The sequence below is a fragment of the Phenylobacterium sp. genome, assembly GCF_013822795.1.
GTDB lineage: Bacteria > Pseudomonadota > Alphaproteobacteria > Caulobacterales > Caulobacteraceae > Phenylobacterium.
Window position 1 is genome coordinate 1 of the sequence record NZ_PNLB01000019.1, and the last position, 55,621, is coordinate 55,621.

The window sequence follows — 55,621 nt, forward strand, 5'->3', positions numbered from 1 at the left end:
CTTGGCCATCGGGATCCTGCCGGCGATTGAAATTCAGAAGGTTGGAGCGGGTAGCGGGAATCGAACCCGCATCCTCAGCTTGGAAGGCTGCTGCACTACCATTGTGCTATACCCGCCGCTGAAGGATGCGCGGGGTCGCGCCAGTCTCCTTAAAGTCACGCTCCGAGTGCGTGGTGGGGGAAGCAGGACTCGAACCTGCGAAGGCGTACGCCAGCGGATTTACAGTCCGCCCCCTTTGCCGCTCGGGACATTCCCCCAACGCGCTCGGAGCCAGATCGGAAGCCTGGACACTGCCCCCCGCCTGAGCGAAGAACCCGTCCGGCCCCCGATTTGGAGCGCGTCTTATAGTGTCCTCCCCTCGCGAACGCAACGCGCACTCGAAAGGTCCGAGAAAATCGGGCCAAAGAGCCTTCAACCGCAAGCCAGACAACGGTTCTGACGAGTGGCTGTGGGGCTGGCACGCGGTTGCAGCTGCCCTTTCCAATCGCAAAAGGAGTGCGCCGCAGCGACTCCTGGCCACTCCGGATCGGGCCAAGGAGCTCGAATCTCGATTCGGCCGGCCCAAGACGCTCGAGGTCGTCGAGTCGGCCGCCATCGGCCAGATTCTACCGCAGGGGGCCGTGCACCAGGGGATCGCTCTGCGCATCCCGCTGCTCGAGTCCGTGGCGCTCGAGGACTTCGAGGCCAAGCGCGGCGCAGTGCTGCTGATGCTGGATCAAGTCACCGACCCACAGAACGTCGGCGCCATCCTTCGTTCGGCCGCCGCATTCGGCGCCGCCGGGGTCATTCTCCAGGACCGCCACGCGCCTAAGCTCACGGGCGCGCTCGCCAAGGCGGCTGTGGGCGCCGTCGACAAGATCCCCACCGCCCACGTCGTCAACCTGTCGCGCGCCTTGGAGACTCTCGCCGACCTCGGCTGGCGGGCGATCGGTCTCGATGGTCACACCGACACCTTTCTGGACCAGGCCCTCGACGGCGGTCCGACAGTGCTGGTGCTAGGTTCTGAGGGCGAAGGTCTGCGCCGGCTGGTCTCTGAGCACTGCGACGAACTGGCGAAAATCGCCATGCCGGGCGGCTTTGAGAGTCTGAACGTGTCTGCCGCCGCTGCCGTCGCGCTCTATGAAGCCAGCCGAACCCGATCCTAGAAACAGCGATCCAAGGCGAAAGTCGCCAGCCATGCAGCTAACCGGTTGCGGACGCGCGGCGGCTGACGCATTCAAGGCTCGATGATCGAAACACTCCTCGCCCCAGGCGCCCTCGGCGCGCTCTTCTCCGTGCTGATGATCGACCTGGTTCTGGCCGGGGACAACGCCGTGGCCGTCGGGCTGGCGGCGGCCGGGCTGCCGCCCGAACAGCGGCGCAAGGCGATTCTATGGGGCCTGGCCGCCGCCGTGACCATGCGGATCGGCTTTGCCCTGATCACCGCGCAATTGCTCGGCATCGTCGGCCTGCTGTTCGCCGGCGGCCTGCTGCTGCTCTGGGTCTGCTGGAAGATGTGGCGCGAGCTGCGCGAACAGGCCGCCCATGACGAGGCCATCGCCGGCGCAGTGATGGATGCCGATCCCTCCACCGAACCGTCGCCCGACGCCGTCGCGCGCCAGCCGAAGACCTTCCGCGCCGCCTTCACCCAGATCCTGATCGCCGACCTGTCGATGTCGCTGGACAACGTGCTGGCCGTCGCCGGCGCCGCGCGCGAACATCCGGCCATCCTGGTGTTCGGGCTGCTGCTCTCCATCGCGCTGATGGGCGTGGCCGCCAGCTACATCGCCCGCCTGCTGCATAAGTACCGCTGGATCGGCTACATCGGCCTGGCCATCGTGCTTTACGTCGCCCTGCACATGATGTGGCAGGGACACCAGGACATCATCAGCGACCTTGGCTACCGCCCCTCCTACAACGCTGTGATGCCCGACTTCCTGGACATCAAGCCAGAGGCGCCGGCCCCTGCGCACTAGCCGCTTCGAAGATCGACACAGCGCCGCCGAGCCCAGGGTTCGGCGGCGTTTTTGATTCCGGCTAGACTGTCTCGGCGATCCGCCGCGTGGCCTCAGCGATCACCGCCTCGTCGCGACGATAGAACGTCCACTGCTTGATCCGCTTGGGCGCCACCAACCTGGCCTGCACCAGCAGGCGCATGTGCTCGCTGAGCGTTGGAGCGCTGACGCCTAGCTTGTCGGCGATGAACACCCCGCACACCCCATCCTCGACCAGGTCGCCATGCACCTGCGGCGGAAAATGCGCCGTCGGGTCCTTCAGCCAGTCGAGGATTTGCAGCCGGCGCTCATTGGCCAGGGCGCGGAGCAGGTCTGCGATTTCCATTTCGGCACTTTGCCAATCGACTAACTTATGTCAAGTCAGAGGCCCCTTCCCGCCTGGACGCGCAACATGGCCAGCTATCCGTTCGTCACCCTCGACGTGTTCACCGACACCCGCTTCGGCGGCAATCCGTTGGCCGTATTCACCGACGCCCGCGGCCTCACCGACGCGCAGATGCAGCTGCTCGCCGCCGAGATGAACCTCTCGGAGACGACCTTCATCCTGCCGCCGCAGGACCCGGCCAACACCGCCCGCGTGCGCATCTTCAACCGCACGGCCGAAATGCCGTTCGCCGGGCACCCGTCGGTCGGCACCGGCTGGGTGCTGTCGCAGATGGGCAAAGGCCAGACCCTGCGCCTGGAGGTCCCCGCTGGCATCGTCGAGGTCAGCATCGAGGACGGCGGCGGCGTCATCGCTGCGCCGCAAGCCTTGTCGCTCGGCGTCGAACTGCCGGTCGAGCGGATCGCCGCCTGCGCCGGCCTGACGCCCGCCGACATCGTCGTCGACGCCCACCGCCCGGTCGAAGCCACCGTCGGCGTCACCTTCGTCATCGCCCAGGTGACTCCGGAGGCGCTGGCGCGCGCCGCCCCCGACCTCTCGGCCTTCCGCCAGGCGGCGCTGGATCTGCCGGAGTTCGGCGATCGCCTGTCGCTGCACCTCTACGCCGAGGAGGCCCCCGGAAGCCTGCGCGCGCGCATGTTCGCCCCCAACTCCGGCACGGTCGAAGATCCCGCCACCGGCAGCGCCAACGCCACTCTCGCCGCGCTGCTGCTCTCACTCTGCGACGCCCCCGAAGGCGCCTGGGACATCGTGCAGGGCGTCGAGATGGGCCGGCCTTCACGGCTGCGGGCGACCGCGCGGCGCGGCGCCGACGGCGTCCGCGCCACCATCGGCGGCGGCTGCGTGCCGGTGCTGAGCGGCCAAGCCAGCGTCTGATGGCCCCGCGCAAGCCCCTCGACCTGTTCGCCTTCAGCGTCATGGTCGCTCTGTGCCTGTGCTGGGGCTTTCAGCAGATCGCCGTGAAGCTGATCGCCGCCGACATCACACCGGTGATGCAGATGGCGCTGCGCTCAGGCATGGCCGCCGTCGTGCTTGGCGCCGTCACATTCCGCAACGAGGGCCCCCGCGCCTTCGCCGACGGCACCCTGCCCGCCGGCCTGCTGGTCGGGCTGCTGTTCGGACTGGAGTTCCTGTTCATCGCCCAGGGGCTGGTGCTGACCAGCGCCTCGCACATGGTCGTCTTCCTCTACAGCGCCCCGATCTTCTCGGCGCTCGGCCTGCATCTACGGTTTCGCGAGGAGCGCCTGAAGCTGCTGCAGTGGATCGGCGTCGCCGTCGCCTTCGGCGGCATCGCCGTCTCGTTCCTCGGCGCGGGCGAGCAGGTCAGCAGCGACATGCTGATCGGCGATGCGATGGGCCTGCTGGCGGGCCTTGCCTGGGGCCTCACCACGGTCGCGATCCGCGGCTCGCGCCTGTCCGAGGCTCCGGCGGTGAAGACCCTGTTCTATCAGGTCGCCTTCGCCGGGGTGATCCTGCTCGGGATCGCCGCCCTGCGCGGCGAGACCGGGGTCAACCTGACCCCGGCGGTAGCCCTGAACCTTGGCTTCCAGACCATCGTCATCACGCTGATCAGCTACGTGATCTGGTTCTGGCTGTTGCGGAAGTACCTGGCTTCGCGGCTGTCGATCCTGTCGTTCCTGACGCCGCTGTTCGGCGTCGTCTTCAGCGTCGTGGTGCTGCACGAGCCGCTGGAGCCGGCTTTCGTCGCCGGCGCTCTGCTGGTCCTGGCCGGGATCAGCCTGGTGAGCGGGGCCGAACTGCTGCGCGACCGCTTGGGCCGCGCAGCTGTCTGAGCCGCCTTAGGCCGCGGCGTCCGGACCGCCGAAGCGCTCCAGCCACTCGGCGACCTGCTCGTTCTCGACCTTCTTGAACAAAACCTCCGGCGCGGCGACCGGCCGGCCAGCGGGCAGGATGTCGAGGATCGCCCCGCCCTGCGCGCTCGGCCAGGCCGCCGGATAGACCTCGCCCACCGCCAGCGCGATCTTCTCACAGGCGAACGGGATGAACGGCTCGGACACCTTGGCGAACAAGGCGACCAGGTTCAGGCCGGTGCGCACCACCACCGCGGCGCGCTCGACGTCGGTCTTGATCGCCGTCCACGGGGCCGCTTCGGTAAGATACTGGTTGCCCAGCACCCAAAGCTGCCGAAGAGCGGTGGTCGACTTGCGGAATTCCCGCGCCTCCATGAACTCGGTCAGCTCGGCGAGCTTGGCGTTCACGTCGGCGTAGAGCTTGGTCTCCAGGTCGCCCGGCTCGCCGCCGGCCGGAGCCACGCCCTCGAAGCGCGCCTCGGTGAACTTCAGGATTCGATTGACGAAATTGCCCAGCACGTCGGCCAGGTCGGCGTTCACCTGCGCCTGGAACTGTTCCCAGGTGAAGGTCGAGTCCGAGGTCTCCGGCGTGTTCGCCGTCACCCACCAGCGCCAGTAGTCGGCCGGCAGCAGTTCCAGCGCGTGGTCCATGAACACGCCGCGCTTCTGCGAGGTCGAGAACTTGCCGCCGTAATAGTCCAGCCAATTGAAGCCCTTGAGCTGGTCGACCAGCTTCCAGGGGGCGTTGTTCACGACCTTCCAGGAACCGTCCGCCCCGAGCGTCTCGTTGATCCCGATCAGCGTGCAGGGGAACCCGACCGTGTGGAACGGCACGTTGTCCTTGCCCATGAATTCCACATAGGTCACGTCCGCCGCCTCGGACCCGCGCCACCAGCGCTCCCACTCGGCGTCTTGGGCGGGGCCCTTGCCGGCCTCGGCCGCGCGGGCGTCGGCCCACTCCCAGGTCGCGGCGATATACTCGATCGGCGCGTCGAACCAGACGTAGAACACCTTGCCGGCCAAGCCCTCGACGTCAGGCGTCTGGCCTTCCGGGTTCGCGCCCCACTCGAAGGCGTTGACCGGCACGCCCCACTCCAGGTCGCGGGTGATGCCGCGGTCCTGCAGCCCTTCGTCCAGCCACTTCAGGGCGATCGAGGTGACCAGCAGCGGCCACTCGCCCTTCTTGCCGTCGATCCAGGCCCGCAGCTTGTCGGAGAACAGGCTCTGGCGCAGGAACAGGTGCTTGGAGTCGCGGATCTCGATGTCTTCCGAGCCCGACACCGCCGAGCGCGGCTTGATCAGGTCGGCGGGATCCAGCACTCGCGTGCAGTTCTCGCACTGGTCGCCACGAGCGGCGGTGTAGCCGCAGTGCGGGCAGGTGCCGATCACGTAGCGATCCGGCAGGAAGCGCTTGTCGGCGTTCGAATAGACCTGTTGCGTGACGCGCTCCTCGATGAAGCCCGCCTCCCACAGCTGCTGGGCGAACCGCTGAGTGAGCTTGTGATTCTGCGGCGAGGACGAACGGCCGAAGTGGTCCCACGACAGGCCGAACTTGCGGCCCAGGTCGTGCTGCACGTCGTGTTGCTGGGCGCAGAAGGTCGCCGGATCAAGACCGGCCTCGGCCGCGGCCAACTCGGTGGGCGTACCGTGCTCGTCGGTCGCGCAGATGTAGAGGGTCTCGCGGCCGCGGGCGCGCTGGAACCGCGCATAGACGTCGGCCGGCAGCATGGACCCCGCAAGCGTCCCCAAGTGCTTGATCCCGTTGATGTAGGGCAAGGCCGAGGTGATGAGGATGCGGGACATGGCTTCTCTCGTAATGAGGAGGGAGCGCGGCTTATAGGGCGCAGGGTCGGTTCGTGAAAGCGCTAGAGCGGCCCCTTGAAGATGAAGACGGCGCCCGCGGCGATCAGCGCGAAGCCGATCATATGGTTCAACGTGAACCGCTCGCCCAGATAGGTGATCGAAAACACCGCGAACACGGCCAGGGTGATCACCTCCTGCATCGTCTTGAGTTCGGCCGGTGAATAGACCTCGCGGCCGATGCGATTGGCCGGCACCGCCAGGCAGTATTCGAAAAAGGCGATTCCCCAACTGACCAGCACCAGCAGCCAGATGGGCCGGTGCTCGACCTTCAGATGCCCGTACCAGGCGAAGGTCATGAAGATGTTGGAGGCGACGAGCAGCAGGATCGGGGCGATCATCGCCATCGAGGTAGGCATCGGAAGCGCTCCTTGCGCATTAGCACTTAAAATCTGTCGGCTTGGCCCTATAAGCTGCCCTTCGGGCAAGTTGGAGAGTGGGCATGTGGACGAAGGCGCTGGGCACGGCTGCTGTCCTGGCTATGAGCGTGACGCTGGCCGCCTGCGGCCAGGGCGGCGGCGCGGCCAAGGAGCAAACCCTCAAGATCTATAACTGGTCGGACTATATCGATCCGCAGATCCTCGCCGATTTCACCAAGGAAACCGGGATCAAGGTCCAGTACGACACCTTCGATTCCAACGAGATCCTGGAGACCAAGGTCCTGCAGGGCAACACCGGCTACGACATCGTCGCGCCGTCAAACCACAACATCCCCCGCTACATCATCGCGGGCGCGATCGCTCCGCTCGACAAGTCCAAGCTGCCGAACAACAAGAACCTGTGGCCCGATATCATGAGCCACATGGAGCCCTTCGATCCGGGCCAGAAGTACACTGTCCCCTACATGTGGGGCACCATCGGCATCGGCTACAACGTCAAGGAAGTGGCCAAGCGCCTGCCGGGCGTGAACATCGACAGCTGGTCGGTGGTGTTCGATCCGGCCAACCTCGCCAAGCTCAAGGATTGCGGCGTCTACTATCTCGACGCGTCCGAGGACATGTACGCCGTCGCCCTGAACTATCTGGGCAAGGATCCCAATTCCAAGAACGTCGCCGACTATCAGGCCGCCACCGACATGATGGTCAAGGCGCGCCCGTTCATCCGCAAGTTCCACTCCTCGGAATACGTCGAGGCCCTGGCCAACGGCGACATCTGCGTGGCGGTCGGCTACTCGGGCGACATCCTCCAGGCCAAGACCCGGGCTGAAGAAGCCAAGAACGGCGTCGAACTGGCCTATGTCATTCCCAAGGAAGGCAGCCAGGTCTGGTTCGACGTGTTCGCCATCCCCGCTGACGCGCCCAACCCGACCGCGGCCTACAAATTCCTCGACTACATGCTGCGGCCGGAGGTCATCGCCAAGGCGTCGAACTACACCCAGTACGCCAACGCCAATCTGCCGGCGACGCCGATGGTCGACGCCTCGGTGCGAGGCGATCCGAACGTCTATCCGACGCCTGACCTCTTCAAGCGTCTGTTCGTGACCACCACCAAGGACCAGGCCCTGCTGCGCGAAGTCACGCGCATGTGGACCCGCGTGCAGACCGGCCAGTAGGAAGCGGTAGATGACCGAACGCAGCCGCCCGCGCCTGAACATCGGCGCGGTCCGTTCGACCTTCGCGCCCTGGGCCGATCCCACGGCCAAGCCCCTGGTGCGCTTCGAAAACGTCGTGAAGCGGTTCGACGGCGAGACCGCCGTCAACGGCGTCTCGCTCGACATCTACCCCGGCGAGTTCTTCGCCCTGCTCGGCCCATCCGGCTGCGGCAAGACTACGCTCATGCGTCTGCTGGCCGGCTTCGAGACACCGGACGAGGGCCGCGTGCTGTTGGCGGGCGAGGATCTGGCCGGCAAACGCCCGCACGAGCGGCCGGTCAACATGATGTTCCAGTCCTACGCGCTGTTCCCCCACCTGAGCGTGGAACGGAACATCGCCTTCGGGCTGAAGCAGCAGGGCATGCCCAAGGACGAGATCGCCGCCCGCGTGAGCGAGATGCTCTCGCTGGTGCGTCTCGACGGCCTGGCCAAGCGCAAGCCGCACCAGCTGTCCGGCGGTCAGCGCCAGCGCGTCGCCCTTGCCCGCGCGATCGCCCCGCGCCCGAAAATGTTGCTGCTCGACGAGCCGCTGGCCGCGCTCGACAAGAAGCTGCGCGAGGAGACCCAATGGGAGCTGATGGCCCTGCAGCAGCAGTTGGGCATGACCTTCCTGATCGTCACCCACGACCAGGAAGAGGCCATGGTCACCGCCGACCGCATCGCGGTGATGCGCTCGGGCCAGATCGTGCAGATGGGCCGTCCCGCCGACGTCTACGAGGCGCCCAACTCGCGCTACGTGGCTGACTTCATCGGCGACGTGAACATCTTCGAGGGCGTGGCCGAGCATGCCGATGGACTCTCCGTGCGCCTGGCCAGCGCCGAGTCCCCCCAAGGTTTCGACATCGTCGAGGACGACCGCATCCCGCTCGGTTCGACCGCCTGGCTCGCCGTGCGGCCGGAAAAGATTCTGGTCCATCTGGACGAGCCGCCGCCCGGTCCCAACCGCATGGCCGGCAAGGTGGCCGATATCGGCTATCTCGGCGACTGGACGACCTATCTGGTCGAATTGGAAAGCGGCCGTACGATCCGCGCGGCCCGCGCCAACGCCACGCGCTTCGTCGACCGCCCCGTCGACTGGGACGACCAGGTCTGGCTGACCTTCGCCCGCGATGCGGGCGTGGTGCTGACCCAGTGAAGGCCCGCCGCGACCGGACGAGCCTGACGGCGCTGGCGCCGTTCCTCTGGCTCGGCCTGTTCTTCCTGTTCCCGTTCCTGTTGGTGGCCAAGCTGTCGCTGTCGGAGACGGCCCTGGCCATGCCGCCCTACGCGCCGCGCCTGGATTGGTCGCAGGGCATCGCTGGGCTGAAGGCCTTCCTGGCCGGCCTCGACTTTGAAACCTACGCCCGGCTGCCGACCGACCGGCTCTATGTCGTCGCCTACCTCTCCAGCCTGAAGTTCGCAGGCGTCGCCACCTTCATCCTGCTGCTGCTCGGCTATCCCCTGGCCTATGCAATGGCGCGCTGCACGCCCTCGGTGCGTAGGGCGCTGCTGATGGCGGTGATCCTGCCGTTCTGGACCAGCTTCCTGATCCGGGTCTACGCGCTGATCGGCATCCTCAAGCCGGAGGGCCTGCTGAACGTCGCCCTGCGCGCCGTCGGCCTTGGACCGGTCTCGTTGCTCAACACCGACACCGCCATCTACATCGGCCTAGTCTACGCCTACCTGCCGTTCATGGTGCTGCCGCTCTATGCGGTGCTCGAGCGCCAGCAGCACGACCTGCTGGAAGCGGCCGCCGACCTCGGTTGCACCCCGCTCGAAGCGTTCTGGCGCGTGACCTTCCCGCTCTCCCTGCCCGGCGTGGCCGCCGGCTCTCTGCTCTGCTTCATCCCGATGGTCGGCGAGTTCGTGATCCCCGACCTGCTTGGGGGATCCTCGACGCTGATGCTCGGCAAGACCATCTGGACCGAATTCTTCGCAAACCGCGATTGGCCCGCCGCCTCGGCGGTGGCGATCGTGCTGCTGTTCACCCTGGTGATCCCGATCGTGCTCTACCAGCGCCAGCAGGCCAAGCTGACGGAGCTCGGGCGATGAAGCGCGGGCTGACGGGCTTCAACATCGCCGCTCTCGTCGTCGGGTTCGGGTTCCTCTACCTGCCGATCGTCCTGCTCGTGATCTACTCGTTCAACGCCAGCCGGCTGGTGACGGTGTGGGGCGGGTTCTCGACCCGCTGGTACGCGTCGCTGTTCCGCAACGAGCAACTGCTGGACGCGATCTGGGTGACCTTCCGGGTCGGGCTGATTTCGGCGACCATCGCCACCATCCTCGGCACGCTGGCGGCCATCGCCCTCGTCCGGGCGAGACATTTCCGCGGCCGCACGGTCTTCTCGGGCATGGTGTTCGCGCCGCTGGTCATGCCCGAGGTGATCCTCGGCCTGTCGCTGCTGCTGCTGTTCGTCTCGCTCGGCATGCCGCGCGGCTTCTGGACCGTGACCGTGAGCCACGCGACCATCACCATGTGCTACGCCTGCGTGGTCATCCAGGCGCGGCTCGCAGCCTTCGACCAGCAGCTCGAAGAGGCGGCCCAGGATCTGGGCTGCCCGCCGATCAAGTCATTCTTCCTGGTCACCCTGCCCAACATCGCCCCGGCCGTGGCGGCGGCCTGGATGCTGGCTTTCACGCTCTCCCTCGATGACCTGGTGATCGCCAGCTTCACCTCGGGGCCTGGGGCGACCACCCTGCCGATGCGGATCTACAGCCAGGTGCGCCTGGGGGTCAGCCCAGAGATCAACGCCGTCTCGACCCTGCTGATCGGACTGGTCGCCACCGGCGTTATCGCCGTCTATCTCTTCCAGCTGCGCCGCAAGACTGACGACTAATCCGCCGTGTTGAGCCGCTCCGCGCGGGCCGAGAGATAGGCATAGAGCGCTGCGACCTCGGCCGGCGTGAAGACCTTGGAGTCCGACCGGGCCACCAGGGTCATGATCCCCAGATGCCGCCCCCCCGGCGGAACCCCGGTCCGCATCAGCGTGTCGAACGCCTCTGCGTCATAGGCGCCGACCACCCGCAGGTCCGGACCGCCCTCGACGTCGTCGCCGCCCAGGTCTGCCCCATGACACTCCGAGCAGACCGTGCGGGCGATGTGCCGCCCCGCCGCCAGCTCAGGGCCCAGGTCAATCGCCGGCGTCACCCGCGCGCGCGCCACCCGCCGTGGCTCGTCCAACGCCCCGGTCATCACCGCCCAGCGGGCTCTCCAGCCCGCGCTCTCCGGCGGCGTCGGCGCGCCGGCCGGCTGGTGCGAGCGTACGAAGGCCAGCACCGCCGCCAATTCCTCCGACGTCAGGTGCATAAGAGTCTGCGCCGGCATCCCCCACAGCGCTCGCCCGTCGTTGGGCCGAACGCCCTGGCGAATGGCCTGGGCCAGTTGCTCATCACTGTAGCGCGCCGCCGCCAGGGTCAGGTTCGGCGCATGGTTGCGCACCAGCCGCGGGTTCGGATTGTAGACCTTCCCCTGCAGATCGGCCCCATGGCAGCTGGTGCAGCCGTAGAGCTTGCTGAGCCGCCGCCCCTCGACCACCGCATGCGCGGGAGCGGCCTGGGCGACCTCAGGCGCAAGCGGGTAGCGACGGGTGATCCGCACCTCGCTCCAGATCCACAGGGCGACAACCACCAAGGTCGTCAGCGCGATCGCGCCCAGGAGGATCGAGACGAGCGTTCGCCCCACGCGCGGTCCTCTAGAGCGGCGCCACGCGGTCGAACCAGGGCCGAGTCTGTTCCAGCTGGCCGGCCAGTCGGAACAACAACGCCTCCTCGCCCATTCGCCCGACGAACTGGATGCCTATCGGCAGACCACCCTGGCTCCAGGCGAGCGGCACGGTCATCGCCGGCTGGCCAGTGTTGTTGAACGCCTGGGTGTTGGGCATGAACTTGAACAGCCGCTTGGTGTACTCGTGCGGGTTCTCGGTCAGATGCCCGACCGGAATCGCCGGACTGCCCAGCGTCGAGAGCAGCAGCACGTCGTACTGCTGAAACAGCCCCGCCATCGCCCGCCCATAGGCGTGGATCGCCGCCAGCCCGCGGACATAGGCCGCGCCGGAGATCTGCTTGCCGCGTTGGTACATCAGCCAGGTCAGCATTTCGACGTCGCCATCGGCGACGGGCCGTCCGCGACGCTCGCCCTCGGCGTCCAGGGTCGCGGCGATGCTGGCGGCGATCACGTCTCCGGCCCCCTGCTGCATGGCGGCTAGGTCGCCCGGCACATGCACTTCCTCGACCATGTGACCGAGGCCCTCGCACAGCTTGGCGGCGTCGAGCACCGCGGCGGCGCACTCGGGATCGAGCCCGTCAGACGCCAGCGCCGCGGTGGTGAAGCCGATGGCCAGCTTGCCGGGGTCGCGCCTCACCTCCTCGGCGAACGGTCGCTCGGGCGGCGCCAGGAAGTAGGGATCGCCAGGCTGCGGCTGGCACACCGCATCCAGCAGGGCGGCGCTGTCGCGCACCGAGCGCGTCACCGCGTGCTGGATCGAGGCCCCGCCCCATCCCTCGCCCATCGGCGCGAACGAGACCCGTCCGCGCGAGGGCTTCATGCCGAACAGGCCGCAGGCCGAGGCCGGCGTACGGATCGACCCGCCGCCGTCGCTGGCATGCGCCGCCGGTACGATGCCCGCCGCCACCGCTGCGGCCGCCCCGCCCGACGATCCGCCTGGCGTGCGGCTCGTGTCCCAGGGATTGCGGCAGACGCCCAGCAGCGCCGGCTCGGTCACCGGCATCAGGCCGAACTCAGGCGTGTTGGTCTTGCCGAACAGCACCAGTCCGGCGTCCTTGTAGGCGGTGGTGATGGCGCTGTCGGCGGCCGCCGTCGCATCGCGGAACACCGCCGACCCCGCCGTGGTCGGCGAGCCGGCCAATTGCGCGCCCAGATCCTTCAGCAGGAACGGCACCCCTGCCATCGGACCGCCCCACAGGTCGCGCTTGACGTCCTGGCGGCCCCATTCGGTCAGGTCCATCGTGACGGCGTTGATCTTCGGATTGACCGCCGCCATCCGCGCCACTGCCGTCTCTAGCAGCTCCGAGGGGCTCACCTCGCCACTCGACACCAGTCCGGCCAGACCCACGGCGTCGTGCTTGCGGTACTCTTCAAAGTTCATGGCGCGCTCCCTGCTTTGCCGCAGGTGACCATAGGCGCGCGCCTATTCCAACCTTAGGAGACCGGGCGATCGCCTTAGTGGCGCATGCCGACGTGCTCGATGACGGCGCCGCGCATGGAATGGGTCTGCTGGATCGGCAGTCCGGTCGTTTCGAACTGGGTTTTCAACTGGGTCTTGCGCGCCAGCATACGGTCGCCCAGCGCGTCCATGTCCAGGCCGGCCTGCCGCGCCTGGGCGAACATGCCCTCCGAGCGCATCTCCTCCTCATGGACGTGGTGACGGATCTCCTCCGACAGCACCTTGACCTTGGCGTCGTAGAACGCCTCGTTCGGCGCGGCGTCCGACAGCTCGGCGATCATCAGCTTGGCCCCGTCGTGCTCGACATAGGCCTCGTCCAGCGTGCTGTCCTCGATCTTGCCGCGACAGGCGGGATAGAAGATCTCCTCCTCGATCATCGTGTGGACCGTCAGGTCGACGCAGATCTGGTGGACAATCGCGGCCTTGCGCACGGCGCCGCGGGCCTTCTTGAAATCTTCGAACAGGGCCTCGACCGCACGGTGGTCGGCCTTGAGCAGAGCGATGGCGTCGGGGGCGGCCATGGGTCTCTCCTGGATTTACTTCCAGCTTCAACCCGCGCTCGCGCCCGCTGTTCCGTCAGTCCTCGGCGATCTCGCTGTGCTTCTGAGTGTCGCGCATCCGCAGGTATGTGATGAGCGAGACGCCAATCATGCCGGTGACGTACCAGTAGAAGCCGCTCTCCATGCCCTGGGCCTTGAACCACAGCGCGACGTATTCGGCGGTGCCGCCGAAGATGGTGTTGGCCAGCGCGTAGGGCAGCGCCACGCCCAGCGCCCGGATATGGGCGGGGAACAACTCGGCCTTCACCACCGCGTTGATCGAGGTGTAGCCGGTGACGATGATCAGCGCGCCCAGCACGATGGCGAAGGCCACCACCGGGTCGCTGGTCTTCGAGAGGGTCGTGAAGATCAGATAGGTGAAGGCCACGCCCAGCACGCCGAACGCGATCATCAGCGGCTTGCGCCCGATCTTGTCCGACAGCGCCCCGGCCGCCGGCTGGATCAGCATGTAGACGAACAGCGCCGCGGCGCTGATCGCGGTCGCCGTCTCGCGGCTGAAGCCCGAGGTGTTGACCAGGAATTTCTGCATGTAGGTCGAGTAGGCGTAGAAGGCGAGCGTGCCGCCCGCCGTCAGCGCGATGACCGTGAACGCCTGCCGCGGATAGTGCTTGAACAGGGCGAACCCGCTCGACTTGGGCGCATCGCTCGCCTGGGCGTTCTTGAACGACTCCGTCTCCGCCAAGCCGCGGCGCAGGTAGAACACCACGACCGCCAGCGCTCCGCCGATCACGAACGGGATCCGCCAGCCCCAGGCCTCGAGGTCCGGCTCCGGTAGGATCGCCTGCAGCAGCAGCAGCACCAGCAGGGCCAGCAGTTGGCCCGAGATCAGCGTCACGTACTGGAAGGACGAGAAGAAGCCGCGGCGCTGCTTGCCGGCCATCTCGCTCAGATAGGTCGCGCTGGCCCCGTACTCGCCGCCGACGCTCAGCCCCTGCATGAGGCGGGCAAGCACCAACAGCGCCGGCGCGATCCAGCCGATCTGATCGTAGCCGGGGGTCAGCGCGATCAGCAGCGAGCCGGCGCACATCAGCGACACCGACAGCGTCAGGCCCGCCTTGCGACCCTTGCGGTCGGAATAGACGCCCATGATCCAGGCCCCGATGGGCCGCATCAGGAAGCCGACCGCGAACACCGCCGCCGCATTCAGCAGCTGCGCCGTGCGGTCGCCGGCCGGGAAGAAGATCGGAGCAAAATAGAGGGTGAAGGCGGAATAGACGTACCAGTCGTACCACTCGACCAGGTTGCCCGTGGATCCGCCGATGATCGACTTCAGTCGATGCCGGCGGTCGGCGGCTGCGCTGTCGGCCATAAAGCCCCTCCCCCTGGGGAATCAAAACAATCGGCCGGCGCTCTTGCGGCGCCGGCCGGTCAGGTCCGGAGACTACTTCCGGACGAAGTATTCTTCATAGGCCTTCGAGCGGCCCTCCGGCGACTTGCCGACGCCACGACGCACCAGTTCCTTGCCGTTCGGCGAGAAGGTCCAGAACTCGCCGACGATGACGTCGCCGTCCTTCATCTTCAGGATCTCGAACTCGTTGGCGTTCAGCTTGCGCACGGCGATCTGGTTGAACCGGACCTGCTCGCTGAAGGGGTGCGGCTTGCCGTCGAGCGAGGTGACGTAATCGGTCTTGAACGGCTTGTCGGGGTTGGTCGTGTTGACCGAGTGGTACTCCAGCTCGGCGTCGGTGAACTTCACATTGATGGTCAGCTTGAAGCCCTTGGGGAAGTTGCCGTCGCTCCAGCTCGACTTCTCCTCGACCGACACCCACGAGCCGTCGTGCGGGCTGGCGGCCCAGGCGGGGGAAGCGGCGGCGGCGGCAAGGGCCGCGATCATGACGAACGTCTTCATGGCGTCTCTCCTGAAATGCTTTGCGGTCAGAATGCGGTGCGGTCTTCGAGGTTGGCTTCGACCTCTTGCCGCGTCGTCCAGAGCGTGCGGAAGGTCTTGTCCGACAGGTGCTTGAGCTGGTCGGCCCGATGTTTCGACCCTGGCTGGCTGGCGTTGCCATAGGCCATCAAGCCCACCGCCTTGATCGGGCTGGAGAACTCGACCAGCGAGATCCAGGTTTCCCCATGATTGGGAATACGCTCGCCGTTCTTCAGCGGGCCCCAGGTGATGGTGTGGAAGAGCCCGGTGTTCCCGAACCCGCCGTTGCCGGGCAGGTTCACGTCGTCGATGTGGAAGCGCGAGACCTCGCCGAACGGACGATCGATGGCGCCGTACTTCTGCTTGGTCTCGGCGATCGCGGCCTTCAGCATCCCCACCGCCGCCGCCGGATCGGCGATGCCGTTCGGGGTGTCGATCGGCGCGTCCGGCGACCACTTCACCTTGTAGTTGGCTTGGCTGGTGAAGTTGTTCGGCGCGAACTTGGCCGCCCAGGTCTCGAACAGCAGGGCCGCGCGGCTGTCGGCGTCGGTCTTGCGATCCCAGGCCTTGAGCAGCGCCACCGCCGCCTGGACCTCGGGGTCGGGATCGCTCGCCGCGGCCGCCAGCAGGTCGGGCAGCGTCCGGTCGGCCATCAGCGTATGCGTCGACAGCTTGCGCGAGACGAAGTCATCGAAGGTCAGCTTGCCCGGCTGTTCCAGCAGCTTCACCGACCACTGCGCCCGCAGCGACATCGGCCCGTTGGGCGCGACATAGGGCGGGAAGTCGGCGTGCTTGATGGTCTGCGGATAGGTCGCCACCCACGGCGGATCGTTGGCGTTCTGCACGAAGCCGGTGGCCGGATCGTTGACCTTGGGCAGGTCGTCATAGCTGTGCACCTCGTTCCACAGCGTGGCGGAGGTGTCGCCGGGCACAAAGCCGCTCCAGAACTTCAGGTCGCCCTTGTCGTGCTTGGGCAGGATGCCGTTGTCCAGGAACTGGATGTGGCCTTCCTTGTCGCCGTAGACGATGTTGAACTTCGGCACCTGCAGGCGCTTCAAGATCGTCTCGAACTCGGCGAAGTTCTTGGACTTGCCCATGTCCCAGTACTGGGCAAGGCCGCCGGGCCGGTCGAGACCGGCGACCCGCAGGGCCACGGTCTTGCCGTCCTTGCGCTCGAACACCGGCCCGTGGACCGACGAACGGATCGTCAGCGTCTCAGTGCGCAGCGTCCCATCGGCCTGCTTGACCTTGAAGGTCTTTTCTTTGGTCTTGAACGGCACGACCTTGCCGTCGAACACGTAGCCGCCGTCCTTCAACGTCAGCTCGTAGTTGGTCGAGCCGACCAAGGTGTTGACCGTGTTGGTGAAACCCATCCGGTCGTTGAACGCAAAACGCAGCACCGGCAGCCCGACCTGGGTCGCGCCGTACATCTTGAAGCCCGGCCCGTTCAGGTCGGCCTCGAAATAGGTGAAGTAGCTGGTCGGCCACGGCAGGTGCGGGTTGGCCAGCAGCAGGGTGTTGCCGCTCGCCGACTTCGACGGCGCCACCGCCCAGGCGTTGGAGCCGTTGTTGTTGGCCGGATCGGCCCCCATCGTCGCGGCCTGAGGGGCGATATAGATGAAGTTCATCAGCCGGTGGGCGTGGGCCATCACGTCCACGCCGGAGACCGGCAGAACCACCGCCATTTTCGGATCGATCTTCTCCGGGTGGGCCTTGGCGTAGTCGTTGATCCCTTGCGCAAAGGCGTCGAGGTTCTTGCGGAACTGCGGCGTCTGCTGGCGGTACCACTGGGCGGCCCGCTCAGGCACGTCGTTGGCCAGCATCCATTTGTCGGCCTCGACTTCCTTCTCGCCCCAATACTCGGCCGCCCGTCCCCTCGCCTCGCCATAGAGGCGGATCACGATGTTCCCGTGGTTCTGGGCCTGCGCGTAGCCGAAGCCGTAGAAGGCACCGGCTTCGTCTTTGGCGTAGACGTGCGGCACGCCGTAGCTGTCCCACAGGATTTCGCCGCCCTTGGTCTGCGGCGCGGCCGCCGACGGCAGGGCCCAGAGCCCCACCATCGCCGCCGCCGCCAGCCCGGCTCCAAATTTCATTGCACCGATCACGCCGGCTCCCCCCTTAGAAGTCCCACTGCAGTCGGGCGTAGTACGAGCCGCCCGTGAAGCCGAACGGCGAGAGCCCGCTGTACTGCCCCGAACCGATGGTGGCGTTGTAGATGCCGTTCGCGTCCGGGTAGACGTTGAACAGGTTGTTCGCCCCCACCGACACCGAGATTTGATCGGTGGCCTTGACGGTCACTTCCAGGTCGGTGACCCACTTGGCGCCGTAGCTACGGTCATTCGCCGGCGCGTTCTGCAGGACGGTGAACTCGCCGTAGCGGGTTCCGCGCAGGTTCACGTTCAGCCGCTCCCACTGCCAGTTGGCGCCCAGGGTGATCTTGTCCTTGGGCAAAGCCTCGGTGAGGTTGCCGCGGCTCAGGCGATCGAACAGCACGAAGTTCGGCCCCAGCGCCGCCAGTTCGGGCGGGTTGGGGATGACGCCGGTGATCTCGGTCTTGTTGTAGTTGTAGCCGAAGTTCCAGCGCAGCTGGCCCCAGTCGCCTAGGTCGGTGCGATAGGTGCCGACGATGTCGACGCCCTGGGTCCGGGTGTCGATGGCGTTGGTGTAGTACTGGGCGCTGAGCGCGCCCGGCAGGCCGTTGGCGATCAGGATGTTGCTCACAGCGGTCCCGGTCAGGGTGCTGGTGATGGCGATCCGACCGTCCACGTCGATCTGATAGGCGTCGATGGTCACGTTCAGGGCCGGCAGCGGCTGCAAGGTGACGCCGAACGAGTAGTTGGTCGAGGTCTCCGGTTCGAGCGGCTCGGCGCCAAGGGCGATCGCTTCGGGCGAAGCCACCCGCAGGGTCTTGATCTGCAGCAGTTCGAGCACCCCGCCGACCAGTCGGAACTGGCTGGAGCTCGCGGCGTAGTTCTGCTGAGCCAGGCCTGGAGCACGGAAGCCGGTGCTGGCCGCTGCGCGGACCGCCAGCCAGTCGTTGAACTCGTAGCGGCCGTTGGCCTTGCCGACCAGCGTGTCGCCGGACTCGTCGTCGTAGTTCTCGTAGCGCAGCGCCGCGCCGACGAAGAGCTTCTCGTTCGGAGTGTAGCCGAGCTCGGTATAGGCCGCGACGTTGCTGCGCGAGCTCGAGCTGGCGTCCGAGGGCTGGAAGCCCGGCGCGGCCTGGGCGCCGGTCGCCGGACGCTGGCCCGCGAACGGCTGGCCGGCCGGGATCACGTAGTTGCCCGCCGCATAGCTGAGCGGCTCGCCAGCTTCGACGTCATAGGTTTCGTAGCGGTGCTGCAGCCCCCAGGAGACCTGGAGCTCGCCGCCGCCGACCGTGAAGGCCCGCGTCACGTCCAGCGAGTTGACCCATTCGCCGGACTCCAGCGCACCGACGTAGAAATGCGTCGGGCTCGTCGGGCCAAGGCTCGCGTTCAGGGTCTCCGAGACATTCTCTTCGGCGCGGTTCTGGCCGTAGACCGTCGAGAGGTCCCAGGACCAGCCGCCGATCTCGCCGCGCGCGCCGACCGCCAGCTCGAAGTCCTCTTCGTCGATGACCAAGTTCGGCCGGAAGCCTTCTGGATAGAGCTGCGGCAGTGCGTTGACGCTGTTGGGCGCCCGGAACGTGAACGGCAGGTCCGAGGTGCGGCGACCAACCGTGCCGAACGAATAGATCTCCGCGCCGCCCGTGTCGTAGCCGAAGTTGTAGGCTAGGTTCAGGCCCATCTGCGGCAGGACCCCGTAGTTGCGGGTCACCAGCCGGTCGACCGTCGCCTCGCGCGGGTCCGGCGCGCCGCCGGCCAGCGGCGGATAGATGCGCACCGAGGGATCGACCTTCAGCGCCCGGTTCGAGAGCTTCTGGTCCTTGTAGGTCGCCGAGACGTTGAGATGGCCCTGATCGCCGATCTCGAAGCCGTAGGTCCCCGTCGTCTGGAAGAGCTCGCCGTCGTCGCGGTCGAAGTTCTGGCCGTACGAGGCCGTCACGAAGCCGCCGGGCGTGTCGCGCAGCATGATGTTGATGACGCCGGCGATGGCGTCCGAGCCGTACTGCGCCGCCGCGCCGTCACGCAGCACTTCGATGCGCGAGATGGCCGAAGTCGGGATCATGTCGAGGTCGGCCGGGACCGAGCCATTGTAGAGCGACGAGACCGAGTTGATCAGCGAGGTCTTGTGACGGCGCTTGCCGTTGACCAGCACCAGCGTCTGGTCGGGGTTGAGACCGCGTAGGCCGCCGGTGGCGATGACGGTCGAGGTGCCGCCGCCGGCCCGCGCCGGCAGGTTGAACGAGGGGACGAGGGTCTGCAGCGCCTGGAAGGCGCCGGCCTTGCCGCTGCGGTCCATTTCCGCCGCCGAAAGCACGTCGATGGGCGTCGGGCTGTCGATCACCGTTCGCGGGGCGCCGCGCTGGCCGGTGACGACGAGTTCTTCGACGACGTCGGTCTTGTCTTGCGCCAGGGCCGGCGAGGCCGTGCCCAGGACGCTCGCGGCGAGCAACGCCGCCTTCCAGCTCAGAGACAAGCCGCTCGAACGGTCGGTGTAGCGGTAATTCATCGTCGTACCCCCTATAGAGACGAGAAGGAAATGGCGCCGGCCGGATCGCTCTTCCAAGGCGATATTCGGAACTCGGCAGCCATCGATTGGCCGCAGCCGGTAATTTAGACGCCCCAGTTCAACAATTGATCATTTCTAATGGGCCGGTTTAGACGTTCTCTCATTGACCGACGGCCAGCAGAAAGCCATCTGCGCGAGAGAAATACTTGCGCATTACAGAGAACATTGTTTTTGGAAATTGAAGACCAGCAGTCGCTGGTTCGCCACGGCTACAGGATCACGGCATTACGGACGTCCGGACAGGTGTTGAGGCCGACGAAGCCGCCGGTCAAAAGCACCCCCGCTGTCCTTGGCGCCTGAGAGATTTCGGGGACGAACCCCTTGCTCCGTCGGCGAGGGCCCAGACGCCCTGCTTTCCAGCGTTCAGCAGCCGTCGCGGTCCCTGTTGCTTGAGCGTTTCCGGGGCGGTTGCGCCTTCAGCGCCGGGCTGGGCCCGGTCTCTCCCGCGAGAGCCGGTGAAGCTTCAGGCCAGAGAGAACCCGCGTCAACGAAAAGAAATAATCTTTCAACCTGACCACGATGAGGGCTACCCACGGGTCACTTCGCTCAACCATTGAGCGTAATTGTAGGTAATTTTTACCAACGAGCCGTGGGACGGCCGGATCGGCGAGCCCCACGGCGAAGTTCCTTAGTGCGAGCTCGACAACTTCATCAGCACAAGGCCGCCGACGATCATCATCGCCGCCAGGATGCGCACCGTGCTTATCTGCTCGCCCAGTACAGCGATGCCGACCAGGAACGCCCCGACCGCACCGATTCCGGTCCAGACCGTATAGGCGGTGCCCAGCGGCAGCGTACGCATCGCGAACGACAGCAGGCCGAAGCTGGCGATCATGGTCCCGATGGTGATGACGCTGGGCACGAGGCGGGTGAACCCGTGCGACTGCTTCATGGAAAACGCCCAAACCACCTCGAGCAGTCCGGCGATAAAGAGAAGAATCCAGGCCATGGCGGCCCTCCTTTCGAAGAGCCGGGCCGTCCCGGACTTTGATGCCCATGATTTTGGGGGAGGTCGTTCCTCGCGGCCCCTAGCTAGGTTCGCCGCGGTCCCGGGTCAAGTTGCGTCGTCTCGACGCGATGGTGCCGGCTACAGGATTCGAACCCGTGACCTTCGGTTTACAAAACCGCTGCTCTACCAACTGAGCTAAGCCGGCGCGGCTCCAGCGCGCCGCCGACCGATGCCACGCCCCGCCCCCGCTGCCAAGCCCCCGCCGCTGGCACGCCTATTGCGAAAGCTGATCGGTCCACCCGGACCAAATCCCATTTGGAGACTCCACACGTGAGCACGAAAAAAAATTGGCTGGTGGGCACTGCGGCGGCGCTCGCCGTGGCTCTGGTCGCTGGCGGCGCAAACGCCGCGACCCTGGTCAATGGCAGCTTTGAAGAAGGCGCCAATCCGGGCAGCTTCATCACCCTGGGCAATGGCAGCACCGCCATCACCGGCTGGACCGTCAAGGGCCACGGCGTCGACTACATCGGCTCCTACTGGACCGCCGCTCACGGCGACCGCAGCGTCGACCTGTCGGCGCTCAACGGCGGCAGCATCCAACAGACCATCGATACGATCGTCGGCAAGACCTACAAGGTCACCTTCTGGCTGGCCGGCAACCCCGACGGCGGCCAGGGCGACAAGTTCGTCGCCACCTCGGTCAGCGGCGACTGGGTGAACAACTTCACCTTCAACGTCGGCGGCGGCAACACCAAGACGAACATGGGCTGGACGCAGCACAGCTACACCTTCAAGGCGTTCGACCCGACCTCGACCCTGGTCTTCAACTCCCAGACCCACACGCCTTACGGCCCGGCGCTCGACAACGTGTCGATCTCTGCGGTTCCCGAGCCCGCCACCTGGGCCATGATGATCATGGGCTTCGGCGGCGTCGGCGCTGCGGTGCGCGCCTCGCGCCGCAAGCAGGCCCTCGCTTTCGCCTGATCCACAACAGGCGCTATGAAGGTCGCCGTCGGCTCTCCGGAGCCGGCGGCGTTCCTTTATCTGCAGGCGGCCAGCGTGGACTCAAAACCAATCGAGATTTTCATCGACGCCGACGCCTGCCCGGTGAAGGACGAGACCTACAAGGTCGCCCAGCGCTACGGCCTCAAGACCTGGGTCGTCTCCAACGCCTTCATGCAGATTCCGCAGTCGCCGCTGATCGCGCGGATGATCGTCGACGCCGGGCCGGACGTCGCCGACGACTGGATCGCCGAACACATTTCGCCAGGCGACGTGGCGATCACCAACGACATCCCGCTCGCCGAACGGGTGCTGCAGGCCGGTGGCTACGCCCTGGGCGCGAACGGCCGGCCCTTCACCGAAAACTCGATCGGAGCGGCCATCGCCCAGCGCGCGCTGATGGAACAGCTGCGCTCGACCGGCGAGATGCTGGGCGGACCGCGCCCGTTCGATCGCAACGACCGCTCGCGCTTCCTGCAGTCCCTCGATGAGACAATCCAGAAGGAGCGCCGTCGACGCGCCTTGCAACGCGGCGGCGCATGACTAGCTTGCGGTCACGTTTGGCTGAGGGGTTTTGAACATGCGCAACGCGCTGATGTTGTCCATCCTGGGGTCCTGCGCCCTGCTCGCCGGCTGCGGCCAGGGCGGCGGTGAGAAGTCCGCGAGCTCCAGCCCCGCCCCCGCGGCCGAACATGAGGCCACCGCGGCCGAGAAACAGGCTGTGCTGGCCAGCCTCCCTGCGCCCTACAACACCGCCGACATCGACAACGGCAAGGCCAAGTTCGCCATGTGCCGCTCGTGCCACACGATCGTCGAGGGGGGCTCCAACCTCACCGGCCCGAACCTGCACGGCGTCTTCGGCCGCAAAGCCGGCGCGCTCGAGAACTACAAGTATTCCGACGCGGTGAAGAACGCCGGCTTCGTCTGGGACGCCGAGCACCTGGACAAGTGGCTGGCCGAGCCGCGCTCGTTCCTGCCGGGAACCAAGATGACCTTCGCCGGCCTTAAGGCTGAGAAGGACCGCATCGACCTGATCGCCTACCTCAAGGTCGAGACCGGCTACAAAGCGCCGTGAGGCGCTAGCATTCCCAAAAGGCAACCTTGACGAGAATACCGATCGGCCGCAGCATGAGGCGGTCGAGGCTGCGCTTGCATCTGTCAGCCGAGATCCTGCGCCGGCGCCTGTGACACCCCCTTGTCGCAGCCGGCGCCACCCCGACAACTCGCCTCCCCCGCTGGGGGAGGCTTTTTCGTTTTTGGAAGGGAGACGACCGCGGCCGGGCTATTCGGCGGCGTTGGCCGCCCGCGCCTGCTCGGCCTCCTCGAAGGCCTCGATGCGCCGCGCGGTGGTCTGCGGCGACTTCGTGAACCGGGCCAGCAGGTTGTAGAACACCGGCACGATGAACAGGGTCAGCAGGGTCGAGAAGATCGCCCCGAAGAAGATCACGACCCCGATGGTCTTGCGGCTCTCGCCGCCGGCGCCGCCCCACATGATCAGCGGGATCGCACCCGCCGCCGCGGCGATCGAGGTCATGATGATCGGGCGCAGCCGCAGCGAGGCGCTTTCGATCACCGCCTCGCGGATCGACAGCCCCTCGTCGCGCAGCTGGTTGGCGAACTCGACGATCAGGATGCCGTTCTTGGCCGCGATGCCGATCAGGATGATCAAGCCGATCTGACTGTAGGTGTTGATGGTCGAACCGGCGATCAACAGGCCGAACAGCCCGCCCAACGCTGCGACCGGCACGGTCAGCATGATCACACCCGGGTGGATCCAGCTCTCGAACTGAGCCGCCAGCACCAGGAAGACCAGCAGCAGCGCCATGCCGAAGGCCAGGCCCACCGCACTGCCCGCTTCCAGGTAGTCGCGGGCCATCCCGCCCCACTTGATCTGCGGACCAGGCGGCATCTTGGCGATCTCGGCCTCGAAGAACTTCACCGCCTCGCCGACCGGATAGCCCGGGTTCAGCTGCGCCGAGAGCGTCACCGAACGCAGGCGATCGACCCGCGAGCGATCGGGCGTGTCGCCGCGCACTTCGGTGGTGACCACGGTCGACAACGGGATCAGCTGGCCAGAGCTCGCCCGCACATAGAGGTTGCCGATGTCCTGCTCGGTCTGGCGCTGCTCGCGGTCGGTCTGCAGCAGGACGTCGTATTCCTGGCCGTTCTTGATGTAGGTGGTCACCCGCCGGGTGCCGAAGTTGCTTTCCAGCGCACGGCCGACCGCCTGGGCCGAGACCCCCAGCGACGCGGCCTTCTCACGGTCGATGTTGACCAGCACGCGCGGGCTGGTCGGCTCGTAGTCGAGACGCGCCCGCGACAGGCCTGGATTGGCCTCCGCCGCGGCCAGCAGCGGTTTGATCCAAGCGGCGATCTGATTGTAGTCGTCGCCGGCCACGATCACGTCGACGCCGCTTCCGCCGCCGCCCCCGCCGCCGCCGCGCTGGAAGGCCGGCCGCACCGAGGCGATGGCCCGCACCGAGGTGATCGACGAGAGCTCGCGGTTGAGACGCGCGGCCAGCTCGTTCGACGTCACGCCGCTGCCTTCGGTGACGTTGGCGTTGCCGAAGCCGCTGTTGAACTGCGTGCCGCCGAACCGCGGGACGCCGAGGATGTAGCGGGTGATCTCGCCATCCTTGAGCAGTTCCTGCAGTTTCGCCTCGACCTGGGTCGCGGCCTTCATCGTGTAGTCGTAGCCGGCGCCTTCCGGCGCGACGATGTTCAGGTCGACCCGGCCCCGGTCCTCTTCCGGAACAAGCTCACGCGGCAGCACTGCGAACAGCCCGCCGGCCCCGGCCGCCAGCACGATCACCAGACCGATGGTGGCGAAGGTCGCGCGGCGGTCGCCCAGCAGCGATTCCAGCGAGGCGTGATAGGACGACTTCAGCTTGGCCATCGCCGCATCCACGCGGCGGGCCAGGAAGCCCTCGCCGTGGGCCGGGCGCAGCAGCTTGGAGGCCAGCATCGGCGACAGGCTGAGGGCCAGCAGCGCCGAGAACGCCACCGCCGCGGCGATCGCCACCGCCAGCTCGACGAACAGGCGCCCGATATAGCCCGGCAGGAACATCAGCGGCGCGAACACCGAGATCAGCACGATGGTCGTCGCCACGACGGCGAAGAACACCTGCCGCGCCCCGCGCTGAGCAGCGACGATCGCCGGCTCGCCGTCGTCAATTCGGCGCTGGATGTTCTCGACCACCACGATGGCGTCGTCGACGACCAGGCCGATGGCCAGCACCAGGGCCAGCAGCGTGAGCAGGTTCAGCGAGAAGCCTAGCGGGGCCAGGACGATGAAGGTCGACAGGATGCAGATCGGCGCCACCACCGACGGGATCAGCGCCGCGCGCCAGGTGCCGAGGAACACGAAGTTCACCAGGGCCACCAGGGACATGGAGATCGCCATGGTGATCCAAACTTCTTCCAGGGCGTGCTTGGTGAAGACGGTGTAGTCGACCGCCACCTCCAGCACCGTGCCCTTGGGCAGCGACTTGTTCAGTTCCGGCAGCAGGTCGCGCACGCCCTGTGAGATCTCCAGGTCGTTGGCCTGGGACTGGCGGGTGATGCCGATGCCGACTTGGTCGCGGCCGTTGGAGCGGAAGCTGCGACGGCGCTCGTCGGGACCTTCCTCGACCCGGGCGATGTCGCCCAGGCGCGTGACGTAGTCCTGCGTCGAGTTGCCTGTCGCGACCGCCGCGCGCGCGCCGGACGCCACCACCGGCAACTGGGCGAACTGGTCGGGCGTCGCGTAGCCGCGGCCGACGCGGATCGTAAAGTCCTTGTCCGGCGCTTCGAGCGAGCCGGCCGGCAGTTCCAGGTTCTGGCTGTTCAGCGCATTCTCGACGTCGTCGACGGTCACGCCGCGGGCCGCCATGGCGTTGGGATCGAGCCAGATCCGCATCGAATAGAGTTGGCTGCCGCCCACGAACACCTGGGCCACGCCCGGGACGGTCGAGAAGCGCTCGACCAGATAGCGCTGGGCGTAGTCGGACAGTTGCAGCCGGTTCAGCGTCGTCGAAGCGAACGAGATGAACATGATCGGCGAGCCGTCGGCGGTCGCCTTGGCGATCTGCGGCGGGTCGGCCTGCAGCGGCAGATTCGCCGCCACCCGGCTGACCGCGTCGCGCACGTCGTTGGCCGCGTCGTCCAGGTTCCGGTCGAGCCGGAACGAGATGTTGATGTTCGAGCGGCCGTCGCGCGAGGACGAGTTGACCCGGTCGATCCCCTGGATGCCGGAGATCTGTCGCTCGATGACCTCGGTAATCCGCTCCTCGACCACCTCGGCCGAGGCGCCGCGATAGGTCGTGGAGATCGAAACCACCGGCGGGTCGACGCTGGGCAGTTCGCGCACGGTCAGCGAGGCGAAGGCCGCCACGCCGACGACGCAGAGAATGATCGCCGCGACCGCCGCGAAGACGGGCCGGCGGACCGAGATGTCCGACAGCATCATGCGTCAGGCCGCGCCGCGCGCGCCCCAGGCTCGGCGCCCTTCTGGGACGCCAGGATGCGGACCGGCTGGCCCGGCTGGATCTTGTTGAGACCGTCGGCGACGATCTGTTCGCCGGCGCGCAGCCCGTCGCGGATTTCCACGAAGCCGTCCTGGCGCACGCCGGTCAGCACCGGCCGCTGCTCGGTGCGGGCCTGATCGCCCTGGCCGCTGACCACGAAGACGAAGGCGGAGTCGCCCTGCACCGACACCGCCGACTCGGGCGCGGCCACGACCTGCCGTTGGCCCTGGGCGATCGCCACGCGCAGCATCATGCCGGGCTTGAGCTTGCGGTCGGGGTTGGGGAATTCGGCGCGGGCGGTGATCGCCCGGGTCCGCTCGTCGATGCGGGTGTCGAGCTTTTGGATCCGCCCCTGGATCACCTGGCCCGGATAGGCGTCGATGCGGGCGGAGATCGGCTGGCCTTCGCGGATCGAAGCCAGGTACCGGTCGGGCACCTCGAAATCGACGCGCACGCTGGAAATGTCGTCCAAGGTCACGATCGCCGCGCCCGGATTGACCAGCGCGCCCGGCGCGATGTCCGACAGCCCGACGACGCCGGCGAACGGCGCGCGGATCATGCGGTCACCTTCGCGGGCCCGCGCGGCGTCGACGTCGGCCTTGGCCGCCAGATAGGTCGCCTCGCGCTGGTCGAGCGCGGTCTTGGCTGCATAGCCCTGAGCCGCCAGCTGCTTCCAGCGATCGTAGTCGCGCTCGGCCTGCATCAACCGCGCCTGAGCCTGAGCGATGCCGGCGCTCTGCTCGGTCGCCTTCAGTTCGACCAGCACCGCGCCCTTCGGCACCGACTGGCCGTCGCTGAAGCGCACCTTGTCGACCAGCTGCGTCGCCGCCGCGGTCAGGGTCACCGATTGGCGCCCCTTCGCTACGCCGATCACGTCAATGGCGTCGACGAAGGTCTTGTTCTGCGCGCCGACAACATTGACCGGCGCCGGGCCGCCCATGCCACCGCCACGACCGCCGCCTCCGCCGCCGCCCTTCTGGGCGGCCATCGCGCCGCCGCCGGGGCCTCCTGGCCCCTCCTTCTTGCCGAGGGTGAGTTTCCAGCCGCCTGCGACCACCATGAGGCCGAGGATCACAATCGCGCCGACGAGGAAAAAGTGGCGTCGCAACAACTTACGGAATCTCCGGGGCGGCTCGGAATATGATGATCGATGACGCTGAATCGAAGCGCGTCTTATGGCGACGACATAGGCGCCGTCCAGTGACAGAACGATGGCTTTGCGTGTCGGCCCTGAAATACAAGGTCGGTATGCCCGACCAAAACACTCAATGAAGCCTACAATTCCGTATTGGCGTCATTGCTGCAAAGAAAACGGGCGCCCGAGACCGGACGCCCGCCTTGCACAGTCCTTGAGGAAGACCTCTAGACGTCGTAGCCCGGCAGCGACCGATCGAGCAGGCGCAGCGCGCCCGGCCAGGCCAGCCCGCCGCCCAGCCCACGCGACATCTGCGCCTTGACCTCGTCCTGCGCGGCCTGCGGGGCAAGCAGCACGTTCTCGCGCCCGGCCGACAGCGCCATCACCTGCTGCTTACAGGCGCGCTCCAGGTAGAACATGTTGATCCAGCACTCGGCCGCGGTCTCGCCCACGGCGAGCGTGCCGTGGTTGCGCAGCAGCATCATCTTCTTCTCACCGATGTCGGCGACCAGGCGTTCGCGCTCGTCGAGGTTCAGCGCAATCCCTTCGTAGTCGTGATAGGCCAGCATCGTCCGGACGATCAGCGCATGTTGCGAGAGCGGCAGCAGCCCATCCTTCTGCGCCGCGACCGCCACGCCCTGGTCAGTGTGCAGGTGCATGACGAAATGCGCGTCCTCGCGGGCCGCGTGGATCGCGGAGTGGATCGTGAAGCCCGCCGGATTGATGAAGTACGGCGTCTCCTGGAGGATGTTGCCGTCGAGGTCGATCTTGACCAGCGCCGAGGCGGTCATCTCGCCGAAGTACATCCCATAGGGATTGATCAGAAATTGGTGATCAGGGCCCGGCAGCCGCGCCGAGATGTGCGTGTAGATCGCATCGTCCCACCCGTAGAGCGCCACCAGGCGGTAGAGCGCCGCAAGGTCCACCCGCGCCTGCCATTCCTCGGCGCTGACCTTGCCCTTTAGCGAGCTTACGCTCGCGATCGAACCATCGGCCATGGCGGCCTCCCTTTGCATGTCTTTGTCTGATCGTTGATCACCAGAGTCGCGCCGACGGCCTCAAGCGTCAAGCGCGGGCTGCGGCGTTGAATTTGCACGACAAACGGCGTTGACAGCTGGACCGGTTGGGCGGAAGACTTTGTTAACAACAAGATCTGCCCGCGCATCACGAACCAAACTTGTCGCCCGCATGTTCCTAAGGCTGGGGATGGCGGGCCTAAGTGAAATTTCGACGTCGCAAAGCTCGGATGCGGAGGTCGCTGTGTCTTACCCGACGTTCAAGCTCGCCGCGGTTGCGGCAAGCCTGGCCTTGGCTGGGCTGGCGCCCGCCGGCTCGGTTCAGGCCGCCACTGTCTACAAAGCGACGCTGCTAGGGGCCAACGAGAACCCGCCGGTCGCTTCGCCCGGCGGCGGCGTGGCTTTCCTGACCATCGACGGCGACCTGCTGACGGTCTCGACGACATTCAGCAACCTGATCGGCGACGTCGCGGCCGCTCACGTCCACTGCTGCGCTCCCGCCCCGGCGAACGTCGGGGTCGCCACCCAGATACCCAGCTTCCCGGGTTTCCCCACTGGCGTCACCAGCGGCACCTACAATCAGGGCTTCGACCTGGGCGCGCTCGGGACCTACAACCCAGCGTTCGTCACCGCCAACGGCGGCACGGCGCAGGGCGCCCGCACCGCCCTGCTCACCGCACTGAACGGCGGCCAAGCCTACTTCAACGTCCACACCAGCTTCGCGCCAGGCGGCGAGATTCGCGGTCAGTTCGCGCTGATCCCCGAACCAGCCAGTTGGGCGTTGATGATCGCCGGCTTTGGGATCGCCGGCGCAGCCATCCGTTGGCGTCGCGCGGTCTTCAAGACCTGAAGCCTCAGGCGGTGGTCTTCACCCGCGCCACCGCGTCCAGCCAGCGGGCATAGGCCGCCTCGCGCTCATGCACGTTCATGGCCGGCTCCATTCGCTCGGTCGACGGGCGCGCGGCGACCGCTTCTTCGACGCTGGCGTAGACCCCTGCCCCCAGACCCGCGAACAGCGCCGCGCCCAGGGCGGTCGTCTCCATGTAGCTCGCCCGCCCGACCATGACGCCGGTCAGATCGGCCAACCGTTGGCTGAACCAGGCGCTGCGCGACATGCCCCCGTCGATGCGCAGCTCCACGCCCCGCCCGAACGCGCCGGGCGCGTCGGCCCGCATCGCCTCGATCAGATCGCGGGTCTGCAACGCGCAGGCGTCGAACGCGGCATGCGCGATCTCGGCCAGGCCGGTGTCGCGGGTCATGCCGAACAGGCCGCCGCGGGCGCCGGCGTCCCACCAGGGTGCGCCGAGCCCGGTGAACGCCGGGACCAGCACGACGCCATGGTCGTCGCGCGCCGTCTGGGCCAGCGTCTCAACCCCAGCGCCGCCGCCGGGAACCCCGAGGCCATTGACCCATTGCAAGGCCGCGCCGGCGATGAAGATCGAACCTTCCAACGCGTAGGTCGCCCGCCCGCCCAGCCGCGCCGCCACGGTCGTCAGCAGCCGCGAGCGCGAGGGCGCCAGGTGCTCGCCGGTGTTGACCAGCATGAAGCAGCCGGTGCCGTAGGTGGCCTTCATCTCGCCGGCCCGGATGCAGCCCTGCCCCATCAGCGCCGCCTGTTGGTCGCCCGCCACGCCGCGGATCGGGATGGCGCGCCCCAGCAGCTCCGGCGAGGTCGCCCCGTAGTCGCCAGCACAGTCCAGCACCGTCGGCATCAGCGCCCGCGGCACGTCCAGCATCTCGAGCATCTCGTCCGACCACGCCTGGGCCTTCAAGTCGAACAGCATGGTGCGCGAGGCGTTGGTCGCGTCGGTGGCGTGCACCTTGCCGCCGGTCAGCTTCCAGATCACCCAGCTGTCCATCGTCCCAGCCAGCAGTTCCCCGGCCTCGGCCCGCCCCCGTGCCCCGTCGACCTCGTTCAAGATCCAGGCGATCTTGGTCCCCGAGAAGTACGGGTCCAGCAGCAGTCCGGTGATCTCGGTGACCTGCGGCTCGCGCCCGGCCGCCCGCAGCCGCTCGCAGGTGGGCGCCGTGCGCCGATCCTGCCAGACGATCGCGCGGTGGATCGGCTTGCCCGTCGCCTTGTCCCAGATCACGACCGTCTCGCGCTGGTTGGTGACGCCGATGGCGGCGACATCCTCGATCGGACGTCCCGACTTGGCCAGCGTCTCGCGCAGCACTGCGACCGAGGCGGCGAAGATCTCCTCGGCGTCGTGCTCGACCCAGCCGTCGTGCGGATAGAACTGCTCTAGCGGTCGCCCGGCCTCGGCGATCGGCGCGCCCTTAAGGTCGAAGAGGATCGCTCGGGTCGAGGTGGTGCCCTGGTCCAGCGCCAGGATCAGAGGTTCCGCCATCTTCCGCCCACTGTCGTTTCTCGTCTAGCGAGCGACTCGCCGCCCGCATGGTCAAGCGGTTGTAACCATGTTTTCATCCGCTCCGAGCAGATTAGAAGTGATCGCCGGGGACGCCAGAGTGAGTACGGCCGCCAAGACCGATGACCTGCTGAACCTGGCTCGCAGCCGTGCGCCGGCTGATCGTGAGCGCCTTTTGCTCGCCATCGTCGACATCTGCGACGCCGGCGAGAGCGCCGCGGGCCTGATGACCTCCGCACCGATCCAGGCCCTGCTCAATTCGATTTTCATGTCCCTGGTCGTCGAGGCCGAGCGCGACATCCGCCGGCGGCTTTCGGAAAAGCTGGCCCAGGCGGATTGGGCGCCCTCGGCGCTGGTCAATGTGCTGGCGCTCGACGACATCGAGATCGCCCGTCCGATCATCGCCGGCAGCCCGGTGCTCAAGGATCATGATCTGGTCCGGCTGCTGGTCGAGGCCACCATCGAGCATCAGATCGAAGTCGCCCGTCGCCCCAATATCGGCCCGCCCGTGGTCGCCGCCATCCTCCAGCAGCGGGAGCCGGCGGTGCTGACCGCCCTGGCCGGAAACGCCAGCGCGGCGCTGGGCGAACACGAACTCACGGTCCTGGTCGCCTCCGCCCAGCGGATCGCCGCCATGCGCTCGCCGCTGGCCCGCCGCCCCGACCTCACCGACGACCTCGCGCGCCAGCTCTATGTCTGGGTCGGCCAGGCCCTGCGTCATTCGCTCATTGACCGCTTTCGCCTCGATGCGAGTGAACTCGACGCCGCCCTCGCCGCCTCCGTGCGCGAGGCCCACGGCGGCGGCGTCGACGCCGCCCCGGCCGCCCGCGACGGCGAGCGCGAGGAGATGGAGCGGCGGCTGGTCGCCAAGCTCGACGCCGCCGGCCAGCTGCGGCCCGGCTACCTGCTGCGCGCGCTCAAGGAAGGACGGCTCACCCTGTTCCTCACCAGCCTGGCGACGCTCGGCCGCTTCGATCAGACCCACGTCCGCCGGGCGGTAAATTCCGACCGCCCCGAACTGCTCGCCCTGGCCTGCGCATCCGTCGGCATCGACCGCAGCGTCTTTCCGACCATCCTAGACATGGTCCGCGACCTGAACGGCGGCCTGCCCGGCGGCGGCCAGGAAGGCGCGCGTCGCGCGGGCGTAGCCTTCGGGCCCTTCGACGCCCACATCGCCGGGGCCGCCTTCCGCCGCGCGCTGAACCCTGGTTGACGGATCGCCCGTTTCACGGACTTTTGCCGGGCCATGTTCAAGCCTGAGCCATTCGTGACCCGCCTCGCCTTCGCGGCCAGCGACCGCCCCGAAGCGCAGGACGCCCGCAACGTCCTGGTCTCCCGCTATGGCGAGGCGAGCGACGACGACGCCCAGGTGATCGTCGCCTTGGGCGGCGACGGCTTCATGCTCGAAACCCTGCACGAGAACCTCAAGAACGGTCGGCCGATCTACGGCATGAACCGCGGGTCCGTCGGCTTTCTGATGAACGAGTACAGCGAGGACGCGCTGCTGGAGCGGATCAACGCCGCCGAGCGCGCCGTCATCCACCCGCTGTCGATGGTCGCCATCGACGCCGCCGGGCGCCGCCACGAGGCGCTCGCCATCAACGAGGTGTCCCTGCTGCGCCAAACCCGCCAGACCGCCAAGCTGCGCATCTCGATCGACGGCAAGGTGCGGCTCGGCGAGCTCTCCTGCGACGGCGCGCTGGTGGCCACCCCCGCCGGCTCCACCGCCTACAACCTCTCCGCCCACGGCCCGATCATCCCGCTCGACGCCAAGATCCTCGCCCTGACGCCGATCAGCGCCTTCCGACCGCGGCGCTGGCGTGGGGCGCTGCTGCCGCACACCGCCCAGGTCACCTTCGAGATCCTCGAGGCCGACAAGCGCCCGGTCAGCGCCGTCGCCGACAATTTCGAGGTCCGCGACGTCGTCGCTGTCCAGATCGCCGAGAACCGCGACGTCGCCCTGCACATGCTGTTCGACGCCGGCCGCAGCCTTGAGGAACGCGTCCTCGCCGAACAGTTTTCCGTGTGATTACCGACGGTTCCCGGCTCATCCGTTGTTAACGCCTGTTCTCTAGGATCCGGCACGTTGTCCTAGGAGGCGCGTAGTGAGCCAGCAGAACCCGGTCATCCAGCCCCCCAGCCTTCGTCTGAAGGTCGGCGGTCGGTTCGGCGCGATCGATCCCAGCGCCATCGCCAAGGCCGAAGCGGCCTTGAAAAGCCTGTCCGGCAACTTCGCCCAGTGGCTCTCGGAAGAGGTCGTCAAGCTTGACGCCGCGCGTCAGCGCGTCCGCGACGAGGGCGTCACCGCCGAGACCATGGAAACGCTCTACCTGCGCGCCCATGACCTCAAGGGCCTAGGCACGACCTACGAGTTTCCGCTGATCACCCGCATCGGCGCCTCGCTCTGCCGCCTGATCGACGACAAGGACAAGCGCCTGAGCGTGCCGCTGCCGCTGGTCGATGCGCACATCGACGCCATCAAGGCTGCGGTTCGCGACAGCATCAAGACCGACGACCATCCGGTCGGCCGCATCCTGATCGAAGAGCTGGAACGCAAGGTCGCCGCGGCGGCCTGAGCCGACTACATGACGTTCGCCAGCGGCTCCTCGACCACGCCGTAACCAGCGTCCGGCGGCAGCACCAGAACCTTGCCGCCCGGGCGATCCTGGATCTGCGGCTCGACCGTCACCAGGGTCCGCCCCTTCGCTCGCGCCACGCAGTCGTCCGCGCTGACCGCCTCGGCCAGCAATTGCACGTTCATGCGCGTGGGGAAGATCACCTTGCGCTCGCCGGCCTGCGCCAGCCGCAGCACCTCGCTTGGCGCGATCCACTCCGCATCGACCGTTTCGCGCCCATCGTGGGCCGCCACCTGGTCGTCCGGCGCGTCCACCACATAGAACCAGGTGTCGAACCGCTTCGGGGTCAACGGCGGCGTGATCCACCGGGCGAAAATCGTCAATGCGTTCAAGTCGATGACAACGCCCAGCTCACGTACGACATCAAGAAAGGCCAGTTCGCCGCGATCGACCTTGAGCCGCACCTCCAGCGGGGCCGCCTCCCCGCCGATCGGGGCGCCGTCGGCCCGTCGACCGAGCAGGATGCCGGCCTCCTCGAACACCTCGCGGATCGCGGCGATCCGCAGGCCGCGCTGCTCGTCGTCGAAGTCGGCCCAGCCCAGCGCCCGCTCGCTCCAAGCCTGATCATGGTCGCCGGCGTGGCTCTTGCCGCCCGGAAAGACCAGCGCGCCGGAAGCGAAGTCGATCTGGTGGTGGCGCTTGACCATCAGCACTTCAAAGGTCGGCGCGTCGCGCAGCAGCAGAATCGTCGCGGCTGGCTTGATGTCTGGCGATGTCATGGCGTCAGCTTGGGAGCCTCCTCCCCGCCGCGCAAGTATGACGCTAGGTCAGGCGCTGACCGACCGATCCTGCGCCCTGGCCTGATAGGCCGTCCGGGCGTCGGCCGAAAGCCGATCCATCTTGTCGAGCAGGTAATCGGCGTCGTCGCGGTTGGCGATTTCCGCCTGAGTCAGGAACCGCTGCAGCATCCGCTCCTGGAAGCGTTCGCGATCGCGCGCGCCGCCGTCGAACTCCATCGAGTGATAGGTGTCGACCCCGGCGCGGAAGGCCCCATAGAGCCGCGCGGGCATCCCGGCGCGGTCATAGATCGCCTTCAGCCCAAGCGGCCCGGCGTCGTGGATCATCAGCCAGGTCCGGTGGTGTGGGACGCTCGCCAGCTCGGCCAGACCCCACTCCAGAAAGGTCATGTGCCCCTGCGCCAGCGCCCGCAGCAGCAGCGAGGCGGTCAGTCGATCGTTCTCGCGCAAGTGGCTGACGAACGCCTTCACATCGCTGGTGCGTGCGGCCTGGTCGACCAGATCGACCGTCGCCCGCTCCTGGGCGCCCATGGCGATCTCCAGCGACAGTTCGGCCGAGATCTCGTGGCGGTTCAACAGGTGGTCGCGCACCCGATCCCCGACCAAGCTCACAAGCTTTTCCGTGACCGCCAGCGGCAGCGCGTTGCGATAGGCCATCGCCGCCAGCACCCGCTCCGAACGCTCGAACCGCGCCACCGCGGCGTCCAGGGCCTCCTCGGCGAACTCGGCGTTGTCGTTGGCGCAGGCCGCCTCGACCGCGTCTTCTTCGCCGTGCTCGACGATGGCCCGGGTTACAGCCTTCGACACCTGCGGCCGCTTGGCCACCGCCACCTGCCGCAGGGGTCCGCCGATCCGCACGATTTCCACCAGGTCGGCGTCGGTGAACGCCGGCGAAGCGCCCAGGATCGGCATGCAGATCCGCTCGACGTCCTGCGCCAGCCGCACCGCCACGTCATGGGGCACCAGCGGCGAGCTCTTCAGGGTGACCGACAGCGCTTCGCGCACCATTTCGGCGGCGTCGTAGGCCATCACGCGCAGGATCTCCTGCGCATGCCTGCGATCCTCGTCGCTAAGCACCGCGGCGTCGAGGCGGCGGCAGATCTTTCGGGCCGCGAAGGCGCGTTCGTCCGGCGTCGCGCCCTTGACCAGCGTGCGGATGTCTTCGTCCGTCAGCGCCGCCCGCGTCGTCGCCATAACCCTGCCCCCGATGGGAGCTTCAGCCCCCGCCAAAAGGATAATCTAAGGTTAAGCTTAACGAACGGTTGCCCGCCAAACTGTGGATTTACCTTGCCACGTAACTGATCGCGAACCCTGCGGCTGTATGGTTTCCGCCTGCCGCCGAGGGAACCCGATTCATGCTGGTCGAGACCGATAAACCCAAGGCCCGAGGCGGGGCGTCGGTCACCCAACAGGCCCTCGAAACCCAGACTTCCCTGCTGCCCTATGCGCTGGCCGTATTCGCAGTCAGCCTGCCGCTGCTGGTCTGGGCCGGGTCCTACGCCAGCAACGCGGTTTGGATGACCGGCACCTTCGCGATCTTCGCCATCGCCTGGGGCGTGTTCTACGCGGCGGTGAACTGGCTGAAAGAGCCGCAAGCCTTCACCAATGTGCGCAAGCGCGGCCAGATCCACATCATCTGCGGCCTGATCTGGGCTGTCGCGGTCGCCCAGCTGGCCGCCTTCGGCGACGGCGCGGGTCCGGTCCGCGACGAGCTGATGCTGATCTCCGTGGCCGCCGCCGTAATCGTCATATTCTTCACCGCGCCCTGGCTGCCCAGCCTGCTGATCGTCGGCTCGGCCACCGCCGCCGGGCCGCTCTATTACCTGCTGCGCGACCCGGCCGACCGAACCCTGGCCAACCTCGCCTGGGGCGGCATGGCGCTGGCCCTGGCGCTGTCCCTGATCCTCAACCGCATCCTGCGCCGTCAGTTCGCGCTGGCCGCCGAGCGGGAGGTGCTGATCGCCGACCGCGACCTGCGCATGGACCAGGCCCGTCAGCTCGCCCAGTCGAAGTCGGACCTCGTCGCCACCCTCAGCCACGAGATCCGCAACGGCCTGACCGGCGTGGCCCACGTGCTCGCTTCGGCCGTCGGCCAGAACGGCCGCAGCGCCCCGTCCCGCGAACAGCTGACGGCCGCGCTCGACGCCGCCAACGACCTGATCTCGGTGCTCAACACCACGCTCGACTCCGAGACTGCCGAGGCTGGCCGACTGGAAGTCGACACGCACGCCTTCGACGCCGTCGCGCTGATCCGCGACCTGGTGATCCTCAACCGCCCCAACGCCGCCTCCCGCGGGCTGGAGCTGTCGCTGCACGTCTCCTCCGAACTGGCGGTGATGGAAGCTGGCGCGACCGTGGCCGACGTCCACCGCGCCCGCCAGATCCTCGCCAACCTGCTCGGCAACGCCCTGAAGTTCACCATCCGCGGCCGCGTCGAGGCCCGCGTCGAACTGGCCGCGCCGGGGCGGCTGTCGATCGAGATCGCCGACACCGGCCCCGGCCTCGCCAAGGAAGAGCTGGAGCAGGCGTTCGAGCCCTTCAATCGCATCGCCCGCACCAGCGCCGGCACCTCGGGCGCCGGCCTTGGTCTATCGCTCTCGCGCCAGTTGGCCCGCCTGATGGGCGGCGAACTCTCGGCCCATAGCGCCGTCGGCGTCGGTTCCTGCTTCCGACTGGAACTGCCGTTCGACGCCAGCGCCCAGCCTGAGCGCGAGTTGGACGCCCCGATCGAACTGGTCGCCACCCTGCCCGAGGCCCGCCAGAGCATGCGCGTGTTGATCGCCGAGGACGACGCCCTAAACGCGGCCATGCTGCGCGCGGTGATCGAGCAGCTCGGCCACCAGGTGGTCCATGCCATCGACGGACGCCGCGCCCTCGACCTGGCGCGGGTCTGCGAGTTCGACCTGCTGATGATCGACGGCCGCATGCCCAACCTCGACGGCCCGGCCGCCATCGCCGCCATCCGCGAGCTCGACAGCGACAACGCCCAGGTGCCGATCGTCGCGGTCATCGGCGGTGACGCCGACGAGGCCGAGGAGTGCGCCGAGGCCGGCGCCGACGTCGTGCTGCGCAAGCCGGTCAGCGTCGCCGCAGTGGCCCGCGCGGTGGCCGACGCGGTCGCCGTCGACCGCCAAGCCCAGCCGGCGCGGGCCTTCGCCTAAGGCTGACGTCCGGACAGCCTTGAGGCTGCGCCCCGCCGCCGCCAAGATGCCTCCAACAACAAGGGAGGCGCGCGTGCTGCTGCAGGGTCTGAAGGTCGTCGAGTTCGCCTCCTACATCGCCGCGCCCGGCGCCGCTGGCGTGTTGGCCGACTGGGGCGCCGAAGTGATCAAGGTCGAGCGCCCCGAGGGCGACCCGATGCGTCACGTCTTCGGCGACGCCAAGAGCGACCTGTCAGGCAATCCGACCTTCGGCCTCGACAACCGCGGCAAGCGCGCCGTCGTGCTCGACATCTCCAAGCCCGAGGGGCGCGACGCCCTCGCCCGTCTCGCCGCCCAGGCCGACATCTTCCTGACCAATGTCCGCCCCGCCGCCCTCAAGCGCGCTGGGCTGGACGAGGCGACCTTGCGGGCCGCCAATCCTCGGCTGATCTACGCCATGGTCACCGGCTACGGCCTCGAGGGTCCCGACGCGGCCAAACCCGGCTTCGACGTCACCGCCTTCTGGTCGCGGGCGGGCGTGGCCCACATGCACGCACCCAAGGGCACGGACCCGTTCATCCTGCGCACCGGGGTCGGCGACCACATGACCTCGCTGGCCACCGTCTCGGCCATCCTGGCGGCCGTCTACGAGCGCGAGCGAACCGGCCTTGGCCGTGTGGTCCAGACCTCGCTGCTGGCGACCGGCATCTACGCGGTCAGCTCCGACCTCGCGGTCCAGCTGGCCTTCGGCAAGCTAGCCTCCAACCGTCCGCGGAGCGCCCCCTTCGATCCGCTGGCCAATTTCTACCGCAGCCGCGACGGCCACTGGTTCGTGCTCAACCCGCGCGGCGCCAGCAATGACTGGCAACTGCTCTGCAAGACCTTCGAGCGGCCCGACCTGCCGGCCGACGAGCGCTTCGCCTCCGGCCGCGTGCGCCGCCAGAACAGCGCCGCCCTGGTCGAGCAGTTCGACGCCGCCTTCAGCCAGCTCGATTTCGAGGAAATCGCCCGGCGTCTGGACGAGGCCGACCTGGTCTGGGCGCCGGTGCAGACGCCCGCCGAGGTGGCTGCCGATCCGCAGGCCGCCGCCGCCGGGGCCTTCGTCGAGATCGAGGATGGCCAGGGCGGCGCCTACCGCTCGCCTGCTGCGCCGGCCCGCTTCCCCGGCGCCGACGCCGATCGCCGGCCGCCGGCGCCCGGCCTTGGCCAGCACACCCGCGAAGTGCTCGCCGAGATCGGCTACAGCCCGACGCAGATCGACGCCATGCTCAACGCCGGCGCCGCCGCTTAACTGACCCGTTAGCTTGCCTTGTCGCGAGCCTCGGAGAGCACCCGCAGCATCTCGCTGGTGAACAGCGACCCGGTCATCCGCTGGCCGGCGCTGGCGTCGTCGTCGGACTTGGTTCCGCGCAGGATCAGGTCGACCATGGCGTCCTGGCTGGCCTGCAGCTGTTGCTGCCGAGCCGAGGCGTACTGCACGAAATTGGTGTCGGCCGGGGCCTGACGCGGGGCGGTCGAGGCCGGGCCATGCGCGCCCTTGGTCAGGTTCGCATAGACCTCGGACACCGTCGCCGGGCGGCCGTCGCGATAGAAGATCGAGCGGTTGGCGCTGGCCGCATCCGGGAACATCGCCGCCGCGCTCGCGCCCGGCTGGCTGCGCACCGCCTCGATCAGCCGCGCCGAGCCCTGCGGTCCCAGGAAGTGCGCGGCGTAGAGCTCGCCGGCGGTCGGCGTGCGGCCAACCCGGCCCTTTAGGTACGAGGCATGATCGGAGGTCAGCTCCCCGGCCATCAGCGAGGCCGCATGCGGGTCCATCCGCAGGTCCATCACCGCCTTGCGCGCCTCGGCGCCGGCCACCCGGTAGCGGCCGTCCGCCCCCTTGGTGATCAGTTCCGAATAGCGGGCGTAACCGTACTTGGCGCCGTGCTGCTTGAGTGTCGCCAGCCAGGTCTGTTCGACGAACTGGAATAGGCCCGCGGCGGACGACGTCGGGGCCTTGGCCCGCGGGTTGTAGCCGCTCTCGCGCGCGGCGGTCTTCATGAGGAAGGTGAAATCGACGCCAGTGGCGTTCGAGGCCCGCTGAATCGCGGCCTCCACAACTCCCCTGATTCCTTCGATCGCCATGGGCCAGATGTGCCCGGACATGGTTAACGCGTCGCTAACCATGTTCTTTGGTCTGGGTCGCCTGCGCCGCGCGCAGCTGCTACCGATCTTGCGCTTCCCACCCTTCTGCGAGGACCACCGATGACCCAGCCGCTGCTCACCTTCAACGACGGGGCGGTGGTCCCCCAGCTCGGCCTCGGTGTCTGGCAGGTGCCTGACGACGAAGCGGCCACCATTGTCGAGGCCGCCGTCGACGCCGGCTACCGCCACGTCGACACCGCCGCCATCTACCAGAACGAAAAGGGCGTCGGCGAAGGCCTCAGGCGCGCCGCGGCCGGCGGCGAGGTCGTGCTGACCACCAAGCTCTGGAATGAGAGCCAGGGCTATGATCGCGCCCTCAAGGCGTTCGACAAGTCGCTCGCGCGCCTGGGACGCGACAGCGTCGATCTCTACCTGATCCACTGGCCCTGTCCGACCCAGGACCTCTACGTCGAAAGCTGGAAGGCCCTGATCCGCCTGAAGGAGGAAGGCCGCACCAAGTCGATCGGCGTCTCCAACTTCGCCGCCCAACATCTCCGCCGGATCGTCGACGAGACTGGGGTCGCCCCGGCCGTCAACCAGGTCGAGCTGCATCCGCGCTTCCAGCAGACCGCCCTGCGGGCGGCGCACCAGGAGCTGGGCGTCATCACCGAATGCTGGAGCCCGCTTGGCCAAGGCAAGGTCCTGGACGATCCGGTGATCGGCAAGATCGCCGCCAAGCACGGCAAGACCCCGGCCCAGGCGATCATCCGCTGGCACCTCGACAGTGGCTTCCTGGTGATCCCGAAGTCGGCCAATCTGGGCCGCCTGCGCCAGAACTTCGACGTCTTCGACTTCGCGCTCAACGCCGAGGACATGGCCGCCTTCGCCACCCTCGACAGCCCCGACGGCCGCATTGGCGCGGACCCCCTGAAGTTTGGCTGAGAACGCCCCAGGCGGGGTGGCGCCACTTGGTCACCACCCCGCCAAAGTTGCGCTTCTCCACGGCCAAGCTTCGGACATGATCGCGGCGCGACCCTTTGTTTCAGCGACGAAAACAAAGGGAGGTCGCCAATGGTCATCCGTCAGTTCATGCCGGTCGTGCTCGGCCCGTCGAAGCCTCGTTCCGGCCGATCTCCGGCCGTGACCGCGGCCATCGCCCTGTCCGTGATCGTCCATGGCGGCCTCGCCGCCTATCTCGCCGTCAAGACCTGGACCCCGCCCGAGCCGGAGGCCCTGCCAGAAGGCCCTATCATCAACGTCCAGACCTGGACGCCGCCGCCCCCGCCGCCCAAACCCGTGACGCACACCGAGCGCGCCGCCTCGCCACGCCCGCCGGTCGACCTCGACCTGCCGTTCACACCGCCCCCGCCGATCCCCATGGCGCCGACGCCGTCGCCCCCCCCGACGGAACCGCCGACGACCATCGCTCCACCGGCCCCGCCGACGCCTGCGCCGCCGGCCGTGATCGTGGCCCCGAACTGGCTCAAGCGCCCTGGCGCCACCGAATTCGCCCGCTTCTATCCGGACTCCGCCCAGCGGCGCGGGATCGGCGGCACGGCGACGATCTCCTGCCAGGTCAGCGCCGCCGGCTCGCTCAGCGGCTGTTCAGTCGCCCGGGAGTCACCGGCCGACGAAGGCTTCGGCCGCGCGGCGCTCAAGCTCGCCCCCTACTTCCGGATGAGCCCGATGACCCGCGACGGCCAGCCGGTGGAAGGCGGCACGGTCCAGATCCCGATCCGCTTCAACCTCGGCGGCTGAAACCCGGCCCTCGGCCTGCTCAATAGCTCTTGGGCAGGCCGAGCACGCGCTCGGCGATGTAGTTCATCACCATCTCGCGGCTGATCGGCGCGATGCGGGCGATCATCGCCTCGCGGAAGTAGCGCTCGACGTGGAATTCCTTGGCGTAGCCCATGCCGCCGTGGGCCAGCACCGCCGCCTCGCAGGCATGAAAGCCAGCCTCGCCGCCCAGGTACTTGGCCGCATTGGCCTCCGCCCCGCACTCGCGCCCGGCGTCGAACAGCGCCGCGGCCTTGAACGCCATCAGGTTCGCCGCCTCGAGCTCGGCCCAGGACTTGGCCAGCGGATGGGCGACGCCCTGGTTCTGGCCGATCGGCCGGCCGAACACGACCCGCTCCTTGGCGTAAGTCGCCGCCCGCGCCAGCGCCGCGCGGCCCAGGCCCACCGCTTCGGCCGCGAACAGCACCCGTTCAGGGTTCAGACCGTCGAGCAGATAGTAGAACCCGCGCCCCTCCTCGCCGATCAGGTCCCCGGCCGGGACCTCCAGGTTGTCGATGAAGACGCTGTTCGACTCCACCGCCTTGCGGCCCATCTTCGGGATCACCGTGGCGCTGATCTTCGAGCGGTCGAAGTCGGTGTAGAACAGGCTTAGCCCCTCGGTCGGCTTCTTGACCTGATCCTTCGGCGTGGTCCGCGCGATGATCAGCATCTTGTTGGCGCGCTGGGCCATGGTGGTCCACACCTTGCGGCCTGTGATCACATAGCCGTCGTTGGTGCGCACCGCGCGCGTGGTCAAGCTGGTGGTGTCGAGCCCGGAGTCCGGCTCGGTGATGCCGATGCAGATCTTGTCCTCGCCGGACATCAGCCGCGGTATCGCCCGGTTCCTGAGCTCCTGGCTGCCATACCTGACGATAGGCATGGGTCCGAAGATGTTTAGGTGCATGGCGCTGGCCCCGGAAAACCCCGCGCCCGACTGGGTCACCGCCTGCATGACCAGCGCCGCCTCGGTCAGCCCCAGGCCCGCCCCGCCCAGCTCGGCCGGCATCGCCGTGCCCAGCCAGCCGCCGGCCGCCATGGCGGCCACGAATTCCTCAGGAAAATCACCGCTCTCGTCGGTCTGACGCCAGTAGTCGGCGTCGAACTGGGCGCAGAGCCGGGTCACACTCTCGACGATGGCTTCCTGTTCTTCGTTCAACCAGAAGCCGCTCATCGTTTTCTCCCTACTTCGCCGGGGCGTCGAACCTCGCCGGACTCATGGCCTCTGCAAAGGGACCAGCTTCCCCTTCCGTCACGCAAGCCACGATCAGCCGGGCGACCAGCGGGGCCAGCAGCCACCCGTTGCGCCGCGCCCCGACCGCCAGCAGCACGTCCTGGTGCCGCCCGCGCCCGACCATCGGCAGGCCGTCGGGAGTCGCCCCGCGCACGCCGGTCTCGGCCTCGAAGCTCGCGCCGACCAAGTGCGGGAACAGGCGCGCCCCGGCCGCCTTCAGCGGTTCGACCTTCGCCGGCTCGACGGCCCGATCACCCAGACCCGCCTCCATCGTCGCCCCGATCGTCAGCCCGCCCGGCGCGCTGGTGACATAGGCCCCCTGCCCGCGCACGACCACGCCGCGATAGGCCCGCTCGCGGGTGCGCAGAATGTGCCCCTTGATCGGCGAGATGTGCGACAGCTCAGGCGCCACCACAGCCAGGTCGCGCCCGGCTCCGGTGGCGATCACCAACCGCTCGCCGCCCTCGAACCCATTGGCCGCCTGCTGGCGAAACTCGACCCCGGCCTCGCCGGCCGCGCGGCGCAGCGCCGCCAGCGCCGCGCCAGCCTCGATGCGCCAATCCTCGCGCACCAGCAGCCCGCGCCGCCAGCCGTCGGCCAGGTCGGGGGCCAGCCCCGCCAGCGCCCCGCGCTCCAGCTCGGTCGGATGCAGGCCAAGGCCGCGCAGCGAACCGTCGATCCGGGCGAGAAAGTCGTCGTCGCCCACCGCCACCGCGCCGGCGCGGTCGACGGTGAGGCCGATCCGCGCCTCCAGCGCCGGCCATAGGTTACGGGCGGCCATCAGCAGCGAAAAATGCGGCGTGGCGCTGGCGTCCAGCACAGCCTCGAAGGCCGGCGCCAGCATGCCGGCGGCCACGCCCGAGGCGTTGTCCGCCGGCTGGGCCGGATCGAACACGGTGACCCGCGCCCCCGCATCCGCCAGGGCCAGGGCGGTGGTCAGGCCCAGCGCGCCGGCCCCGGCCACAGTAATCTTGGGGCCTTTGCTCATGGGCCTAACGAACGGGCTTCGCGTCCAAAATCAAGTCCCGGGCGAGGCGCCGCGCCGATAGCGCCGCAGGCCCAGGTGGAACAGGCCCGCAGCCAGGGCGCCATAGCCCAACGCCGAGGCGACCACGACCGCCACCGCACCCAAGCTCGGCTCGCGCAGCATCTTCACCGGCGCCAGCACCACGAACGCAGCCGGCAGGACCGTATAGGCCGCGACCTTCACCAGCCCCTGGTGGATCGATCCCGGATAGCTGGAGAACAGCAGTGTGAAGTCGGTCAGATCGCGGGCGAAGCTGCGCGCCCCGGCCGCCCAGAACGCCAGGCTGGCGAACGAGATCGCGGCGGAGACATAGACGATGCCGCCCGCGGCGACGGCCAGGACCAACAACGGAAGGTGCGCCCACTCCACCTGCGCGAACAGCGCCAGCACTGCAACGCCGCAGACCAGATCGCCCCAGGCGGTGGCGATGCTCTCGCGGGCCAGCAGGCGCGAGATCAACCCGGCGGGCTGGATCAGCAGCCCTTCCAGGTCTCCGCGGGCGATCGATCCGGCCATGTCGCGATAGCCGCCCGCCAACGCCCCGGCCAGACCGACAATGCACATCGTCAGCCCCAGCAGCAGCGCGACGTCAGCCATGCCCCAGCCGCCGACGCTGCGGAAGCCGGCGAAGAACAGCGCCCACAAGATCAGGAACACCAGGTCGTTGACGATCATGCCGCCGACCTGCAGCGCGAAGTTGGCCTTGTCGGCGAACGACATCCGTACCGAGGCGGCGGCCTCGGCGGCGTAAAGCGCGATGAACCGCATTACACCCCTCCCCGCCGCAGCACCTTGGCCAGGCCCGCCCGCCACAGCCCCAGACACGCCGCGCTCAGCACCACGATCCACAGCACCTGCCACCCCAGCCCGATCAGGAACAAATCCGGCTCCATGGTCATCGCGGCCGGCCAGTAGAGGTGCGCCGCGAACGGCGAGGCCTTGGCCACGTGCTCCATCAGCGGCGGGTAGAGCGTCACCGGCGCGTAGAGCCCGCCCAGCAGGAACATCAGCTTCTGGATCACCAGCTGGAACGGCAGCACCCGCCGCGCCCAGAACGCCATCAGGCCTGCCAGGGCGTAGAGCAGCACCCCGACCACCACGCCCAGCACGCCCAGCATCAGCAGCCGCGGAAACGCCTCGGCGGGCGGCCAGGCCCGGCCCGAGGCCGCCAACAACGCCAGCGCCGTGATCCCCAGGGCGGTCAACCGCACGCAGGCCGCGCCCAGGTTCTGGCTCAGCACCTGCAGAAGATACGACTTGGGCCGCAGCAGATGCGGCTCCAGCCCGCCCGAACGGATGTCGTCCTCGAGGCGCAAGTGCGTGGCGGGCAACGACAGCGTCACCCACTCCGTCGCCCCGATGTAGAGCGCCAGCCCGCCGGCCGGCAGCGCGTAGGCCAGCGTCCCGGGCAGCTGCTCGGCCGCCACCTTGTCCCACAGCGCCGACAGCACCAGCAGCAGGATCACGAAGAACACGCAGCGCCCGGCCAGCACAGGCCAGGCCGCCAGGGTCTCGCCGGCCCCGACTTTCAGCGCCGCCCAGGCCGCGCTTGCGCCGCGCCGCGCCTCAGCGGCCGCCAGAGTAGATGTCATGGATCACCTCCTCCATCGGAGGATCCTCGATGGTCACGTCCTCGATGCCGCCCTGGGCCAGCGCCGCGGCGATGACCTGCTCGACGCGGGTGACGCGGGTGTCGACCTCCAGCACCGTGGTGTGAGCCTCGACAGATCGGCGGCTGACGCCCAGCAGGTCCAGGCACACCTCCGCGCTCGCCGACTGCAGCGTCACGACCTTGCGGCCGAGGAACCGGCGACGCAGCTGGTCGGTCGGCTGATCGACGACGATGCGGCCTTCGCCGACCACGATCACCCGCTCGCAGACCAGCTCGATATCGCGGGTGTCGTGCGAGGTCAGCGCCACGGTCAGCCCGTGGTCGCGGGCGTGCTCGCGCACGAAATCGCGGATCGCGGCCTTGGCGGTCACGTCCAGGCCGATGGTCGGCTCGTCCAGGAACAGCAACTGCGGCCCATGCAGCAGGCTGGCGGTGATCTCGCAGCGCATCCGCTGGCCCAGCGACATGCGGTTGACCGGCTGGTCCATCAGCTCGGCCAGGGCGAAGCGCTCGGAAAGCTCGCCGAGCCGCCGCCGTGCCGTCACCACGTCCTGGTCGTAGATCTTCGCCAGCAGCGCAAAGGAGTCGCGCGCCGGCAGTTCGCCCCACAGCTGCGAGCGCTGCCCGAACACCACCCCGATCCGATAGGCCAGCGCCTTGCGCTGGCGCCAGGGGACCAGCCCCAGCACCTGCGCTTCGCCCGCCGTCGGCTCCAGGATCCCCGACAGCATCTTCAGCGTCGTCGACTTGCCTGCACCGTTAGGCCCGATGATCGCCACGCGCTCGCCCGGCGCGATGTCGAACGACACCCCGGCCACGGCCTCGATGGTCACCTGTTGAGACGAAAACGCGCCGGCCAGCCCGCGGCCGCGCTTGGCGTAGCTATAGCGCTTGCAGAGGTTCCGGACGGTGATGGCGGGCGTGGTCGACATGGGCGGGGCTCGGATGACAGGTCTGGGGGGCAAGGTCTGGGCATGCGAAATACGTCGGGCGCGGGTAAGCGAGCCCTTGGTAATTCGGCATGTTCGAAGCCTTGCCGGCCATTGCGTTCAAATCCGATCCGCCGCGAACACGTTCGCGGAACGCGGGTAGGTGTAGAAGCGCCCGCGCGGCTTTGCAACCGGCGGGCGTAAGGTCGTCACCAACTGTGGCGCTTTGGCTACGCCCCGCGATGGTCACCTGGAAGCTGACCTTCCAGATCCAGAGAGGCGCTTACCGCGGACGGAACAGGGCCTCCAGGCCCTGGATCACGTCCTCCATCAGCGGCGAATCCCCGCTCTCGTCGGCCTGGGTGAGCGAGGCCGCGCCATGGCCGCAGGCCCAGACCGCCAAGGCGACCTTGTGGATCACCGTCGGATCAACGCCCTGCTGGCTGGGCGCGCCGGCGATCACCTCCTGCAGCACGGCGAAGGCGCTGTCGCGGGCCTCGGCGACGTCGGCCTCGCCCATCAGCGTGGCGTCGAACATCAGCTCGTAGAGCGCCGGCTGGGCGCGGGCGAAATCGAAGTAGGCCAGCGCCGTGGTGCGGATCGGCGTCGTCTCGGCATGAGCCGCTGCTTCGCGCAGGCTGGCCTCCATCTCGCGGAACCCCATCGCCGCCAGCCCGGCCAGCAGCGCGGCCTTCGAGGCGTAGTGGTGATAGACAGATCCGGCCGCGATCCCGGCGCGCCCGGCCAACGCCCGCAGGTTCAATTCCGAGCGGCCGCCCGTCTCAAGCAGCGCGCGCGCCTCGTCCAGCAGCAGGATGCGCAGGTTGCCGACGTGATAGGGGCGCCGCCGAGCGCCCTGCTCGGTCCAGGTCATCGCGCCGCTCCCATTGGGGCGTGCGAGATCGTGTGCGCGCTGGCGCGGCGTGGCATGGCGTCCTCCCTATATGAACGATGTTCTCAAGCCAGCCACGGCTTGTCGAGCGCGGCGTTCCACAACCGGCGACAAAGTGAGCGTTGATAACCCAGCCCCCCGCCGCTAGCGTCCCGCATACAAGAATTTGCCGGGGAGTTCGACATGGCCGCTGACGTGAAGGTCGCCGTTCTTGGCGCTGGATTCGCCGGACTCTGCATGGGTCTGCGGCTCAAGGCGCAGGGCGAAACGTCATTCGTCATCCTCGAAAAGGCCGACCGGGTCGGCGGCACCTGGCGCGAGAACATCTATCCGGGCGCCGGCTGCGACATCCCGAGCCACCTCTATTCCTATTCCTTCGCGCCGAACCCCGACTGGCCGGAGGTCTATTCCGCCCAGCCCGACATTCTGGCCTACATCGAGGGGGTCGTGGACCAGCACGACCTCGCCGGCCACATCCGCTTCGAGGCTGAAGTCACCGGCGCAGCGTGGGACGAAGCCGCCGGCCATTGGCGCATCAGGCTGGCCGACGGCTCGACCGTCACCGCCGAGGCGTTCGTCACCGCCTGGGGCCAGCTCAATCGTCCCAAGCTGCCCCCGATCGAGGGCCGCGAGAGCTTCGCGGGGCAGGCCTTCCACTCCGCGCAATGGGACAGCTCGGTCGACCTGGCCGGCAAGCGCGTGGCGGTGATCGGCAACGGCGCCAGCGCCATCCAGTTCGTGCCCGAAGTGGCCAAGGTCGCCGGCCAACTGACGCTCTTCCAGCGCTCGCCGAACTGGATCGTGCCGCGGATGAACCGCCCCTACACCGCCGAAGAGAAGGCGCAGTTCCGCGCCCGCCCCGAGCTGATGGACAAGGTCCGTGCCGAGATCTTCCACATGGCCGAGGACCGGCTGATCGCCAAGCGCAACGGGACCGCGCCGGTCGAGGAGGTGCCGATCCCGCTCGCCCACCTGCACGCCCAGGTCACTGATCTCGACCTGCGCGCCAAGCTCACCCCGGACTACGAGGTCGGCTGCAAGCGGGTGCTGATCTCCAACGACTTCTACCCCGCCCTCACCCGCCCGAACGTCGAGCTGGTCGTCGACGCCATCGCCGAGATGACGCCGCAGGGCGTCGTTGACGCGAACGGCCGCCTGCACGAGGCGGACGTCGTGATCTACGCCACCGGCTTTGAGACCAAGTCCTTCGCCGGCGAGACCGCCATCAGCGGCCAGGACGGCGTCACCCTGGCCCAGGCCTGGACGTCCGGACCGGAAGCCTACCTCGGGATCACCGTTTCCGGTTTCCCCAATCTTTTCATGCTCTACGGGCCAAATACGAACCTAGGTCACAACTCGATCATCTACATGATCGAGGCCCAGGTCGGTTACGTGCTGCAGGCCCTGACTGAGGGGCGGCCGCTGTCGGTCAGCCCGCAGGTCCAAGCCGCTTACAACGACAAGATCCAGGCCGAACTCGCCCACACCCCGTGGGCCGGGACCTGCACCAGTTGGTACAAGACCCCAGAGGGCAAGATCCTCAATAACTGGCCGGGCTCGGCCCAGGCCTACGCCGAGGCGGTCGGCCGCTTCGACGCCGCCGCCTATCAGAGCGCCCGCACCGCCGAGCCTGCCGAATAGGTCAGCCGAACAGGAAGTCGGCGGCGCTCAGCGAGCCGGGCGTGACGCCGGCCAGCAGGATCGTCTGGCCGCCGAGCTGGATCAGCGTGCCGGCCGGGTCGGCGACAAACTTGGCCGCCAGGGCGGCATAGTCGGCCGCATCCGTCGGCGCGATGCGGATCCGGTCGCCCTCGGCCTGCGAGAAGTCCATCACCACGTCGCGGCCGCCGCCGCCGTTGAAGTTGAACAGGTCGGCGCCGGCGCCGCCCATCAGCACGTCATCGCCGAGGTCGCCCGACAGATAGTCGTCCCCGGCCCCGCCAAGCACGGTGTCCGCGCCCTGCCCGCCCAGCACGGTGTCGCGGCCAAGGTCGCCGAGCACGTAGTCGCTGCCGGCCCCGCCGTGGGCGAAGTCGTCGCCCTGGCCGCCGAACACGCTGTCATCGCCCAGGTCGCCGAATAGCTGGTCAGCGCCCGCGTTGCCGTGGACGAAGTCGTTGTCTTGGCCGCCGCGGACGATGTCGTCGCCGCCGCCGCCGATCAGGGTGTCGTCGCCGGTGTTGCCTTGGATCACGTCGGCGCCCGTCCCGCCGCCGACGCTGTCATTGCCGGGGCCGGCCGCGACCTCTCCGCCCCCCCGGGGGCAGGATCAGCACGTCGTCTTCGCTCGGCGGCTGCGGCGGCGGAACGTAGCCGACCTGATAATTGGGGGAGATCGCATCGCCTTCGCCGGCGTTTCCCGCAATGTCAGACACCCCGCTGAGATCGAGGGTGATGTCGTTGGTCGCATCGCTCACCCCGATCGCCGGGGTGAACGTAGCCGTCCATGTCCTTCCGCCGTCCGAAGAGCTCAGGCCCGACAGCACACCGCTATCGGGTGTGAAATCCCCAGTCGTGAGCCCGGTCACCGCCTCGGAGAAGGCGATCGTGACCTTGCTGGTCTGGCCGGCCTGCATCACCGGATTGGCGAGCGTTATCGTCGCGGTCGGGCGTTCGGTGTCGACAGCATAGTTGTCGGACTCGACCGTCCCCGATCCGGCGTTGCCGCTTGCGACCGCCCTCACGCCGGCCATGTCCAGGGAGATCAGGTTGCTACCGTCCTGCACGCCGGCCGTCGGCGTCAGCGTCGCAGTCCAGGTCACCCCGCCGTCGGCGGAGCTCAGGTTCGAAACTGCGCCGTTGGCGACTTCCAGGTCCGCCGCAGTGAAGCCGATCACGGCTTCTGAGAAGGTGAAGGTGATGCCGGTGCTCTCACCGACCTTCAGCGCCGTGCCCCCGAGGGCGATGCTCGCTGTGGGCTGCACCGTATCGATCGTGAAGTTGGCCGAACTCGTCGTTCCGGTCCCGGCGTTTCCGGCCAGGTCGGCGACGCCGTCGTTGTGCAGGATGATCTGGTTGCTTGCGTCGCGGAGGCCCACATTAGGCGTGAGGAGAGCGATCCAGGTGACGCCGCCGTCGCTGCTGCTCAACGCCGACATCATCCCGTTCGGGATCGTCAGGTCGGCGTTGGTGAAGTCGACCACCGCCTCCGAAAATGTGATCGTCACCTCAGAGGTCTCGCCGGCCTTCAAGGCCGCATCTTCCATGACGATCGTCGCGACCGGCCTCGTGGCGTCCACGACATAGTTCGGAGAATCAGTCGTCCCTGCCCCTGCATTGCCGGCCTGGTCAGAGACCCCGGTCAGGTCGGCGCGAATGATGTTGCTTGTATTGTTGACGCCCACCGCGGGCGTCAGGGTCGCCGTGTAGACGATGTTGTCGCTGGTGGTCAGCGCCGACAGCGTGCCGTTGTCGACAGTCAGCGCGCCGAGGCTGAATCCGCTCACGGCTTCTGAGAACGTGAAGATGACGTCGCTGGACTGGCCGATCCCCAGGGCCGGATCGGCCAGGCTGATCGAGACGGTTGGCGCGCGCGTGTCGAACGAGATCGGCAAGACGGAAGCCCCGCCACCGACATTGCCGAAGCCGTCCGTATAGGACCCCGAGGTCACCGAAATGGCTGCGCTTCCAGCGTCCACGTTGGACGTCGGCGTAAACAACGCCCCGTAGACGCCGTTGCCGAGATTGCTCAGGCCGGAAAGAACCCCGCCTGTAACGACGATGTCGTTGGCCGTGAAACCGGAGGGCGGATGGGAAAAGGTGAAGGTGATATCGGCGGTCTCACCCGCCTTGAGCACCGCCTGCGAAGTGGTGACGACCACCGAGGGGCCCATCGTGTTCAGACTCATCGGCGCGCTCGACGCCCCAGCCCCATTGTTCCCGGCGACATCTGCGTAGGAGCCCGCCGTAAGCGACACCGATCCTAGAAAGCCGTTCAATCCGGCGTTGGGCGTGAAGTCGACCGTGTACACCAGCGGATCTGCGGCGCCGGTCAGCGAGGATAGCGTGCCGCCTGTGCTGGACAGGTCGCCAAGCGTGAGCCCCGTCACCGCCTCCGAAAACGTCAAGGTGATCGTCGCCGTCTCGCCCGACCTCAACGAGGAAGTCGACGACGTGATCGAAGCGGTCGGCGCCCGCGTATCGATGGCGATCGCCGGACTTGAGGCGCCCAGGCCAGGATTGCCCAAGGTGTCAGTGTACGAGCCGCCCCCGACCGACACTCCCGCAACCACGCCATTCATCCCTACCCCTGGGGTGAATAGCGCCTCGTAGACCAGCGGATCGACGGTTGCGGTGAACTCCGACATTGTTCCGCCCGCGACTGTCACATCCGCGAGCGTGAACCCCACGGGGGCCACGGAAAACGTGAAGGTAACCGACGCCGTCTCGCCGATTTTCAGGGCCGTCTTGTCGAAGGCGATATCGAGACTGGGCGCAGCCATGGGCGACTCACTCAAGTGGGACTACAGCCCCCTCGAATGCCCCGGACACGCGAACAACGCTACTCAAAGTCGTGGTAAATGCGCGATTCCCGCCAAGGCGGTCAGGCCGCCTTCACCGCTGCGGCGTCGTCGAGCACACGCTGCAAGGCCTCGAATAGCCGGCCCACCTCGATCGGCTTGGGGACGAAGCCGTCCATGCCGGCGGCCATGTACTCAGCCACCTGGTGGGCCATGGCGTTGGCGGTCAAGGCGATGATCGGGGTGCGCTCTCGCCCTTCCAAGGCTTCGCGGCCGCGGATCAGAGCGCAGGCGCTCGGCCCGTCCATGATCGGCATCTGCACGTCCATCAGGATCACGTCCCACTCGCCGCTTTCCCAGGCCCGCACCGCCTCCACGCCATTCTCGACAATGTGCGGATCGACGCCGATCTGGTGCAGCAAGGTCTTCAGAACCAACTGGTTGACGGTGTTGTCCTCGGCCGCCAGCACGCGCAGGGTCGAACAGGCGCAGGCTTCGATCTGCTGCGCCTCGACGCTGGGCGGCGTCGGCAGCGCCGCGCTCGCCCCGACCCAGGTCAGCGGCAGTGTCGCCACGAACGTCGTCCCGGTCCCGAGCTCGCTGCTCGCCTCGATCGCTCCGCCCATCAACCCGGCCAACTCGCGGCAGATGGCCAGGCCCAGACCCGTCCCGCCATAGCGCCTGGTCGTCGAGGCGTCAGCCTGCTCGAACTTCTGAAACAGCGCCGCCAGGCGATGCGCCGGGATGCCGATCCCGGTGTCCGACACGCTGAGGCGCAGACCGGACGCATCGCGATCGACGCTCACCCTCACCTCGCCCTGCTCGGTGAACTTCAAGGCGTTGGAGACAAGATTGTAGAGGATCTGGCGCACACGGGTTGAGTCCCCGCGATAAACGCCCAGCGCCGCAGGCTCGATGCCGAGCGCGAAGGACAGCCCCTTCTTGTTGGCGATGGCGGTGAACGCCGCATGCGCGCCGCGGGCCAGCGCCGCGACGTCGAAATCGGCCTCCTCCAACTCCAGCTTGCCAGCCTCGATCTTCGACAGGTCGAGCACGTCGTTGAGGATCGCCAGCAGCGTCTCGCCCGACTGACGGATCACCTCCAACCGCTCGCGCTGGATCTCCGACAGCCCGTTCTCGGCCGCCATCGCCTGGGCCATGCCCAGCACCCCGTTCAGCGGCGTGCGGATTTCATGACTCATCGTCGCCAGGAAGGTCGACTTGGCGCGGTTGGCGGCCTCGGCGTCCTCCTTGGCCTGGACCAGGGCGCGTTCGGCCGACTTGCGCTCGCTGATGTTCTGCAGCGCGCCGATCACCCGCAGCGGCCGGCCGCGCTCATCGGAGATCAGCCGCGTCGACCCCATCGCCCAGACCTCGCGGTCGTCGCGCCGGACCAGGCGATACTCGGGGCTATAGGGTTCGCCCGTGCGAAGATGTTCGCGCCAGGCGTCCTCGACCAGCGCCCGATCGCGCGGATCGATGGTGCTGAAGATGTCGCGGTGCAGCTCTTCGTAGGTCTTCGGTTCGGTGAAGAAGGTGTCCTCAGCGCCGGTCTTGATCAGCTCCCGGCGCTGGTAGTCCATCTCAAAGACGTGGATGTCGGCGATCTCCATCGCCAGCATCAGCCGCTGCTCGGAGCGCTCGGTCGCCTCCAGCGCCTCGACCATGTCGGTGATGTCGTAGCTGGCGATGATCAGCCCGCCGACGCCGCCGTCGACCGCGTGCCAAGGCGCCAGCTCGGCCCGATACCAGCGGGTCGCTCCGCCCGGCTCGACCACCTGGATGCGGTCGGCCTTGATGGTTTCGCCGCAGAGCACGCGGTCGTAGGCGTCCTGCCAGCGCCCGTACATGTGCGGCGCCAGGTCCTGGATCGTACGGCCGAAGATGATCTGCTGGCCCAGTTCGAGCGTGCGGATCCAGCGGGGACTGGCTCCGATCACCCGCATCTCGCGATCGGTCAGCACCAAGGCGACCGGCATGGCTTCGACGATGGCCGCCAGAGTCGACTGCATGGCGTCGCGCTCAAGGCGGCTCTGCTCGCGAGCCCGGCTCGCCTGCGCGCGCGCCCACTCGTCAGCGACGAACTCGGCCAAGTCGCCGAGCCGCCCAGCCAGTCCAAGATCGAACGCGCGCGGCGCATCGCCGAACACCGCCAGCACCCCCGGCGTCGAGCCGTCGGCCAGGCGGATCGGAACCCCGACATAGGATCTCAGATAGGGCGGGCCGACCACGGCCGGACTGTCGGAGAAACGCGGGTCGCGGTGCGCGTCCTCGACCCACAGCAGCTCGCCGCTGGCCTGCACCATCTCGGCGGCCTTGTCGCGCTGGCGCACGATCTTGGAGTCCGGATCACGGCTGCGCCAGACTTCGCCGTCCTTCAGGAAGATGATCTGCGCCTCGAGCGCACAAAACATGGTCTTGGCGAGCCGCGTGGCGCGGTCGCACACCGCCTGGGAGATCTCCAGGCCAAACGGACGCGACTCGGCCGTGCCGTCCGCCATGCTGATCCCCCCGTTTCGTTTTTGATATCAGCGGGATGAGCGTGAGCGACTAAAGTTAAGGCTCAATTGAAGCAGTTGTAGCGGCTCGGCGCTCAACCGCGCGCCGTCGCCGCCGGCCAGGCCCAGTCGCGGAACTCGCGCGGGTGGATGAACTCGGGCCGGAACCATGGGCGTTCGCGGGCGTCGAAGATCGAACCCAGCCACTCAGCGACGCGGGCGACCCGTCCGGTCTTGGCCGTTTCGCGGTGATGGCAGAGCCAGACGGTCGAGCTGGCCAAGGGCGGAATGTCCAGCATCACCAGGTCCGGGGCCACCGCCACGATCGCGGTCGGGATGGCTCCGATCCCCGCGCCTCGCTGGATGGCGTGCAGCATCACCGTCGAGGAATTGACCACCATCGCCGGCTCGGCCAGCTCCATGAACGCCGAGGTTTTCGCGCCCCAGCGGCCGCGTTTGCTCACCTGGGCCGAATGATAGATGAACCGGTGGCCGACCGCCGCCTCGATCCGCGTGGGGGCCCCATACGTTTCGAGATACTCGCGCGATGCGAACAGCGCGTAATGCAGCGTCGCCAGCGGCGAGGCGGTCAATTCCGGGACCCCGCTCGCGTCCATCAGCTGGATCGAGAGGTCCACCTGACTGTCGACGGGGTTCTCGGGATAAAATCCGCAGTCCAGGCCAAGCTTGATGCCGGGATTCTCGCGGACGAAATCGGCGACCTCCAGACCTGTCACGTAGCCCCCGATCCCCTCGGGCATGGCCACCGTCACCTCGCCGGCGTCGGGGGTCTCGTGATCCAAGCTCAGGCGCTCGATATCCAGCGATGCGCGCTGCATGGTCAACGCCCGGTCGTAGACCATCTCGCCGGCCCTGGTCAGTGAAACCCCGCGCAGGCCCCGGTCGAACAGCTTGGCCCCGAGGCGAAGCTCCAGGTCCTCGATGCGGCGTGTGACCGTGGGTTGAGTGGTCTTCAAGCGGCGGGCCGCGGCGCCGAAACTACCCGTCTGAGCAGCCGCTACGAAGGTTTTGATGTCGTCCCAATCGGCGTGACCGCCGTCGCCATTGTCCATCCGGCACCCAAAAGGCCGTGGGGCCCCCATACGAACTTCGAGGCTGCACACCCGAACATTGACGCTCTACCAAATCACATCTTCGCACAAGAAGGCGATGTGATGATGATCATTCGCGATTTCGCCGAACGCTGTCATCGAGGACTGGGCGAACTGGGCATGAGTCTCGCGACCCATGACGAGATCGTCGAGGGCCGCGCCCTCGCCGCCCGGACCGTCAGTCCGAACATCGCCACGGTGGAGACCCTTGCGCAGCTGCAGGATCTCACCCAGGCGTCCTCGTTTACATTCCGCAGCGTCAATGGGCGCCTCGCCGGGGTCATGGCGATCATCCCGCTGACCGCCGCCGCCCTGCCAGGCCTCGCCGCCGGCGTGTTCGACGGCGTCAATCCACCTCAGGATCAGGCTGCCCGTCCGGGGGAGCCGGTCGTCGCCATCTACGGCTGGGGGATGGCGGGGACCACGCTGCGCGGTCGTGCGACGGTTATGGCCGGGGCGGTGAAGCTGCACCGCGACCTCTTCCCGACCATCCCGTTGTATGGCCGCGCAGCGACTCCGGGCGGCGAGCGCACGCTCCTCAAACGCATCGGCGCCCGGCCGGTCCCCGGCCCAGGCGGCCTGGTCGTCGCC

At 67.8% G+C, this 55,621-nt stretch carries 49 protein-coding genes, 3 tRNA genes and 1 riboswitch (1 of these 53 cut by a window edge); of the genes, 21 read left to right on the forward strand and 31 right to left on the reverse strand.

The window, feature by feature from the left end:
- Positions 1–42 precede the first annotated feature (42 nt).
- Together C0481_RS16500 and C0481_RS16505 are read right to left on the reverse strand one after the other, a co-directional pair.
- Positions 43–116: transfer RNA gene (locus tag C0481_RS16500), tRNA-Gly, on the reverse strand.
- Positions 117–171: 55 nt separating this feature from the next.
- A tRNA-Tyr gene (locus tag C0481_RS16505) sits at positions 172–257 on the reverse strand.
- Positions 258–446: 189 nt separating this feature from the next.
- Here C0481_RS16505 and rlmB point away from each other — a divergent pair.
- Positions 447–1,145, forward strand: a complete 699-nt coding sequence (rlmB, locus tag C0481_RS16510; protein ID WP_293405984.1) for a 23S rRNA (guanosine(2251)-2'-O)-methyltransferase RlmB — start codon at positions 447–449, stop codon at positions 1,143–1,145.
- A gap of 81 nt (positions 1,146–1,226) precedes the next feature.
- Positions 1,227–1,955, forward strand: coding sequence for a TerC family protein (locus C0481_RS16515; RefSeq protein WP_293405790.1), 729 nt, complete (start codon positions 1,227–1,229; stop codon positions 1,953–1,955).
- A gap of 61 nt (positions 1,956–2,016) precedes the next feature.
- Here the strand turns inward: C0481_RS16515 and C0481_RS16520 are convergent, their stop codons facing one another.
- Positions 2,017–2,319 carry an ArsR family transcriptional regulator gene (locus C0481_RS16520; RefSeq protein ID WP_293405792.1) on the reverse strand — a complete coding sequence of 101 codons (303 nt, stop codon included), beginning with the start codon at positions 2,317–2,319 and terminating at the stop codon, positions 2,017–2,019.
- A gap of 66 nt (positions 2,320–2,385) precedes the next feature.
- Here C0481_RS16520 and C0481_RS16525 point away from each other — a divergent pair, with 66 nt between their 5' ends.
- Positions 2,386–3,252: a PhzF family phenazine biosynthesis protein gene (locus tag C0481_RS16525; protein WP_293405794.1), complete on the forward strand. Its 867-nt coding sequence runs from the start codon at positions 2,386–2,388 to the stop codon at positions 3,250–3,252.
- A complete protein-coding gene (locus C0481_RS16530) occupies positions 3,252–4,169 on the forward strand; it encodes a DMT family transporter (protein WP_293405796.1) in 918 nt (305 codons plus the stop codon). The genes C0481_RS16525 and C0481_RS16530 overlap by 1 nt, the downstream gene beginning before the upstream one ends.
- A 6-nt stretch (positions 4,170–4,175) precedes the next feature.
- Here the strand turns inward: C0481_RS16530 and metG are convergent, their stop codons facing one another.
- Both metG and C0481_RS16540 read right to left on the reverse strand, forming a co-directional pair.
- Complete coding sequence (gene metG / locus C0481_RS16535) at positions 4,176–5,990, reverse strand: methionine--tRNA ligase (protein WP_293405798.1); 1,815 nt, start codon at positions 5,988–5,990, stop codon at positions 4,176–4,178.
- 62 nt (positions 5,991–6,052) lie between these two features.
- Positions 6,053–6,406 (reverse strand): DMT family protein, encoded by a 354-nt coding sequence (locus C0481_RS16540; RefSeq protein ID WP_267233820.1) that lies wholly within the window; start codon positions 6,404–6,406, stop codon positions 6,053–6,055.
- A gap of 83 nt (positions 6,407–6,489) precedes the next feature.
- On the opposite strand from C0481_RS16540, the gene C0481_RS16545 reads away from it, so the two are divergent.
- From C0481_RS16545 to C0481_RS16560, 4 genes are read left to right on the forward strand one after another with little or no spacing between them, the layout of a single operon-like run.
- A complete protein-coding gene (locus C0481_RS16545) occupies positions 6,490–7,599 on the forward strand; it encodes a polyamine ABC transporter substrate-binding protein (protein WP_293405801.1) in 1,110 nt (369 codons plus the stop codon).
- Positions 7,600–7,609: 10 nt separating this feature from the next.
- Positions 7,610–8,773, forward strand: a complete 1,164-nt coding sequence (locus C0481_RS16550; RefSeq protein ID WP_293405803.1) for an ABC transporter ATP-binding protein — start codon at positions 7,610–7,612, stop codon at positions 8,771–8,773.
- On the forward strand, positions 8,770–9,669 hold the full coding sequence (locus C0481_RS16555) for an ABC transporter permease subunit (protein ID WP_293405805.1): 900 nt from the start codon (positions 8,770–8,772) through the stop codon (positions 9,667–9,669). Before C0481_RS16550 ends, C0481_RS16555 begins: the two co-directional genes overlap by 4 nt.
- Complete coding sequence (locus C0481_RS16560) at positions 9,666–10,454, forward strand: ABC transporter permease (protein ID WP_293405807.1); 789 nt, start codon at positions 9,666–9,668, stop codon at positions 10,452–10,454. The genes C0481_RS16555 and C0481_RS16560 overlap by 4 nt, the downstream gene beginning before the upstream one ends.
- Here C0481_RS16560 and C0481_RS16565 read toward each other — a convergent pair.
- From C0481_RS16565 to C0481_RS16605, 9 genes are all read right to left on the reverse strand, one after another.
- Positions 10,451–11,299, reverse strand: a complete 849-nt coding sequence (locus tag C0481_RS16565) for a cytochrome c (RefSeq protein ID WP_293405810.1) — start codon at positions 11,297–11,299, stop codon at positions 10,451–10,453. The genes C0481_RS16560 and C0481_RS16565 overlap by 4 nt on opposite strands.
- Before the next feature lie 10 nt (positions 11,300–11,309).
- Positions 11,310–12,722, reverse strand: coding sequence for an amidase (locus tag C0481_RS16570; RefSeq protein WP_293405812.1), 1,413 nt, complete (start codon positions 12,720–12,722; stop codon positions 11,310–11,312).
- A 74-nt stretch (positions 12,723–12,796) separates the two neighbouring features.
- Positions 12,797–13,321 (reverse strand): hemerythrin domain-containing protein, encoded by a 525-nt coding sequence (locus tag C0481_RS16575; RefSeq protein ID WP_293405814.1) that lies wholly within the window; start codon positions 13,319–13,321, stop codon positions 12,797–12,799.
- Between the two features lie 55 nt (positions 13,322–13,376).
- Positions 13,377–14,669 carry an MFS transporter gene (locus tag C0481_RS16580; RefSeq protein WP_293405817.1) on the reverse strand — a complete coding sequence of 431 codons (1,293 nt, stop codon included), beginning with the start codon at positions 14,667–14,669 and terminating at the stop codon, positions 13,377–13,379.
- Between the two features lie 72 nt (positions 14,670–14,741).
- Positions 14,742–15,209, reverse strand: coding sequence for a hypothetical protein (locus C0481_RS16585; protein ID WP_293405819.1), 468 nt, complete (start codon positions 15,207–15,209; stop codon positions 14,742–14,744).
- A gap of 26 nt (positions 15,210–15,235) precedes the next feature.
- Positions 15,236–17,320 (reverse strand): acylase, encoded by a 2,085-nt coding sequence (locus tag C0481_RS16590; RefSeq protein WP_293405821.1) that lies wholly within the window; start codon positions 17,318–17,320, stop codon positions 15,236–15,238.
- 25 nt (positions 17,321–17,345) lie between these two features.
- Positions 17,346–19,820 (reverse strand): TonB-dependent receptor, encoded by a 2,475-nt coding sequence (locus C0481_RS16595; RefSeq protein WP_293405824.1) that lies wholly within the window; start codon positions 19,818–19,820, stop codon positions 17,346–17,348.
- A 333-nt stretch (positions 19,821–20,153) separates the two neighbouring features.
- Positions 20,154–20,250: riboswitch (glycine riboswitch) on the reverse strand.
- Positions 20,251–20,508: 258 nt separating this feature from the next.
- Entirely contained in the window at positions 20,509–20,829 is a 321-nt protein-coding gene (gene sugE, locus C0481_RS16600; RefSeq protein ID WP_293405826.1) for a quaternary ammonium compound efflux SMR transporter SugE, read from the reverse strand.
- Between the two features lie 129 nt (positions 20,830–20,958).
- A tRNA-Thr gene (locus tag C0481_RS16605) sits at positions 20,959–21,034 on the reverse strand.
- A 125-nt stretch (positions 21,035–21,159) separates the two neighbouring features.
- Between C0481_RS16605 and C0481_RS16610 the strand changes: the two genes are divergently transcribed.
- The 3 genes from C0481_RS16610 to C0481_RS16620 are packed head-to-tail and all read left to right on the forward strand — an operon-like array spanning position 21,160 to position 22,906.
- Positions 21,160–21,813, forward strand: a complete 654-nt coding sequence (locus C0481_RS16610; protein WP_293405828.1) for a choice-of-anchor C family protein — start codon at positions 21,160–21,162, stop codon at positions 21,811–21,813.
- Positions 21,814–21,828: 15 nt separating this feature from the next.
- Positions 21,829–22,374 carry a YaiI/YqxD family protein gene (locus tag C0481_RS16615; protein WP_293405830.1) on the forward strand — a complete coding sequence of 182 codons (546 nt, stop codon included), beginning with the start codon at positions 21,829–21,831 and terminating at the stop codon, positions 22,372–22,374.
- Between the two features lie 37 nt (positions 22,375–22,411).
- Entirely contained in the window at positions 22,412–22,906 is a 495-nt protein-coding gene (locus C0481_RS16620) for a cytochrome c family protein (RefSeq protein WP_293405832.1), read from the forward strand.
- 207 nt (positions 22,907–23,113) lie between these two features.
- Here the strand turns inward: C0481_RS16620 and C0481_RS16625 are convergent, their stop codons facing one another.
- From C0481_RS16625 to C0481_RS16635, 3 genes are all read right to left on the reverse strand, one after another.
- Positions 23,114–26,275, reverse strand: coding sequence for an efflux RND transporter permease subunit (locus tag C0481_RS16625; protein ID WP_293405986.1), 3,162 nt, complete (start codon positions 26,273–26,275; stop codon positions 23,114–23,116).
- A complete protein-coding gene (locus C0481_RS16630) occupies positions 26,275–27,411 on the reverse strand; it encodes an efflux RND transporter periplasmic adaptor subunit (protein ID WP_293405834.1) in 1,137 nt (378 codons plus the stop codon). Before C0481_RS16630 ends, C0481_RS16625 begins: the two co-directional genes overlap by 1 nt.
- A 287-nt stretch (positions 27,412–27,698) precedes the next feature.
- Complete coding sequence (locus C0481_RS16635; RefSeq protein ID WP_293405836.1) at positions 27,699–28,469, reverse strand: class II aldolase/adducin family protein; 771 nt, start codon at positions 28,467–28,469, stop codon at positions 27,699–27,701.
- Between the two features lie 262 nt (positions 28,470–28,731).
- On the opposite strand from C0481_RS16635, the gene C0481_RS16640 reads away from it, so the two are divergent.
- Positions 28,732–29,337: a CHRD domain-containing protein gene (locus C0481_RS16640; protein WP_293405838.1), complete on the forward strand. Its 606-nt coding sequence runs from the start codon at positions 28,732–28,734 to the stop codon at positions 29,335–29,337.
- 4 nt (positions 29,338–29,341) lie between these two features.
- Here the strand turns inward: C0481_RS16640 and glpK are convergent, their stop codons facing one another.
- On the reverse strand, positions 29,342–30,838 hold the full coding sequence (glpK, locus tag C0481_RS16645) for a glycerol kinase GlpK (protein WP_293405840.1): 1,497 nt from the start codon (positions 30,836–30,838) through the stop codon (positions 29,342–29,344).
- A gap of 118 nt (positions 30,839–30,956) precedes the next feature.
- Here glpK and C0481_RS16650 point away from each other — a divergent pair, with 118 nt between their 5' ends.
- From C0481_RS16650 to C0481_RS16660, 3 genes are all read left to right on the forward strand, one after another.
- The gene (locus tag C0481_RS16650; RefSeq protein ID WP_293405842.1) at positions 30,957–32,069 is read left to right on the forward strand and encodes a DUF2336 domain-containing protein; all 1,113 of its coding nucleotides are present in this window, start codon (positions 30,957–30,959) and stop codon (positions 32,067–32,069) included.
- A gap of 33 nt (positions 32,070–32,102) precedes the next feature.
- Positions 32,103–32,885 carry an NAD kinase gene (locus C0481_RS16655; protein ID WP_293405844.1) on the forward strand — a complete coding sequence of 261 codons (783 nt, stop codon included), beginning with the start codon at positions 32,103–32,105 and terminating at the stop codon, positions 32,883–32,885.
- A gap of 76 nt (positions 32,886–32,961) precedes the next feature.
- A complete protein-coding gene (locus C0481_RS16660) occupies positions 32,962–33,432 on the forward strand; it encodes an Hpt domain-containing protein (RefSeq protein ID WP_293405846.1) in 471 nt (156 codons plus the stop codon).
- 5 nt (positions 33,433–33,437) lie between these two features.
- Here C0481_RS16660 and C0481_RS16665 read toward each other — a convergent pair whose 3' ends face one another.
- Together C0481_RS16665 and C0481_RS16670 are read right to left on the reverse strand one after the other, a co-directional pair.
- A complete protein-coding gene (locus C0481_RS16665; protein WP_293405848.1) occupies positions 33,438–34,211 on the reverse strand; it encodes an NUDIX hydrolase in 774 nt (257 codons plus the stop codon).
- Between the two features lie 48 nt (positions 34,212–34,259).
- A complete protein-coding gene (locus C0481_RS16670; protein ID WP_293405850.1) occupies positions 34,260–35,423 on the reverse strand; it encodes a DUF2336 domain-containing protein in 1,164 nt (387 codons plus the stop codon).
- 161 nt (positions 35,424–35,584) lie between these two features.
- Between C0481_RS16670 and C0481_RS16675 the strand changes: the two genes are divergently transcribed.
- Both C0481_RS16675 and C0481_RS16680 read left to right on the forward strand, forming a co-directional pair.
- The gene (locus C0481_RS16675; protein WP_293405853.1) at positions 35,585–37,390 is read left to right on the forward strand and encodes an ATP-binding protein; all 1,806 of its coding nucleotides are present in this window, start codon (positions 35,585–35,587) and stop codon (positions 37,388–37,390) included.
- 73 nt (positions 37,391–37,463) lie between these two features.
- Entirely contained in the window at positions 37,464–38,660 is a 1,197-nt protein-coding gene (locus tag C0481_RS16680; protein ID WP_293405855.1) for a CoA transferase, read from the forward strand.
- An 8-nt stretch (positions 38,661–38,668) separates the two neighbouring features.
- On the opposite strand, the gene C0481_RS16685 is transcribed toward C0481_RS16680, so the two are convergent.
- Positions 38,669–39,493: a transglycosylase SLT domain-containing protein gene (locus C0481_RS16685; RefSeq protein WP_293405857.1), complete on the reverse strand. Its 825-nt coding sequence runs from the start codon at positions 39,491–39,493 to the stop codon at positions 38,669–38,671.
- Between the two features lie 120 nt (positions 39,494–39,613).
- On the opposite strand from C0481_RS16685, the gene C0481_RS16690 reads away from it, so the two are divergent.
- Together C0481_RS16690 and C0481_RS16695 are read left to right on the forward strand one after the other, a co-directional pair.
- Positions 39,614–40,435 carry an aldo/keto reductase gene (locus tag C0481_RS16690; RefSeq protein WP_293405859.1) on the forward strand — a complete coding sequence of 274 codons (822 nt, stop codon included), beginning with the start codon at positions 39,614–39,616 and terminating at the stop codon, positions 40,433–40,435.
- Positions 40,436–40,564: 129 nt separating this feature from the next.
- Positions 40,565–41,251 (forward strand): energy transducer TonB, encoded by a 687-nt coding sequence (locus C0481_RS16695; RefSeq protein WP_293405861.1) that lies wholly within the window; start codon positions 40,565–40,567, stop codon positions 41,249–41,251.
- Positions 41,252–41,270: 19 nt separating this feature from the next.
- Here C0481_RS16695 and C0481_RS16700 read toward each other — a convergent pair whose 3' ends face one another.
- From C0481_RS16700 to C0481_RS16725, 6 genes are all read right to left on the reverse strand, one after another.
- Positions 41,271–42,440, reverse strand: a complete 1,170-nt coding sequence (locus tag C0481_RS16700; RefSeq protein WP_293405863.1) for an acyl-CoA dehydrogenase family protein — start codon at positions 42,438–42,440, stop codon at positions 41,271–41,273.
- A gap of 10 nt (positions 42,441–42,450) precedes the next feature.
- On the reverse strand, positions 42,451–43,488 hold the full coding sequence (locus C0481_RS16705) for an FAD-dependent oxidoreductase (RefSeq protein WP_293405865.1): 1,038 nt from the start codon (positions 43,486–43,488) through the stop codon (positions 42,451–42,453).
- A gap of 30 nt (positions 43,489–43,518) precedes the next feature.
- Entirely contained in the window at positions 43,519–44,295 is a 777-nt protein-coding gene (locus C0481_RS16710; protein ID WP_293405867.1) for an ABC-2 family transporter protein, read from the reverse strand.
- On the reverse strand, positions 44,295–45,119 hold the full coding sequence (locus tag C0481_RS16715) for an ABC-2 family transporter protein (RefSeq protein WP_293405869.1): 825 nt from the start codon (positions 45,117–45,119) through the stop codon (positions 44,295–44,297). Before C0481_RS16715 ends, C0481_RS16710 begins: the two co-directional genes overlap by 1 nt.
- On the reverse strand, positions 45,094–46,071 hold the full coding sequence (locus C0481_RS16720) for an ATP-binding cassette domain-containing protein (protein WP_293405873.1): 978 nt from the start codon (positions 46,069–46,071) through the stop codon (positions 45,094–45,096). The genes C0481_RS16715 and C0481_RS16720 overlap by 26 nt, the downstream gene beginning before the upstream one ends.
- Positions 46,072–46,351: 280 nt before the next feature.
- Positions 46,352–46,942 (reverse strand): TetR/AcrR family transcriptional regulator, encoded by a 591-nt coding sequence (locus C0481_RS16725; RefSeq protein WP_293405875.1) that lies wholly within the window; start codon positions 46,940–46,942, stop codon positions 46,352–46,354.
- Between the two features lie 201 nt (positions 46,943–47,143).
- Between C0481_RS16725 and C0481_RS16730 the strand changes: the two genes are divergently transcribed.
- Entirely contained in the window at positions 47,144–48,601 is a 1,458-nt protein-coding gene (locus C0481_RS16730) for an NAD(P)/FAD-dependent oxidoreductase (protein WP_293405876.1), read from the forward strand.
- A gap of 1 nt (position 48,602) precedes the next feature.
- Here the strand turns inward: C0481_RS16730 and C0481_RS16735 are convergent, their stop codons facing one another.
- The 4 genes from C0481_RS16735 to C0481_RS16750 form a co-directional block, all read right to left on the reverse strand.
- Positions 48,603–49,154: a calcium-binding protein gene (locus C0481_RS16735; protein WP_293405877.1), complete on the reverse strand. Its 552-nt coding sequence runs from the start codon at positions 49,152–49,154 to the stop codon at positions 48,603–48,605.
- 28 nt (positions 49,155–49,182) lie between these two features.
- Entirely contained in the window at positions 49,183–51,402 is a 2,220-nt protein-coding gene (locus C0481_RS16740; RefSeq protein ID WP_293405878.1) for an Ig-like domain-containing protein, read from the reverse strand.
- A 101-nt stretch (positions 51,403–51,503) separates the two neighbouring features.
- Positions 51,504–53,921, reverse strand: a complete 2,418-nt coding sequence (locus C0481_RS16745) for an ATP-binding protein (RefSeq protein ID WP_293405879.1) — start codon at positions 53,919–53,921, stop codon at positions 51,504–51,506.
- Between the two features lie 92 nt (positions 53,922–54,013).
- Positions 54,014–54,991, reverse strand: a complete 978-nt coding sequence (locus C0481_RS16750) for a LysR family transcriptional regulator (protein WP_293405880.1) — start codon at positions 54,989–54,991, stop codon at positions 54,014–54,016.
- 102 nt (positions 54,992–55,093) lie between these two features.
- On the opposite strand from C0481_RS16750, the gene C0481_RS16755 reads away from it, so the two are divergent.
- On the forward strand, positions 55,094–55,621 hold the 5' portion of the coding sequence (locus C0481_RS16755; protein WP_293405881.1) for a hypothetical protein. It continues 33 nt past the right edge of the window; the window shows 528 of its 561 coding nt (coding positions 1–528); its start codon is at positions 55,094–55,096; the stop codon falls past the right edge of the window.

Excerpts from the sequence above, each read along its gene's own strand:
- C0481_RS16710 (WP_293405867.1), bottom strand. The coding sequence starts at position 44,295 with ATGCGGTTCATCGCGCTTTACGCCGCCGAGGCCGCCGCCTCGGTACGG.
- C0481_RS16730 (WP_293405876.1), top strand. The coding sequence starts at position 47,144 with ATGGCCGCTGACGTGAAGGTCGCCGTTCTTGGCGCTGGATTCGCCGGA.
- C0481_RS16635 (WP_293405836.1), bottom strand. The coding sequence starts at position 28,469 with ATGGCCGATGGTTCGATCGCGAGCGTAAGCTCGCTAAAGGGCAAGGTC.
- C0481_RS16550 (WP_293405803.1), top strand. The coding sequence starts at position 7,610 with ATGACCGAACGCAGCCGCCCGCGCCTGAACATCGGCGCGGTCCGTTCG.
- C0481_RS16665 (WP_293405848.1), bottom strand. The coding sequence starts at position 34,211 with ATGACATCGCCAGACATCAAGCCAGCCGCGACGATTCTGCTGCTGCGC.
- C0481_RS16725 (WP_293405875.1), bottom strand. The coding sequence starts at position 46,942 with ATGACCTGGACCGAGCAGGGCGCTCGGCGGCGCCCCTATCACGTCGGC.
- C0481_RS16560 (WP_293405807.1), top strand. The coding sequence starts at position 9,666 with ATGAAGCGCGGGCTGACGGGCTTCAACATCGCCGCTCTCGTCGTCGGG.
- C0481_RS16740 (WP_293405878.1), bottom strand. The coding sequence starts at position 51,402 with ATGGCTGCGCCCAGTCTCGATATCGCCTTCGACAAGACGGCCCTGAAA.
- C0481_RS16685 (WP_293405857.1), bottom strand. The coding sequence starts at position 39,493 with ATGGCGATCGAAGGAATCAGGGGAGTTGTGGAGGCCGCGATTCAGCGG.
- C0481_RS16590 (WP_293405821.1), bottom strand. The coding sequence starts at position 17,320 with ATGAAATTTGGAGCCGGGCTGGCGGCGGCGGCGATGGTGGGGCTCTGG.
- C0481_RS16675 (WP_293405853.1), top strand. The coding sequence starts at position 35,585 with ATGCTGGTCGAGACCGATAAACCCAAGGCCCGAGGCGGGGCGTCGGTC.
- C0481_RS16575 (WP_293405814.1), bottom strand. The coding sequence starts at position 13,321 with ATGGCCGCCCCCGACGCCATCGCTCTGCTCAAGGCCGACCACCGTGCG.
- C0481_RS16700 (WP_293405863.1), bottom strand. The coding sequence starts at position 42,440 with ATGAGCGGCTTCTGGTTGAACGAAGAACAGGAAGCCATCGTCGAGAGT.
- sugE (WP_293405826.1), bottom strand. The coding sequence starts at position 20,829 with ATGGCCTGGATTCTTCTCTTTATCGCCGGACTGCTCGAGGTGGTTTGG.
- C0481_RS16750 (WP_293405880.1), bottom strand. The coding sequence starts at position 54,991 with ATGGACAATGGCGACGGCGGTCACGCCGATTGGGACGACATCAAAACC.
- C0481_RS16620 (WP_293405832.1), top strand. The coding sequence starts at position 22,412 with ATGCGCAACGCGCTGATGTTGTCCATCCTGGGGTCCTGCGCCCTGCTC.
- C0481_RS16570 (WP_293405812.1), bottom strand. The coding sequence starts at position 12,722 with ATGAACTTTGAAGAGTACCGCAAGCACGACGCCGTGGGTCTGGCCGGA.
- C0481_RS16525 (WP_293405794.1), top strand. The coding sequence starts at position 2,386 with ATGGCCAGCTATCCGTTCGTCACCCTCGACGTGTTCACCGACACCCGC.
- C0481_RS16515 (WP_293405790.1), top strand. The coding sequence starts at position 1,227 with ATGATCGAAACACTCCTCGCCCCAGGCGCCCTCGGCGCGCTCTTCTCC.
- C0481_RS16670 (WP_293405850.1), bottom strand. The coding sequence starts at position 35,423 with ATGGCGACGACGCGGGCGGCGCTGACGGACGAAGACATCCGCACGCTG.
- C0481_RS16690 (WP_293405859.1), top strand. The coding sequence starts at position 39,614 with ATGACCCAGCCGCTGCTCACCTTCAACGACGGGGCGGTGGTCCCCCAG.
- glpK (WP_293405840.1), bottom strand. The coding sequence starts at position 30,838 with ATGGCGGAACCTCTGATCCTGGCGCTGGACCAGGGCACCACCTCGACC.
- C0481_RS16530 (WP_293405796.1), top strand. The coding sequence starts at position 3,252 with ATGGCCCCGCGCAAGCCCCTCGACCTGTTCGCCTTCAGCGTCATGGTC.
- C0481_RS16745 (WP_293405879.1), bottom strand. The coding sequence starts at position 53,921 with ATGGCGGACGGCACGGCCGAGTCGCGTCCGTTTGGCCTGGAGATCTCC.
- C0481_RS16720 (WP_293405873.1), bottom strand. The coding sequence starts at position 46,071 with ATGTCGACCACGCCCGCCATCACCGTCCGGAACCTCTGCAAGCGCTAT.
- C0481_RS16655 (WP_293405844.1), top strand. The coding sequence starts at position 32,103 with ATGTTCAAGCCTGAGCCATTCGTGACCCGCCTCGCCTTCGCGGCCAGC.
- C0481_RS16520 (WP_293405792.1), bottom strand. The coding sequence starts at position 2,319 with ATGGAAATCGCAGACCTGCTCCGCGCCCTGGCCAATGAGCGCCGGCTG.
- C0481_RS16595 (WP_293405824.1), bottom strand. The coding sequence starts at position 19,820 with ATGAATTACCGCTACACCGACCGTTCGAGCGGCTTGTCTCTGAGCTGG.
- C0481_RS16585 (WP_293405819.1), bottom strand. The coding sequence starts at position 15,209 with ATGAAGACGTTCGTCATGATCGCGGCCCTTGCCGCCGCCGCCGCTTCC.
- C0481_RS16695 (WP_293405861.1), top strand. The coding sequence starts at position 40,565 with ATGGTCATCCGTCAGTTCATGCCGGTCGTGCTCGGCCCGTCGAAGCCT.
- metG (WP_293405798.1), bottom strand. The coding sequence starts at position 5,990 with ATGTCCCGCATCCTCATCACCTCGGCCTTGCCCTACATCAACGGGATC.
- C0481_RS16545 (WP_293405801.1), top strand. The coding sequence starts at position 6,490 with ATGTGGACGAAGGCGCTGGGCACGGCTGCTGTCCTGGCTATGAGCGTG.
- C0481_RS16705 (WP_293405865.1), bottom strand. The coding sequence starts at position 43,488 with ATGAGCAAAGGCCCCAAGATTACTGTGGCCGGGGCCGGCGCGCTGGGC.
- C0481_RS16540 (WP_267233820.1), bottom strand. The coding sequence starts at position 6,406 with ATGCCTACCTCGATGGCGATGATCGCCCCGATCCTGCTGCTCGTCGCC.
- C0481_RS16580 (WP_293405817.1), bottom strand. The coding sequence starts at position 14,669 with ATGGCCGACAGCGCAGCCGCCGACCGCCGGCATCGACTGAAGTCGATC.
- C0481_RS16625 (WP_293405986.1), bottom strand. The coding sequence starts at position 26,275 with ATGCTGTCGGACATCTCGGTCCGCCGGCCCGTCTTCGCGGCGGTCGCG.
- C0481_RS16715 (WP_293405869.1), bottom strand. The coding sequence starts at position 45,119 with ATGACATCTACTCTGGCGGCCGCTGAGGCGCGGCGCGGCGCAAGCGCG.
- C0481_RS16615 (WP_293405830.1), top strand. The coding sequence starts at position 21,829 with ATGAAGGTCGCCGTCGGCTCTCCGGAGCCGGCGGCGTTCCTTTATCTG.